Below are 55,119 nucleotides of genomic sequence, written 5' to 3' on the forward strand. Positions count from 1 at the left end.
GAAGCCAGATGGCGACGGCGTTCGCTCGACGCGAGCGAGACGAGCGCGACGTCGGCGACCGAATCGACATCGTCACCGGTGGGACCGACCCCGCAGACCACGTCCACGACGAGGTGGTCGAGGTGATGAGTGAGGACGGATTCTCCCTCGAAAACGAGACACCGAGAGCTATCAGCCAAGACGACATCATGGACGTGGATATCGTCGTCACGATGGGCTGTTCCGCCGAGGGAATCTGTCCGATGACGTGGCGCGGCGATGCCCGCGATTGGGCGCTCGACGACCCCGACGGGCAGGAACTCGATGCGGTTCGAGAGATTCGAGACGACATCGAACGCCGTGTGTCCGCGCTGTTCGACGAAGTCGTGGGCGACGACTGACGACTGACGACTGCCGAGTCGTCGGTGACGGATGAATTCTCGTGAGATACGGGTACCGCTGGAATCGGCGCATGACCCGTCTTTGCACACCTCCAATGTAAGCCGAAGGCGGTATACGGCCTGATACGCTACTGACGGGCAACTAACCATGGCGCGCAAGGACCACTACTACAACAAGGCCAAACAGGAGGGCTACCGCGCCCGCTCGGCCTACAAGTTGAAACAACTCGACGAGGACGCCGGACTGTTCGGTCCGGGCAACACCGTCGTCGACCTCGGTGCCGCCCCCGGTGGGTGGCTTCAGGTCGCTTCGGAGAAGGTCGGCGACCACGGCAAGGTCGTCGGCGTCGACCTCCAGCGAATCCGCGACCTCGACCGCCACAACATCGAGACGATTCGCGGCGACATGACCGAAGACGAGACGAAAGAACAATTGACGGACATCATCGGCGAAGCCGGTGCCGACGCCGTCGTCTCCGACATGGCTCCGAACATGACCGGCGAGTACTCGCTGGACCACGCCCGCTCTATCTACCTCGCGCGGCAGGCGTTCGAAGTCGCACAGGAACTCCTCGCAACTGGCGGCGACTTCGCCGTCAAGGTGTTCGACGGACAGGACCTCGCGGACTTCCGCGCCGACATGGAACCGGAGTTCCAGTACGTCCGGTCGATTCGTCCGAAGGCCTCGCGTGACAGTTCGTCAGAACAGTATCTCGTGGGCAAGCACTTCCTCACCGCCCCGGTCCGCACGGGCGACGAACTGGAAGTCGAAATCATCGACGTGGGGAGCGAAGGCGACGGTATCGCGAAAGTCGAAGATTTCACCGTTTTCGTCTCCGACACGGAGACGGGAGACACGCCGACGGTCCGCATCACCGACGTGAAACCGCGGTTTGCGTTCGCCGAGCGAGTCGACGACTGAGCGCGCCGCTCGACGGCTGATTACGACCGACTGTACGGTCAGGAATTAGCGTGCTCGCTTCTTTGCCTTCCTTCCGACTCGACTTGTGTCTAACGTAGACTCCGATTTTGGGAAATCCTTATTTTTGATTGACACGTATTGTGGGATGAGACCTCATGTCAACCAACACTTCGACCGCAGAGTCACGGTCACTGTTCACCGGGCTTCCCTCGGGAATCGTCCCCTACGTCGCGATTCTCGGGGCGCTCGCCTCCGCGTACGTCCACCTCTCGCTGGCACCGGTGGTCATGGAGTTCGATTCGACACAGGCAATCCTGTTCGTCCTCGCCGGTGTCGGCTTCATCGGCGGTATCATCGTCTACTTGATTGACATCCTCCCCGCGCTAAAGCGCGAGGATTCCTCCGTTGGGGGTTCGGGCTATGCCGATTCCACGGAGGCAACTTGCGGGTTTGTGCGCACTTCTTTGGGACTTTCGTGAGGGTGTGGTTTCCCCGACCAGTCGTGGTCGTCCCACTCGAATCGCACGGGCCGTGCCATCGGCCTGACTTCCGTATCGCTGTTTTCTCGAAGGAACGTCTCTGACGCCGTGAGGTCAGCGTGTCCCTCGAATCCGCATGGACACGTCAGCGTATCTCCGTGGCGAACCGTCTCCTCGCAGTCGCCACACTCGGGACACGTCTGACTCGTCCACGCTTCCGACTCAACTTCGAGACTGATGTCGTACTCCTCACAGACGCACGCGAGACGGTGGATGAACTGCTTGAACGCCCAGAAGTTGTGCGTCTTCTCGTTCACCCTGACCGACCAGTGCGTTTCCAGCACGCCGGTCAAATCACCCACGTACACCGTCGTCACGCCCTCGTCGTACAGCCGTTCAACGAGGTTGCGCACCAGCGCATTCTGTGCGTGGTCACGGCGCTTCGTCCGCTGCCGGTACAGCCGTCGAATCCGCTTGGAACTGTAGCGTCCCTCTCGGAGTTTCGACTGTAGGCGGGCGATCTCATCGGTCGTCTCGCGGAACCGTCCGAACAACTCCCGTCCATCGTAGAGGTACTGGTTCCCAGTAGTCGTGGAACAGGCGACGAGATTGTTCGCGCCAACGTCGAGGGCGGCTTCTTCCGAAGCCAGTGGTGAATCCAGTCGAGAATCAGGTACGGTGACTGGTTGGAAAGCCCTGAACGTGTCGCTCACCTCGTCGTACTCAAGTTCCAGACGACCCTGTTTGCCGTCCCACTTCGGGTTGCCTCGGACTTCGAGGCGGAGTCGTTCGTGGTAGCCGAGTCCGTATTCATCTTTCAGTTCTTGCCCGACAGGGATTTCGAGACGGCTACGCTTCCCCCACTCAATCGTGTACTGGTTGCACCGAATGTAGGTGCGGAGTTCGCGTCCGTCCTCCTCGTTGCCCCAGTACGACGGCGGGTTGGCGTCCTCGCCGTTCTCCTTGAGGGCGAAGAACGACCGCCACGCTTCGCTGTTCTTGCGCGTGACCTGTTGAACAGTCGCGCTTCCGACGACACCGTTGTAGCGCCCTCGGTACTCGGACGTGTCCCACACGTCGCCGTCACCGAAGTAGTTCTGACGACGTTCGTAGGTCAGTTCGTTCCACAGAGAGGCGGAGGCATCGAGTAGCCGTAGAAGGCACTCTTTGTCGTTCTCGGTCTGTGGAACCACCTCGAAGGTGTTGACGCGCTTCATTCGTTGCCACCCTCCTGTTCAGCGATGTACTGTTCGACAGCGTCCTTCGAGGCGCTCCCCGCCGTACCGACGTAGTACGAACGAGTCCACTTCACGCGGTCGTCGTACCGCTGGTTGTACTTGCGGGCGGAGATACCCTTAACCCAGTTGACGATGAGTGACGGGGCGTTCTTCGGTGGACTCCCGATGAACAGGTGTACGTGGTCGGGCATGACCTCGGACTCAGCCAGTTCGAGACCCTTGTCCTCACAGATTTCCGCGAAGATGGTTTCGAGACGTTCCTTCGTCTTCCCCGTCAGGTGCGAACGCCGATACTGAGCGGAACCCTGTTCCGCGAGGTCAGCGGAATCTCCGATTCCGTCCGATTTCGGCACGAACACTATGTGGTAGTAGAGTTCATATTTCGCGTGACGGGTGCTCTTCACCATCTGTGCATACTATCACGGCCAGACGGCTTAAAGACTGCGTTGGAACCCCGTCTATGCCATCGACGGTGGTTGAATACTGTTGGTCGGCTTCATCCCCGTCGCCAGACTACGTCTGGCGGGCAACCAGAACGCTTAGCGTTCTGGTAACGCCCTGAAGGGCGAGGCTTTCGCCTCGTATTTCCAGTAAATACTGGCGTCGCGAACTGTACCTCGTCGCGATCGCGTTCGCACTCGCCCAAATCGTAGCGTGGGTCGTTATGGACGGCCCGGTCAACCAGATGGCGATACTCTCGAAGACCAGCGAGGCGGTCTTTTCCGTCGCAGCGGCATACCTCTACTTGAACGACGCTCCGTCGGACGGCCCCGCCGAAGCAACTTGATTTGCGTCCCGACGGCCGAAACTTTCCGTTTCTTCGTTAGTCCTGTATCACGAGCTCGAGTTGGAGTTTAGTCTCACAGCCCTTCCACCCGCCGCGGCAGTGCCCAGTCGCGAGGATATCGCTGAACGACGTGTAGGTCTTGCAGTTCGGACAACGGATTCCCATCTCCATGCCGTCCTTTTCGGTGAGACGGACACGGTGCTCGGCAACCATACAGCATGTGGTATGCTACCAAAAGAGATAAGCCGTCCGACGGCCGTTATAGTCAGTCCGAAACCCAACCGTCGTCGGATGCTTCAGTGCCGTCGCCGAGGAGTGCAACGGTTCCGTAGACGAATGGTGTATCGACGACTGCGATGAGGAGTTTCAGGAGGTATTGCCCGGCGATGAGTCCAATAAGCACGTTCTGCGGGAGCGCTTGTCCGATGCCGAAGACTTTCGGTGCGATGTAGAATGCGACACCGACGAAGATGACCGTGTCGAACGCTTGGCTCGTCGCTGTCGAGGCGATATTTCGAAGCCAGAGGAACGCACCGTCGGTCATCTCGCGGATGCTGTGGAAGACGATTACGTCCCAGTTTTGGCTCACGAGGTACGCGGCCAGACTTCCGGCGATGATGTTCGTCCCAGACGAGAGCACTTTGGTGAACATACCTGCGAACTCGGGGTTTGCGGCGGGTGCTGCGATAGTACTCCAGACGAGTCCGAGGAGAATGAAGTTCATCGCGAATCCGACGTTCACCATCACCTGTGCGGCTCTCCGCCCGTAGAGTTCGGAGTAGCAGTCCGACGCGAAGAACGTAAACGCGTACGCCAGTGCTGCCCCCGGCATAAGAATCGCCGCGCCGACGAACGGGAGTTCTCCGATGAAAGTCGGTAGCGGAATCGCCAGTAACTTCGATGCCGTCAACTGGGCGGTCGTCAGCGCCATGACGAACAGGCCGACGAGAGCTATCTGACCGACGTTTGACCGAACCTCACTCATCTTCGTCGAGTCGGTTGTGTCGCTCGTCAATCTCGTCGAGGATGTCCAACGTCTTCCGAATGGACGCGCGGACCGCATCGCTCCGGTTTACGAACTTCTTGTCGTCGCCAACGTGCTCGTCGAGGTCGGTGAGCAACTCGTCGGGAATCTCGACACTTATCTTAGCCATACTCTGCGATTCTCATGAGAATACTTAACGCCTTTTCAACGGTCTCAGCGTCGATACTCGGAGTTCAATCCGATTCGGTGGTCGGATTGTGGTTACTCCGCCGCTCCGCGAGCGGGTGCAAGGTCCCGACGTCCGCCGATTGTGATTACGAACAGGACCCCGAGACCGATGCCGTACGCAACCATCAGCGGAATCGTCACCATGAACATCGTCGTGATGCTCGCGGGCGTGAAGACTGCCGAGAGGGCGAGGATGAGAACGGTCACTTCGCGCCAGCGGGTCCGCATCATTTCGTAGGTGATGCCCGCGCTGTTCAGAAGTACCATCAGTATCGGTACGTCGGCGAGGAGACCGATTCCGGCGGTGGTGAAGAAGATGAGCCAGAAGAAGTTCGTGATGCGGTAGGAGATAATCATGTTCGCCGCGATGGCGTCTTCGACGAGGAACGTGATGACCATCGGCGCGATGTAGCTATAGCCGAGGGCGAAGCCACCGAGGAGACCGCCGCCGAGCGCGCCGACCCAGAGGTAGATGGTCCGACGACGCCGCCGGACGATGTTCCGCTCGCGGAGCGCGGGCCACGCGAAGTACGCGAGAAGCGGCAGTGTCGCAAACGCCGCTAGAATCGTCGAGAACTTCACTTCGAGGACGAGCGCTTCCATCGGGTGTAGCGTGATGACGCTCCAGACCTCTTCTGGTGTTACTGCGTCCGGGAGGCGATCAAGGAAGTTGTCGTAGACGAATTTGATACCGCCGCTGTAGAGCCAGCCGAAGGTCGTCGCAAGGACGAGCATGAACCAGCCGATGATCCAGAATGCTCGGGAGGTAACCGAATCGACGATGAACGAGACGTCCTTGTAGTAACCACCGATGTCGTCTTCGTCGGTCTCGCCTTCGGTGAGTTCGTCGAAGAACGCGCCGCCAGCGCGGGTCGCCCGGTCTTCGAGTCCGTCCGATTCTTCGGCTTCCGCTTCGGCGGCTTCCCGCTTCGCCTCGGAGTCGTCGAACCGGTCGATGAGCGCCTGCGCCTTTTCCCTGTCACCGTCGTCGATGGCGGCCGAAGCGAGGCCCATGATTTCGTTTTCCTCGCGGTCGGCGAACGCCTCGGGCGGCGCGGCGCGGATTCCGTCCGCGTCGAGCGCCGAGAGGTCGAGTTTCGTGGGGTCACCGACGCCGACCTGCGTCCGCTCGATTTGCTGAATATCGCGGAAGACGAGGTACGCGAGGCCCAGTAAGAGGGCGACGAGAACGCCAGCGACGATGAACGCACTGAGAACCAGTTGCGACCCCGGTTCGAGGAATCTGTACTGACTCCCGACGGCGACGAGCGCATCGTTCGCGAGCTTGATGCCCTCGTACTCGTAGAACGCGTAGACTAAGAGCCCGCCGCCGACGCCGGTGCCGGCGAGGAGGTTCCAGTGTTTTGTTGCGGTGCCTTTCAGGTCTAACTTCTCGCTGCCACGCTTGGCCGTGACGACGACTCGCGCGAGATAGAGACTGAAGGCGTACAGCGAGATGACCGGCACCGCCCACATGATTTGGGTGAACGGGTCCGGCGGCGTGAACAGTGCACCGACAGCGAAGATGCCGACGACCGCGTGCCGCCACTTGTCGCGGAACAGTTCGTAGGGAACGATTTCGGTGTACGACAGGCCGGTCACCGCCAGCGGGAGTTGGCTGGCGAGACCGAACGAAACCGTGAGCAGGAAGATGAACTGTGACCACTTGACGATGGAGTATTTGGGGTCGAATCCCGCGTTGTGCGCACTCCGTGCTAAGAATTCGAAGGTAAAGGGGAAGAATACGAGATACCCGTAGGCGACGCCACCCGCGAACAAGAGGAGCATCGTGAGTCCGATTAAAGCGAGTTTCCACGGCGCGACGGGTGATTTCGGCCATGCGTTGCGTGCTTTCAGCGCATCCCGCGAGAAGTAGATAAACGGCGGAATTGCGAAGATGATGCCCACGACGAGTGCAATCTTTGCCTGTAAGAGGAGTACGTCGAAGGGCGTCTGGGCGATGATTTCGAGGGCACCCTCTGTCGAGGCGTCCATCTTTGCCTTGGTGACCCCCTTAAAGAATTCCCAAACGTAGAGACTGAGTGCGTAGAACGTCCCGAGGAACCCGATCAGAAAGACGATAAAGACCTTCTGAAGGTCTTTTTGCGCCGCTCGAAGCATGGCTCCTGCAGTCTCCCGGCCGGATGCAATTGCCTGTTGGGTGTCCTCGTCGAGGGCACTGGACATACGTACGTGGCGAAAGCAGTCTAGTGGTTATCAATCTTTTTCACCGTCGCCGTGGTTTCGGCTCTTTTTCGCCCCTACGCTCGGCGCAATGCGAAAAGACCTATAACTGGCCGGAAGCGTAGGTCACCTGAATGGCGGACGAGGAGCGCGACACAGGTCTCTCTGCGGTCGACGACGAGACGGACGCCTCAGACGATACCGATGAGTCTTCGTCTAACGGTGGGTCCGAAGACGTGTCCACAGCGGCTGACGAACCCGCTCAGAATCGCGTGACACCACGCGATGAGACCGTCACCGACGGGTCTGTCGACGCCGATGAACCCGACGACGCGGCTACTGCTTCCGTAACCGGCGCAGACGCCGGCATGCCGGAGGACACCGCTTCGGAACTTCGTGACGACGATACTCCGAGCGTGGTCGACGACAACCTCGAAGACGACGGGCTCCTCGGTGGTGCCCCCGAAAGCGACCAAGAGATGCCGCTCACCGCGCACATCGAGGAGATGATTCGCCGGTTGGCGGTCGTCTTTGGCGTCGCGGGTCTGATTACGCTCATCCTCTTCCCCGGCGCGGACATCCTCAACGCGATGGTCGACATCGAGGCCAGACTCGGCATCACGCTGCCGAGCGCGACCGATGTCATCAATTTCCTCTGGAACTCCCACATCCCTGACGCCGCGAACCTTTCGGACCGTCGCCCGCGTCTCTACGGCCCGCTCGAACTCATCCTAACCAAACTCAAGGTTGCGGGTCTCGCCGGAACGGTCATCGGACTCCCGGTGTTCGTCTACGAGACGTACCTCTTCATGCGACCCGGTCTGTACCCCAAAGAGCGGAAATACTACCTCGCGGCCGTCCCGACGAGCCTCGTTCTCGCGCTCGTCGGTGTGGCGTTCTCCCACTTCATCGTTCTCCCGGCCCTTTTCGAGTACCTAACGTCCTACACGCAGGACACGGCGGTTGTCGCGTTCGGTCTCAAAGAGACGTTCAACCTCATTCTCGTCTTGATGGGCTACATGGCCATCGTCTTCCAGATTCCCCTGTTCATCGAGTTGGCTATCATGATGAATCTGGTCACGCGACAGTGGCTGGAAGACCGCCGGCTACTCTTCTGGGGCGCGTTCGCCGGTCTCGCGTTCCTCGTCAGCCCCGACCCAACGGGGATGGCCCCGATTATGATTGCGGCGACGATGATTGCTCTCTTCGAGGGAACGCTCGCGGCCTTGCGGTGGACTGGGAACTGACCGCTATCTTTTCTTTCCGCCGAATTCCGTCTCTTTCCGTTCGAATCCCACCCGTATCCAGCGTGTCGTACGCAGATGGCGAGAATACAGAAAACCTATCGCTGAATAGTTAGAAATATGCTACGATGGCCGAACTGGTCGCGTGGTTGCTGCTCGCCTTCGTCTGGTTCATCGTAAGCGTTTGGGCCGGTCTCGATGCCGCGAAGCACAGTCCCCACAACGCCTTCCTCTGGGGCTTTTCTGTCTTCGTCGGCGGTCTCCTCGGGTTGGCCCTCTATCTGAATCTCGGCAGGGGCGGTTACGGGACCCATCGGAGCGACGCCGACACTCGGTCGCGCGCCCCCATTGAGAAGACACCCAGCCGAAACGAACTCGTCTCATGTCCGAACTGCCACGCGCGGGAGGAAGCAGACCGTGACACCTGTCGCTTTTGCGGCGAACCGCTGGACACGTCGTAGTCTCCGTCCTCCGACGTACTGTCGTTCCCCGGGGAGCGGGTCACGACGAATCGGCCGCCTCTCGCTTGTCCGTTTCTCCCTCATCTGCTTGTCGCTCGCCCGTTTCTCGCTCGTCCGTTTCTCGCTCGTCCGCCGCAACCAACCCCTCGACACGCGTCTTCAGTCCTTCGTTCATCGCGACGAACCCGGCTCTCGTCTCGTCGCCCATGAACCACATGAAGGGGCCGGAAAGTAGTCCCGAAAACGTCTCTGTGTGTTCGAACCGAGTTCGTTCGCCGCCGCCGAGTGGTTCGAGACGGAAGCGATGTTCACCGTCGAACAACCCCGGAACGATGAGGTGTCCGACCCACACGAGTTCACGGTGCCTCTCGCACCGCGTCACGTCGGGTTCGAAGACGGATTCACGCCCACCCGGCGGCATCAGATGAACGGTGAGTGTCGCGCCCTCGTTCGGCCGCCCGGCAATGCGCATGAATGGGTTCCACTCGGGGTAGTGGTCGAAGTCGATGAGTACCTCCCACACCCGCTCCGGCGGGGCGTCTATCTCGATGCTCGTCGTGAGTTCGTACGACATATGTGATATTTCGCGCCCCAACACCGTGAATTTCGCGCGGAACGTTCATTGCGGGTGAGGAGAGACACGGGGGTATGGCAACCCTCCTTCTCGTCCGGCACGGCGAGACGACGTGGAACCGCGCGGGGCGTGTACAGGGGTGGGCCCCTGTCTCGCTCACCGAGCGCGGCCAATCGCAGGCCAGCGCTCTCGCACGCCACGTCGCAGACTCCTACGAGATTGACCGACTCATCTCGTCGGATATCGAACGCGCCCAGGAAACCGCCCGTCCGATTGCCCGCGAACTCGACATTGAACCCGTCCTCGACCCATCGTGGCGCGAACGAGACGTTGGTTCGTTTCAAGGGCTCGAATTCGACGAGCTGACGGCCCGATACCCGCAGTACTCGCTTTCGGCGGTCGGCTCTCCTGCGGCGCGCGAGCGTCCGCCGAGCGGCGAGAGCCTCGTCGAAGTTCGTCGGCGCGTCCTCAACGCACACGAGGGGCTTGCAGACTCGCTTTCGTCCGACGAAACGGTGCTCGTCGTCACACACGGCGCGCCGATTCGGCTCTCACTCGGCGAGATAAAAGGACTCGATATCGTCGAGGCGATGCTGTCGCAATCCCTCGACAATGGCAGTCTGTGCGAAGTCGAAGTCGAAGCCGTCGAGGACGACGAACCACGTATCCACGTCGTCGCAGAAAACGAGACGCGCTTTCTCACAGTATAACGCGGCCGACTATCTCTGGGTCGGGTCGACTATCTCTGGGTCGGGTCGGCTACCTCTGGGTCGGGTCGGCTACCTCCGGGTCGGGCCGGCTACCTCCGGGCCGGGCCGACTATTTCCGCGTCGGGTAGTCCTGCGCGAACACGTCGTCGACGAGGAAGTCCCCGTCTCCGTCGTCTGCCGCACCCTCTTCTGCTGTGTCGTCCTCCGCGGCGGGGCTGACGCTCCCGGTTCGGTAGCCGTGCAGGTCGAGGGTCACGTGGTCGAAGCCGGCGTCTTTCAGGTGGTCACGAGCGGCGCGGACGAAGTCGGCGTCGAGGGCATAGTCCAACTCCTCCGGCGCGACTTCGATTCGGGCAAGCCCGTCGTGGTCGCGGACGCGGAACTGTTCGAAGCCCCACGTCCGGAGAATCGTCTCGGCGCGTTCGACCCGCGAGAGCCGTTCTTCAGTAACTTCGAGACCGGTCGGGATGCGAGAGGAGAGACAGGCCATCGACGGTTTGTCGGCGACAGAGAGGCCGTACTCGTCGGCGATTGCGCGAACCTCGTCTTTCGTGATGTCGTGTGCGAGAAGCGGCGAGAAGACTTCTAACTCCTCGACGGCACGGAGTCCGGGTCGGTGTCCCTCGCCGGGGTCTGAGGCGTTCGTCCCGTCACAGACCGTCTCGATGCCGCGCTCGCGGGCGGCGTCGTACATCCGCCCGAGGCGCATCGTCCGGCAGTGATAACAGCGGTCGTCGTCGTTGACGACGAAGTCCGGATTATCGAGTTCGGAGAATTCGACGGTCACGAATTCGATGCCGATTTCGTCGGCGACGCGCTTTGCATCCGCCAACTCGGCTTCGGGGAGGGTTTCGCTTTTCGCGGTACAGGCGACCGCCTTCTCGCCGAGTGCGTCGTGGGCGAGTGCGGCGACCACACTGGAGTCCACGCCGCCGGAGAAGGCGACGAGGACGCTCTCGCGTTCCGCGAGTTCCGCGCGTACTGCGTCAGCCTTCGCCGCGACGTCTCGCTCGCTCATGGCCTCCCTTTCCGGTGGACGGTCAAAAGCCCCTCGTCCCCGGCCCGAACAACCGCGAAGGGCCGACTGCGGCGCGCTTCCAGCTTTCGCACACCACGTCGTCCCGCAGTTTCCACCCCGCGACTTTTTGTCCTATGCCGCGATAGGTCCGGCCGAATGGACTTCGAGACCATCCCGGGCGTCGGTGAGAAAACCGCTGCAGCGCTCGCGGAACTCGACGACGCCGAACGGGCGCTTACCGACGGCGACGTGGCGGCGCTCGCGCGAGCGCCGGGACTCACGGAAGGGAGAGCGGCGGCCATCGCGCGCGGTGCGATTCGACGGGGCCACGACGACCCCGGCGGGTTCCTCGCGACCGACCGCGCCTCGGAGATTTACCGCGACGCACTCGGTCTCCTCCAAGCCCGAACCGTCACTACCTACGCCGAAAAGCGACTGGAGACGCTCTTTCCGACCGGGTCGGCCTCGCGTATCGAGGAAGTTCGGGCGTTCGCCACCGCTGCGACCGACCTCGAACCCGACCCCGACGTGCTCGCGGCGCTTTCGGGCGTCGAATCGCTTTCGGACCCGAAGCCGCGTCGTATCCGCGAGCGATGTATCGCGACCGCCGACGCGGAACGGTACGCCGCGGCCAAGGAGGCGTTTCCCGAACTCTCTATCGAGGTCGTCGAAAACGCCCGAGACATCAGCGAACTCGCGCGGTCGTACTCGACGGTCGTCGTCCTCGACGAGTCGTTCGCCGGTATCGACGTCGAAGGCGACGTGCGCGTTCTCCCCGACGCCGCCGACCGCACTGACGAAGTTGTCCCCGAGCGATTGCTCGCGTTCTTCGCCGAAAACCGCGAGGCGCTCGAAGCGGCCGCCGAGGTCCACGAAGTCGCGGCTATCGACCCGCCGTGCGACGTGACTGCACTCCGAGACGCACTGTCCCGACTCGACGACGACGGAACCATCGTCGGCGACGACGAACTCGTCCGGCTCTCCAATGCCGCCGATGACATCGACACAGCCGTCTCAACAGCCGAATCGGTCGCTAACGACCACCTTCGCGACGTGATTCGCGAGCGCGACGTGACCATCGAGGGAACCGACTTCCTTTCTCTCGTCGAGCAGGGCGCTCGCGTCGACTCGTTGCTCTCGCGGGAACTCGAAGACGAGTTCGACGAGGCGCTCGCGGCCGCCCGTGACCACTTCGTCGACGCTCTCTCGCTCCGGCCGAGCGAGGCCGCCCTCACGGAGCGTATCTTTCCCGAAGACCCGTCGTTCCCGCTCGGTCACGACGAGGACGCGGTTGGCCGCCTTCGAACCGAACTGAAGGCCGCCCGCGACCGTCGCGCCGCGAAGCTGAAAGCCGACCTCGCCTCGGACCTCGGCGACCTCAGAGAGCCGGTCGAGACGCTAGTCCGCGACGCCCTCGAACTCGACGTTCGACTCGCAGTCTCCCGGTTCGCCCGCGACTTCGACTGCGTCTTCCCCGAGTTCACCGGGCACGCGGGCGACGACGGTCCCGGTACCTTCACCATCGAGACCGGCCGCTCGCCGCTTTTAGACGTGGATTTCGAGGACGTTGACCCCGTCGATTACGAGGTTTCGGGCGTCACGCTTCTCTCGGGCGTCAACAGCGGGGGGAAGACATCGACGCTCGACCTCGTGGGTCTCGTGGTTGTCCTCGCCCACATGGGACTGCCCGTTCCCGCCGAATCGGTCCAACTCTCGCGATTCTCCGAACTTCACTACTACGCCAAGTCGCAGGGGACACTCGACGCCGGAGCCTTCGAGAGCACGCTCCGCGACTTCGCCGCGCTCACCGACGGCGCGGCCGACCGACTCGTCCTCGTCGACGAGTTAGAGAGCATCACCGAACCCGGCGCGTCGGCGAAGATTATCGCCGGTATCCTCGAAGAACTCGCCGAGCAGGGCGCGGCCGCCGTGTTCGTCTCGCACCTCGCGGGCGGCATCCGCGAGGCCGCGGACGTTGCGGTCGCAGTCGACGGTATCGAAGCCGTCGGTCTCGAAAACGGCGAACTCGTCGTGAACCGCTCACCCGTCAAGGACCACCTCGCGCGGTCGACACCCGAGTTGATTGTCGAGAAGTTGGCCGGAGAGAGCGAGACGAGTTTCTACGGGCGATTACTGGAAAAGTTCTAAAATCTGCGCTCAATCCTCAGTCCACCACTTCTCCCGAAGCAACCCGTACCGAATCAAATCACGGTGCGCGCCATCGACGTACATGAGTTTCCGCTGTCGACCCTCTTCGACGAACCCGAGTGACTCCAAAAGGCCGCGAGAGGCGTCGTTGAAGTCGAACACGCCCGCGCCGACCGCGGGTGTATCGTGGGTCCGAAAGACGTAGTCGATGACGAGCGAGACGGCCTCTTTTCCGTAGCCTTCGCCGTGGACCTCCGGAATCAGCCAGTAGCCGAGTTCCGGGCGCTTGTAGTGCGCGTCGGCGACGCTCACCTGTCCAATTCTCGTGATGTCGGCCTCGTCGGATTCGACTGCGTCGGCCTCGTCGGATTCGAGACAGACGAGAAACTGGTCGGGGGCGTTTCGCTCGTCGGATATCTCGTACTGCTCGCGGTTCATGACCGGATTGCCGAGCGTGTACCGGAGTTCGGGATTCGCGGCCGCACGCTGGATAAACGGGATGTCTTCGGTTTCGACGGTTCGGAGGGTCACTCGCTCGCCGCTCGTGATGACTGCGCCGGGCATGGGTGGAGTGGCGAGGGAGTCGCAATACGCTTTCTGTGTCCGTACTACTGGTCGGGACAGTATTCGGTTGAAAAACTGTCTTCGATAACCGTCTGTAGGTGCATTTCGAACCACTTCGGTGCGTCAGGACCGGGTTTTCGATAGGGTCCTCGGCCGTTTTCGATGTCGGCGTCGATGTACGAACAGCCATCCCACGCGTAATCCTCCGGCGGGAGACGCCGGTCGAGACTCGCTTCGCTGTCCGCCTCCGCTAACTGGAGACGGTAGTGTGCTGGTTCGACCGACCAGTCGGGCGTAAACGAAGCGACGGAACTCGAATCTTCACTCGACAACGGCCCCAGTGAGACTTCCTCGTCGAGGACGAGTTGCGACTCTCGGAACAATTTCAGCTGAACTGTTGCCGGGTACTCCGTCCAGTTGTGGAGACGCACACCCGTCATCGCCACTTTCGGACGAGTTTCAAGCACTTGTCCAACGCACCCACTGGTTCCTGCTGCGAGAACCGCGAGCATCGCCCGTCTTGAGAGTGAGTCGTGAGTCATTGGTCACAGACGCGAGCATGATGAACTGGCTGCTATTTCATCACTACATTTGACATTTTGTTTCAGATTGCTATGGTTTTGTCGGCGCCCCCAATTGACATCGTCCGACGTCAGTCAGTAGATTGTTAACCAATCTTATCTTTCGCCAGCAAACTCTCTAATGCTGGAATCGACGCCGACCACCCGCCTTCTTTTATTACACTTCATAGACAATATTCAGTTCATGCCCTCCAACCGACTCACGCCCGAAGAGCAGTACGAAATTACGTATCGGGCCATGAAGAACGCCCTCTGGCACGTACTCGGGACGAGTGTGTACCTGGTGTTTCTCATCTTCGCGGCCGCTATCGGACTGCTGACCTTCGCGCTTCCCGCGTTGGGGTCGTTCGCGCAGGGAAACTCCGGACTGTTCGTTCTCGGGGTCGGTCTCCTCGGCGTCTTCATCGCCGGATTCGCGTTCTACCGTATTTACCAACTCCTTCAGTAGGCGGCGTCCGACGCTCGAACTCTCCGTTCAGTTCGACGCTCGACTTTCTAGTTTCGTCCGCCTCCCGTCCGACGGTATCCGGTAAACGATTAAGTCCCCTGCGCGTGGTACTATACTCGATGAGGGAGGACCCCGAAGAGGGGATGCTGTCGTGGGACGAGACGGTGTTTCGCGACGAACACGTCTTCGAGATTGACCACGTTCCGGAGACGTTCAACCACCGCGAGAGCCAACTCCGGAGCCTGAAGTACGCGCTTCGCCCGGCGGTTCGCGGCTCTCGCCCCCTGAACACGATGGTTCGTGGTCCACCGGGCACGGGCAAGACCACCGCGGTACAGAAACTCTTCGGCGAGTTGGGCACGCAGTCTGGCGTCCGAACTGTCCGGGTGAACTGCCAGGTCGATTCGACCCGCTACGCGGTCTTCTCGCGGGTCTTCGAGCATATCTTCGAGTACGAACCCCCGTCGTCGGGTATCTCGTTCAAGAAGTTGTTCGGCCAGATTACCGACCGTCTCGTGGAAGACGACGAAGTGCTCGTCGTCGCCCTCGACGATGTGAATTACCTGTTCTACGAGAACGAGGCCTCCGATACGCTCTACTCGCTCCTTCGCGCCCACGAGGCGCACTCCGGGGCGCGTATCGGTGTCATCATCATCTCGTCGGACCTCTCGCTCGATGTCATCGACGAACTCGACGGGCGCGTCCAGAGCGTCTTCCGGCCCGAAGAGGTGTTTTTCCCGCGCTACGACGTGGACGAAATCGTCGATATCCTCCGCGGCCGGACCAAACGCGGTTTCCACGAGGATGTCATCGGCGCGCCGGAACTCGATAAAGTCGCCGAGTTCACTGCCGATAGCGGCGACCTGCGCGTCGGCATCGACTTGCTCCGCCGTGCTGGTCTCCACGCCGAGATGCGCGCCTCCAGAACGGTCGATATGGAGGACGTGGAGGCTGCCTACGATAAGTCGAAGTACGTCCATCTCTCACGGTGCCTTCGTGGGCTTTCGGACCCCGAGCGCGAACTGGTCCGCGTCGTCGCCGAGTTCGACGGCGAACGCGCCGGCGAGGTCTACGAGGCGTTCAACGAGGAGACCGGACTGGGTTACACGCGCTACTCCGAACTCGTGAACAAACTCGACCAACTCGGCGTTATCGAAGCGCGGTACACCGAAATCGAAGGCCGCGGCCGAACGCGTTCTATCTCGCTGGCCTACGACGCCGACGCCGTCTTGGACCGACTCTGAGGCGGTCGTCAGAGTCATCACGCGGACCTAACCGCGTCCATTTTTACTCGCCGCGCGAGTCGCCTGAGATATGAAAACTACCGGCGGAACCGACGAGCAGAAGCGCCGCGCCGCGGAGCGGGCGGTCGAAGCAGTCGAAGACGGCATGGTTGTCGGCCTCGGCACCGGGAGCACGACGGCGTTCGCCATCCGAGCCATCGGCGACCTCGTGGCCGACGGACTGGACGTTCGAGGCGTTCCGACCTCCTTTGCGTCCCGCGAACTCGCTCGCGAGTGTGGGATTCCGCTCGTCGACCTCGATGAAGTGGACGTTATCGACCTCGCAATCGACGGGGCCGACCAGGTAGAAACGACCGACGGCGCGCTCGTCAAAGGCGGCGGCGCGGCACATGCCCGCGAGAAAGTAGTCGATGCGTTCGCAGACCGTTTTCTCGTCGTCGCCGACCCCTCGAAGACCGCGGAGACACTTTCACACCCGATTCCGGTCGAAGTGTTGCCATCTGCTCGGAGCACCGTCGCGGCCACCGTCACGGACCTCGGCGGCGACCCGACGCTCCGCCGCGCCGAAAAGAAAGACGGCCCGGTCGTCACCGACAACGGGAACCTCGTCCTCGACTGCGATTTCGGGACTATCGACGACCCTAACTCGCTCGCAACGTCGCTCTCGAAGATGCCCGGCGTCGTCGAACACGGCATTTTCGCCGGACTCGCAGAGACGGTCTACGTCGGCACCGACGACGGCGTCGATAGCATCGAGTTGTAACTCGGAAGCCAGCTACTCGCTCGATTCGATTTCTTCCGTGGACGACGCAGTCGCTCTACGGTCGGTTATAAAAGAACGAGAGGTCTAAGACCGATTTACAGGTCGCGGGGCTGGACCGTCTTACGGTCGTTCTGCTCAGCACGGCGAGCAGCGTCTTCGAGAAGCTCCTTGACTTCCCCGTCGAGAGCGTCGTAGAAGTCCGAGGCCACGTTCTTGTCGTTGAGCGCTTCCTTGACGGCTGCCTTGACAATGAGGTCTGCCATACAGGATGTCCTACCGATTCCCCTTTAATAAATTTTCCTATATTGGACGTTAATACCGCCGTATTTGGCGGTTATGGCGCTTCTATGAGGACGGATTTCGAAGGAACAATCTCCACTTATATATTCTTTCCCTTGCTGAGCAAGAACGACGGGTATGAGTACGCCTCGGGCCAACGTGCGGCCATGCGCGACATTCTGGATGCCGTCGCGGACGGTTCTCTCTCGCCCGCGGAGGCTGAAGTACAACTCGCGGGGTACGCGACGACCGGTGCCGGACGATTCGACGCCGCCCGAGAGACGCGACGCGGGCTTCCCGAAGCGATTCTCGCGGAAGGAAAAACGCCCGACGAGACTGCGACGCTCGCCGTCGCGGCGGTCGAGACGAGCGGCCGTGCGCTCGTCACACGCGCCAGCCCCGACCACGCCGAGGCCGTCGCCGACGCGCTCCCCGAGTGCGATATCGACCGCGACGCCCGAGCGAAGACGGTCGTCGCCTGTGATTCGTCGTTCGAGCGCCCGGAACTCGATGCCACCGTCACTATCGTCACCGGCGGCACCTCGGACGCCGAGGCCGCGGGCGAAGCGGCCGTCGTGCTCCGCGAGATGGGCGCAAATGTCGAACGCATCGAAGATGTCGGCGTTGCCCACCTCGGCCGCGTTCTCGATCACCTCGACAGCCTCCGCGATGCCGACGTGCTCATCGTCGCCGCCGGACGTGAGGGTGCGCTTCCCACCGTCGTCGCCGGTCTCGTCGATACGCCTGTCATTGGTCTCCCTGTCTCTACCGGCTACGGACAGGGGGGTGATGGCGAAGCGGCAGTTCTGGGGATGCTTCAGTCGTGTACCGTCCTTTCGGTGGTGAACGTCGACGCCGGGTTTATCGCGGGTTCGCAGGCGGGATTGATTGCTCGTGCGGTGGCGGGTGCCCGTGCAGAGTAGGATTGTCTTGGGTTGTGTCGTGGCTCGCAATTCGCACCCTCTCGTCCTACACGAGAAAATCACTCGACTGTCTAATATTCACCCTAGATCTGCTCGCTGGAAGCGGTAATAGCCGAGTAGCATCGGTCCCGCCCCGAATACGACGAGAATACAGATCCCAAATACGTTCGGGAGTGTGTTGGTTATCTGCGTCGTCGGGTCCACCAGCGAGGTAATCCACCGGCCGCTCGACTGGAACGTCTGTATTGGATTCACTCGTCCAGCGTAGCGAACCCAGAGCGGTCCACTCGCGGTTCCGAGGGTGGCGTACGCGTCTGTCGACGTACTTCCCGTGAAGAGGAGTGCAAATACTGGTTGGACGAGTGCTCCCCAAATATCCACAAGCGTACTGAGCGAAAGGTACGTCACAGCGAGTGCCGCTAACACGCGATACTGCGTCGAGAACGTCGCTGACAGTCCGATTGTGAAACAGGTCCAGACGATTGCGTAGAAAATCATCCAGAGCGCGATTGGCGTATACAGTCCCAGATAGTGCTCTCCGGTTCGAAGGAGCAGAATACCTTCGAGCATAATGAGGATGGGTACTAATGTGAGTAAAACCACTGTCAGGCGAGAAACTAATTTCCCGAGTATCAGGTCTCTTCGAGTGCCGGGCAGGCCGAGAACTAACCGTATCGTTCCCGCCTCCCGTTCGCTTACAATCGCGTTGTAGCTGATTACAGCAACAAGGATGACGAGATACATCCTGAAATCGAGTGGTAAATTCGCAATCCGTGTTTCAACGGAATGCACACTTGACCCAAGTAGTCCCCAAAACGTTGGGACCATAAGTAGTGTCACGAGGGCGAATGCGCCCCAAACGAGACGGTCGCGAAACACGTGCCGGAGGTCTTCGAGTGCGATAGTGGACACTCGGGAACTCATGCGATAGCCTCCGAATCGGTGACAGCGAGAAACAGTTCCTCCAGCGACGGTGACTTAATGCTGATATCTACAATATTTGAATCGGTATCGACGTACTCGATCGCGTTCACCTTCGCTGTCGAGTCCGTGCACGTGACTTCTACGACGTTGTCTTGCATAGAAATACTCGCAACGCCTTCGATTTGCGCTAAACACCCCTCGTCTAGTGTCTCGTCAACTTCGATTTCTATGACTTCGTGGGTTCCAGTGGCCGATTTAAGCGAATCGACCGTATCGACCTTTTCTGCACAACGTGAATCACGTGTGAACTCTCTGTTTGGGCGCAATATCTGACGCTGGATTCATACCCCTGCCACCGAACCATTCTCCCGTGCATTTCGTCTACGTCCTCCAGTGTAGCGACGGCTCGCTGTACACCGGCTACACGACCGATGTCGAGCGACGCGTCGCGGAACACGACGCCGGTGAGGGAGCGAAGTACACTCGCGGGCGCACGCCAGTCGAACTCGTCCACGTCGAGGAGTACGACTCGAAGTCGGCGGCGATGTCCCGCGAGTACGAGATTAAACAGCTCAAACGGAAGCAGAAACTGGCGCTCGTCGAGTCGAAATCACAGAGCGTCGCCGACACGTAACGTAGTTTTTTGGCTCACCGCAGAGAGGTGCGCATATGGACGAAATCTCCTTCGGGACGGATGGGTGGCGCGCCACGTTGGACACGTTCACGGACGACCGCGTCCGAATCGTCGGACAGGCGGTCGCGGATTATCTCGCCGACGAGGGCTATACGGAGCCGGTACTCATCGGCTACGACGCCCGCGAGACCTCGCCCGGATTCGCCGAATCGCTCGCCGAGGTTGTCGCCGGAAACGGCTTCGACGTCCTCCTGCCGGAACGGGACTGTCCGACTCCGCTCGTCGCCTACGCCATCGCCGACCGCGGCCTCTCGGGCGCGCTCATGGTCACGGCCTCGCACAACCCGCCGGAGTACAACGGCGTGAAGTTCATCCCGTCCGACGGCGCACCGGCGCTTCCCGAAGTGACCGACGCCGTCGCCGAACACCTCGCCGAACCGGACCTCCTCCCCGAGTCCGAGCGCGGCACTATCGAACGCGTCGACATCGTCTCACCGCACGCCGACCACGCTATCGACCTCGTCGGCGACAACATCTCCGGGCTGACGGTCGTCTACGACGCCATGCACGGGAGCGGTCGCGGCGTCACCGACGCCCTGCTCGAATCGGCCGGTGCCGAAGTCATCCGCCGGCGCTGTGAGCGCGACGCCGACTTCGGCGGTATCTCGCCGGAACCCTCCGAAGAGTACCTCGGTGGACTCGTCGACGCGATGGACGAACACGACGCCGACCTCGGTGTAGCGAACGACGGCGACGCAGACCGCATCGCTATCGCTGCGCCCGACCGCGGCGTCCTCGACGAGAACCTCTTTTTCGCCGCCGTCTACGACTACCTGCTCGAATCTGACTCCGGTCCGGCAATCCGGACCGTCTCGACGACGTTTCTCATCGACCGTATCGCCGAGGCGCACGGCGAGGAGGTCTTCGAGACGGCAGTCGGCTTCAAGTGGGTCGCCGACGCGATGCGCGAACACGACGCGCTCATCGGTGGCGAAGAGTCCGGCGGCTTCTCCATCCGCGGCCACGTGCGCGAGAAAGACGGTGTTCTCATGGCGCTGCTCGCGGCCTGCGCCGCGGCCGAGGAAGACTTCGACGCCCGCCTCGACCGCATCAGCGACGAGTTCGGCGATATCGTCGCCGACAAAATAAGCGTCGAGTGCCCCGACTCGGAGAAAGCACGCGTCATCGACGAGTTGGAGGACGAACTCCCCGAGACGGTCGCCGGCCGCGACATCGCCAAGGTCGTCACGCTTGACGGTTTCAAACTCCTCTTGGACGACGGTTCGTGGGTTCTCGTCCGCCCGTCCGGAACAGAGCCGAAGATGCGGGTCTACGCCGAGGCGGGAAGTGAAGACGCGGTCTCGACGCTCCTCGATGCGGGTCGCGACCTCGTCGAACCACTCGTCTAAGACCCTCCTTCTCCCTCTCGCGTTCGTTCTCGGTGTTCGTCTTCTCCCGCTGCCGGTCGAACGACACCGCGATACGCCGGTGTGAACAACGGGAGCGTCTGTGCGTGGGCTGTCAGCGAGACGGTCTCACCGGCCGACTCCACGAGATTGGCCGCTTCGAGTTTCGGCAAGTGGATGTGGACGATACCCGTTTCAGCCTGTTCGACTACCTGTACGTCGACTTCGTCCGGTGGCTGGTCGGTCGTGCGAACCGCGAGCGCGACAGCGAGGTCCCACACCGACGCGGGCTCCGTCCTGTCGTGCAGATATTCGAGGACGTAGCGGCGTGACGGGTCCGCAAGCGCATCGAGCACGCAGTCCCAATCGGTGAGGATATGGTCACCCCGGTCTCGTTTTGCCATGACCCCGACTTTCTAGAACTTACCAATGCGAGCGTATATTTGTGTTGGTTGTTAACATTATACACGAGTCTGTAATAACTGAAGACGCCACTCATATCGGCTCTCCGTCCTATTTTCGGACGAGAATCCCACGGAATCGGTCGTCCGCTGTCCCGCTCTCTTCGGTTTCGATATCGAATCCGAGTGACTCGTAGAACGGTCGGACGCGAGCATCAAAGTCGGCAACGAGTCGCCCCCGTCGGTCGAGTGCATGGGCGACGAGTTTGGTTCCGACTCCCCATCCACGGCGACTCGGTGAGACGGCCACGGCGTCCACGTAGTCACCGTCGAGAACGAGTGCGCCGACGATTCGACCGCCTGCCTCGCCGTCTCGGTCCCGGCCGGTTTCGGCGACGAGGCAGTCGCCCGTGCTCAGCCGCGTTCGGACCTCGCTCGCATCCATGTCGAGGAGTCCAGCGTCGAGAACACGCATCACGGCGACCAATTCGTCTGGCGTCCCCTCGCGGACGGCGATATCGCTCATTATCGGCGCTGGGTTGCGCGGGGAGAAAGGTCCGGCGGAGCGTAGGGGTTGTCCGTGGTGTGTGAGAATCACCGCGGGGAAGCGAGTGTCGAACAGGCGTAAACGGCGTCGTTATGCCGCCAGTTGGTCGATTCGATTTAACAGGTCGTCTATCTCGGGTCTGTCGGCTGGATTCGACCCGCGGTGGGTGTAGACGACTTCAGGCTCATCACCTCGGAGGTCGATGAGGACGGCCTCCGGCATCCGACCGACCAAGTCGTGCAGTTTTCCGAGCGCCCCGAAGCGCGTCGGCTGGTCGAACTCGTCACCCACGTCGGCACCGGGGTCAGCGAGCAACGGGAACGGGAGGTCGTAGCTTTGCTGCCATTTCTCGGCGCGTTCCGGTGGCTCAGGCAGGACCGAGACGACTTCCGCGTCTCGCGCTTCGAACTCGTCGTATCGGCGCTTTACCGACTGTACTTGTCTGCGGCACATCTTACAGTAGTAATCTCGCTGGAGGAGTAACACGAGGAAATCGGCCTCCACGTCGGCTAATGAGACTGTCTCAGAACCGGCCGCAACGTTAGGCAATTCGAAGTTGAGAGACTGAGCCTTGTCGGACATCACCGGGTATTCGTGCATGCTCGGCATAACCATCTCCCGGGCGTGCATTTCACACGCCAAACACCAAAACCGAGGTACGAAGACCGAACGCGGAATTATCCGCCCTTGATGAGGCGGAGCACCTTCACGTGGTCCTCCTCGACTGGTTGGTCCTCGGGAACGGGGCGGCCGTCGACGAGGACGGACACTTCGTGGGGGCTGAGGTCGACTGCCTTCACGAGGTCCGCGTAGGTACCATCGTCACCGACGGTGACCTCGTGGGCCTCCTCGCCGACGACTTCGACGGTCACGTCCATGCTCGGGCGTGAGTGACCAGCGGGTTTCAGTCCGTCGGCTTTGTCGTCGCTGCGCAGTTTAACTCCGAGGTGCCGGGTCGTCGCCACCGTCTCGGACGCTTTATGTGCGGGGCGGCCCGTGGGATGGATATGAGCGAGGCCGCGGAGTCGGGCGACGCCCCGGCGGGTCGCGAAATCTGGATCGAGAAGTACCGACCGCAGACCCTCGACGACATCTACGGACAGGAGGAAATCGTCGAACGACTGCGCAGTTACATCGAGCGCGACGACCTGCCGCACCTGCTCTTTGCGGGACCGGCGGGCGTCGGGAAGACCACATCCGCGACTGCCATCGCCCGCACCCTCTACGGCGACGACTGGCGCGGCAACTTCCTCGAACTCAACGCCTCTGACGAGCGCGGTATCGACGTGGTCCGCGACCGCATCAAGAACTTCGCGCGCTCGTCGTTCAACCCCGAGCGCGGTTACACCATCATCTTCCTCGACGAGGCCGACTCGCTGACGAACGACGCGCAGTCGGCGCTCCGGCGGACGATGGAGGAGTTCTCTGACAAGACGCGCTTTATCCTCTCGTGTAACTACTCCTCGAAGATTATCGACCCGATTCAGTCCCGCTGTGCGGTCTTCCGCTTTTCCCCGCTCGGCGACGACGCTATCGCGGAACAGACCCGCGACATCGCCGAGGCCGAGGGTATCGAACTCACCGAAGGCGGTCTCGACGCGCTCGTCTACGCCGCCGGCGGCGACATGCGCCGCGCCATCAACTCCCTGCAGGCCGCGGCGACGACCGGCGAGGTCGTCGACGAGGAAGCAGTCTACCTGATTACGTCGACCGCGCGCCCCGAAGACATCGAGAAGATGGTTCGCGCCGCTATCGACGGCGAGTTCACCGCCGCGCGCAAACAGTTGGAGACGCTCATCGTCGACACCGGCATGGCTGGCGGCGACATCATCGACCAACTACACCGGTCGGTCTGGGACTTCGACCTCGACGAGCGCGACGCCGTCCACCTCATGGAACGTATCGGCGAGGCCGACTACCGCATCTCCGAGGGCGCAAACGAACAGGTCCAACTCGAAGCGCTCCTCGCGTCGCTCGCGCTCTCGCAGAACTAAGCTGTACTCTGGCTGCTTTCCAGCCGCTTTCTGTATTCTGGCCGCTTTCTGTCTCCGTCTGTGTTTTCGCTTACTCTACTACCACTACGACCGGAACTCGAATCGAGCGCCGCCCAACGGACCCGAGGTCACACTGACCGACCAGCCGTGTGCCTCTGCGATAGACTCCACGATTGCAAGCCCGTAGCCGATGCCGTTTTCACCGGTCGTCTCGCCGGGCTTGAATACCTTGTCTCGGCGGTCAGGTTCGATACCGGGACCGTCGTCTTCGACGTAGAACCCGTCGTCGAGACTGCCGATATCGATGCGTACGTCCTCTCCACCGTGTTCAACCGCATTTCGGAACAGGTTGGCGAGTAACTCCGCGAGTCGGTCTTCATCCGCATCGACGACGACCGACTGCGCAGTGGTCAACTGGGCATCGACGGTTTCGGTGCTGTCCCACGCCCGCCGTGCGACGTGTCCGAGATTAATGGGTGAGGTTTCGTCGACGAGCTGGCCGCGTCGAGCCAACGACAGAAGGTCGTCGATGAGTTCGCCCATCTGTTCGAGTGCCGTCTCCGCAGTGTCGAACCGTTCGTCGCTGCCGGTTTCGCGGGCGAGTTGCAGGTTCCCGCGGGCGACTCCGAGCGGGTTTCGAAGGTCGTGGCTCACGATGTTCGCGAACTCTTCGAGCCGTTCGTTCTGTCGTTCTAACTCGCTTTCGCGGGTCTTCCGTTCGGTGATGTCGGTATAGATTGCGTAGCCCGACCCGCGCTCTTCGCCGGGAGACAACGGCACGACGTTCAGGATGAACTCGCGGACGCCGTCTTCAGTCCGCCTGCAGACTTCGCCGCGATAGCTCTCGCCGGTCGCAACGAGCAGTTCCGGGATGGTCTCTTCGACATCGGGGTCGGGGACGGGGTCCGCCTCAGCTTCCAGAGGAATGATTCGCCCGAGGAGGTCGCTTCCGACCACATCTGTCGAATCGTACCCGAACGTCGTCTGGAACGCACGGTTCACGTCTCGGACGGTGACTGCACCCGCTTCGACATCGTATGCGACCGCGGCGTCGGAGACGTGTTCGAAGAGGGCGTTCGACCGGTCGCGTTCCTCGCGGAGTCGCGCCTCGGCCCTGATTCGTTCAGCAGTGACGGCGACGTGGGCCATGAGGAGTTCGGCCAACTCGACGTCCTGTTCGTCGAACGCGGCGGGAGTAAACGACGTGGCCTGAAAGACGCCGATATCACCGATTGGGACGCTCAGCGCGGACCGATACATCCGCTTGACCGGCCTCGACCCCGGGTAGTCTCGAACGTCGTCGATGATGCGTTTCTCGCCCGACTGGTACACCTCGGCCGCGACTCCTCCGGATTCGAGTGGGACGTGCTCGGCCGCGTTCGCCGGGGCGTGAGACGAGATTGCAGTCGGGATGATGTAGCCGTCTTCGACGATGCCGACGTAACTGATGTCGAATTCGAGGATGTCGTCGGTAATCTCGACGGTCTGGTCGAATAACTCCGTGAGACTCGTCGCCGCGGCCAACTCCGTCGCCCCGCGGTGGAGTCGCTCGATTTGTTCGCGGCTCTTTCGAACCGCGCTCTCCGATTCGATTCGCGCGCGGGTTTCAGAGACGTACGAGACGAGCAGTTCCGCCAGTCGAAGGTCGGTTTCGTCGTACGCACCCACCTCGTTCGAGATGGCCTGAAAGACGCCATCGTCCCCCATCGGGACGCTCAGCGCGGAGCGATACGCCGGGTCGTTAGGTGTCGCTGCTGGATGGTCGCGTACGTTGTCGATGAGTGACGACTCTTTCGACTGGTAGGTTTTCGCGAGCAGTCCCGTTTCCGACGGTATCGGCCCTGTTCCGGCTAACTCGTGGTCGTTTGCGGTAACATAGAAGCCGTCGTCCTCGTGGACGAGAAAGAGGGTGTTGTCGAATTCGAGGATGTGTTCTGTCAGTTCGATGGCTCGGTCGTACAACTCGTCGACCGTCTCGGCGGTGATGAGATTCGTCGTCCCCTCGTAGAGACGCTTGAGTCGGTCCCACTCGGTGTCATTCTGTCCGTCGGTTCTCGCGCCGTACTGGGCGGTAGCTTCGGTGCCGTTCTGACGGACGGTTCCGTTGGTGTTCTGACGGACGGTTCCAGTTCTGCTCTGCGTGACGCCCGAACCGTCGTCTTTGCTATCGTCGTCGCTGGCTGTCGATTCCCGGGCGTTGTCGCATCGCGCGAGAACCCAGCGAATCTGAGACTCGAGACCCGACCGGTCGCCACGTCTCACGTACGCATCGAACCGTTCCGGTCTCTCGATAGCTTCGGGCCGTTCGTCGGTGTATAGAATTGTCGCCACGTCGTCCGAAACCATCGCATCCGAGTTCGAGACGACGACGCAGGCGGCGTTAGTCACGTTTCTCCCGTCGCTCGATGGCGCAACCGTGACCCCGTTTCCGAGGTCGACGGTGTCGTCGAAGTCATCGTCTACGAGAACGGTCGGTTCCGTTGCGTGCACGGCAGTCCACCTATCTGACGCCCACGAGAAATATAATCGTTGCGGCATGTTTTCTCACGGCAAGAATCTTGCTGGCGTGTCTCATGCCCTCGCTAGTTCGGTACCGTCACTTCGTCGAGCTCAGTTAAGAGACCAAAATCCGTAGTTGAGGACGGTCGCGAACGCCGTCCACAGGAGGTACGGAGCGAGGAGGGCGGCTGCGCGCCGGTCCACGAGCGCGAATTCGCGCATCGTCACCGCAATTGCTGCGAGGAGGACGACGATGACGACGAGACCCAGCGCCGGCGACTGAAGTCCGAAGAACGCAGCAGACCAGGCGACGTTGACGACGAGGTGGCCGCCGAAGACGACGAGTGCTCGCCGACTTCGTGGGTGGTCACTCCGCGAGACGAGGAACGCGGCGACGCCCATCAGGGTGAAAAGCGTCACCCACACCGGACCGAAGACCCAGTTCGGCGGTGCGAACCACGGACGAGCGAGTGTCGCGTACCACGGGTCGAGCGACGTGGTGGTGAAGATACTTCCGACGGCCCCCGCGAGTTGGGCGAGGACGACCCACGCGAGGAGTTCGACGGCGGGCCGCCGACGGAGGGATACGAACCTCATACCACTGTTTCGTTTGGAAGGAAAAAGAACGTGCGCCCTTCGTGGGGTGAAATTGCCTCGAATCAGGCGTCTGCGTCCATTTCCCGGAACTGTTTTACCCAACGGTAGACCAGAGTTTGGCAATGAGCGAACTCGAATCGGAGTACCGCCTCGACTATTTCGAGGAGGAGGGCTTCTACCGGAAGCAGTGCCCCGTGACGGGCGTACACTTCTGGACACGTGACCCTGACCGAGAGACCTGCGGCGAACCGCCGGCGGATGACTACACCTTCATCGACAACCCCGGATTCGACGAGGAGTACACGCTGGAGGAGATGCGCGAGAAGTTCCTCTCGTTTTTCGAGGAACACGACCACGAGCGTATCGAACCGTATCCGGTCGCTGCGAACCGCTGGCGCGACGACGTGCTCTTGACGCAGGCATCTATCTACGACTTCCAGCCGCTCGTCACGTCCGGCGAGACGCCGCCGCCGGCGAATCCGCTCACCATCTCGCAGCCCTGTATCCGCATGCAGGACATCGACAACGTGGGCAAGACCGGTCGTCACACGATGGCCTTCGAGATGATGGCGCACCACGCCTTCAACGCCCGCGAGGAGGCGGGCGACAAGTACGCCTACGAGGGCGAAGTCTACTGGAAGGACGAGACGGTCCGACTCTGTGACGAGTTCTTCGAGTCACTCGGCGCTGACATCTCCGAAATCACCTACATCGAAGACCCGTGGGTCGGCGGCGGCAACGCCGGTCCCGCCTTCGAGGTACTCTACCGCGGCGCGGAACTCGCGACCCTCGTCTTCATGTCGATGAAGCAGGACCCCGACGGCGAGTACGAACTCAAGGACGGCAACTCCTACTCGCCGATGGACACCTACATCGTCGACACCGGCTACGGACTCGAACGGTGGACGTGGGTGTCGCAGGGGACCCCGACGGTCTACGAGGCCGTCTACCCCGACATGATCGACTTCCTCAAGGAGAACGTCGGCATCGAACACACCGACGACGAAGAGGAACTCATCCACCGCGCGGCAAAGCTCTCGGGCCACCTCGACATCGACGAAATCGACGACCTCGCAACCGCCCGCGCCGAAGTCGCCGACGAACTCGGTGTCGACACTCAGAGACTCACCTCGCTGCTCCGCCCGCTCGAAGACATCTACGCCATCGCCGACCACTGCCGTACCCTCGCGTACATGTTCGGCGACGGTATTGTCCCCTCGAACGTCGGGACGGGCTACCTCGCTCGCATGGTGCTCCGCCGCACCAAGCGCCTCGTCGACAACCTCGGCGTGGACGCGCCACTCGACGAACTCGTGGACATGCAGGCCGAGCGGTTGGACTACCAGAACCGCGACACCATCCGCGACATCGTCCGCAGTGAAGAGCGGAAGTACCGCAAGACGCTCGAACGCGGCTCTCGGAAGGTCCAGCAACTCGCCGACGACTACGCCGAGACGGGCGAACCCATCCCGGTCTCCGAACTCATCGAACTGTACGACTCCCACGGCATCCAACCCGACATGGTGCAGGAGATTGCCGAGGAGCGCGGCGCGACAGTCGACATCCCCGACGACTTCTACTCGCTCGTCGCCGACCGACACGAGCAGGTCGACGCCGAAACCGCCGCGGAGGGCCACGACGAGCGCCTCGGCGACCTGCCTGCGACGGACAAACTCTACTACGACGACCAGGAGCGAACCGAGTTCGAAGCGGTCGTCCTCGACGTGTTCGAGCGCGAGGAGGGCTACGACGTGGTCCTCGACCAGACGATGTTCTACCCCGAAGGCGGCGGCCAACCCGCCGACCACGGGACGCTCGCAACCGACGACACGACGGTCGAAGTGACCGACGTGCAAATCGAGGGTGACGTCGTCCTCCACCATACCGACGACGACCCCGGAAAGGGCGAATTCGTCCGCGGTCAACTCGACGTAGAGCGTCGTCGCCGTCTCATGCGACACCACACGGCGACACACGTCATCGGCCACGCTATCCGCACGGTCCTCGGCGACCACATTCGGCAGGCCGGTGCCTCGAAGGGCGTCGACCGCTCTCGCCTCGACGTGACGCACTACGAGCGCATCACCCGTGAGGAGGTCAAGCAAATCGAGCGCGTCGCCAACGAACTCGTGATGCGAAACATCCCGGTCAAACAGGAGTGGCCGGACCGCCGCGACGCCGAGAAGAAACACGGCTTCGACCTCTATCAGGGAGGGATTCCGCCGGGCGAAAAGATTCGCCTTATCCACGTCGGCAGCGACGTGCAGGCCTGCGGTGGCACCCACGTCAAGCGAACCGGCGACATCGGCGCAATCAAAGTGCTGACGACTGAGCCAGTCCAAGACGGCGTCGAGCGTGTCGTGTTTGCCGCCGGCAACGCGGCTATCGAGGCCACCCAGCGCACCGAAGACGCGCTCTACGAGGCCGGCGAAGTCCTCGACGTGAACCCCTCGGACGTGCCCGAGACGGCCGAGCGCTTCTTTACCGAGTGGAAAGAACGCGGCAAGACCATCGACCGCCTGAAGACGGAACTCGCCGAGGCGCGCGCCGCCGCGGGTGCTGACGAAATCGATATCGAGGGCACGCCCGCCGTGATTCAGCGACTCGACAGTGACGCGGACGAACTCCGCGCAACCGCAAATGCGCTGGTCGAAGAGGGCACAGTCGCTGTGCTCGGCTCCGCCGCCGGTGGCAGCGCCCAGTTCGTCGTCGGCGTCCCCGACGGCGTCGGCATCAACGCCGGACAGGTCGTCGGCGAACTCGCCAGCAAGGTCGGCGGCGGCGGTGGCGGCCCGGCCGACTTCGCGCAGGGCGGCGGTCCCAACGTGGACGCACTTGACGACGTGCTCGACGAGGCTCCCGACGTACTGCGGACCGTGCTGAACGCCTAAACCGGCTGAACTGGCGGCACCACGAATCTTTCTTCTCTCTATTCCCCCGTTTGACTCGCCTCCTGACGAGACGGACGCCCTAAGTCGCTCGCCCGACGACCGACAGGTATGCCGACAGCAGTCTCCGATGGCGTCGAACTCTATTACGATTCGGACGGCGAGAGCGAACCGGTCGTCTTCGTCGGCGACGCGGGATACGGCGCGTGGCAGTGGGGCTGGCAACACGCCGCGGTCGCCGGTCCGTTCGAAAGCGTGGTGATGGACCTTCGCGGGTCTGGTCAGTCGGATGCGCCTTCCGGCCCGTACTCGGTCGAAACGCTCGTTTCCGACCTTGTGGCCGTCCTCGCGGACGCCAACATCCGAAAAGCCCATCTCGTCGGGTTCGGTCTGGGCGGTCTGGTCGCGCTTGAGGCTGCCCGAACGACCTCCCGCGTTCGGGGTCTCGTCCTCGTCGGTACTGCGGCCTCAGGAACCGATATCGACCCCGAACCGCTCTACGGTGCGCCGGACGACCCGCATGCGCTTCGCGAGTCACTCACGCCAGCGCTCTCCGACGAGTTCCGAACGGAACAACCCGATGTTGTCGACCAAATCGTCGAGTGGCGCGGCATGGAAGACGCAGACCCTGACGCGTGGGCGGCACAGACTGCCGCAATCGCCGAGTACGATGCAGATCCGCTCTACGAGGTGACGGTCCCGACGCTCGTCATCCACGGCGACGACGACCCGGTCTGGCCGGTCGATGGCGGACGCGCCCTTGCGAACGACCTGCCGCGCGGGGAATTCGAGTCGTTCGAGGGAGCGCGGCACCTCGTCACCGTCGAGCAGTCTCGTGTCGTCAACGACGCCATCGTCGGCTTTCTCGAATCGCTCGACGACTGATAAGGACTGTTGTAGTCTCTTACCGGTGTCGCCAGCACCGGGACGATGGTCACCGGTAAATAGTTACAACAGTCCTTATGTGGAAGTGAACATTCGATGGCCTGTCCGGTAGCTACCCCTGCCGTCGCAGGCGGCGGCAGAAGCGGTCTCGGGCGCAACTTCTTTGCTCTCTCGCCATCTGTCTCCACCACGATGAATCGACCGCGCTTTGCGTTCTTGGACGCGTCACACGCCGACGAGAACACACCACGAAACTTCAGGCGCGAACTGGACGCCGACCTCGTCGAGTTCGACGCCACCGCTGGACACCTTCCCGACCACTTCGACTACGATGGCATCGTCATCACCGGGTCGTCGTCGTCGGCCTACTGGGACGACGAGTGGATTCAGAACCTCGTGTCGTGGGTCGCCGAGGCTGACGAACGAGGACTCCCCATTCTCGGGGTCTGTTTCGGCCATCAGGTCGTCGCCGCGGCGCTCGGTGGGACTGTCGAAGATATGGACGACTACGAACTCGGCTACAGCGACGTCGAGCGGACGACCAACGACGACGCGGACGACCTCCTCGCTGGCATCAGCGGGCAATTCACCGTGTTCACGTCCCACGGTGACTACGTGAGCGAACTGCCGCCGGGTGCGGAACTCCTCGCGGAGAACGGATTCGGCGTTCATGCCTTCCGCCGGGACCACGCCTTCGGCGTCCAGTTCCACCCCGAGTACGACACGGAGACTGCGGAAGCGATTGCGCGAGAGAAGGACTTCCTGCCCGACGAGCAAATCCAGTCCGTCCTCGACGACATTACTCCCGAAAACTACGATGCTGCCTGCGAAGCAAAGCGTCTGTTCGATAACTTCGTCGCCTACGTCGACCGCGTGAGGACGGAGACGGTCGAATCTGCGGCCTAAGTCACTCGAATTCGAACGCTCGAAGTCGCCGCGTCGTTGTCTTTCTTCTACTCCTATTCATGTAGGGAAAACTACTAAATATCGTCCGTCGCAACTGCTTGTAACATCTCTGTGTCGCGTGTGAGCGAATCGCTTTTCACCACCCCAGACGCAGGGACTATCATGCTCGATTATCTGGAATTAGAGTCGGACCTGACCGGCGAAGAAAAACTCGTCCGCGACGAAGCACGACGATTCGTCGAAGAGCAGGTGAAACCCGATATCGGCGACCACTTCGAGCAGGGAACGTTCCCGATGGACCTCATTCCGAAGATGGGCGAGCTTGGGTTTTATGCGCCTAACCTCGACGGCTACGGGCTTCCCGGACTCGGCGAACGTGCTTACGGACTCCTGATGCAAGAACTCGAAGCGGGCGACTCGGGGCTTCGTTCGATGGCGAGTGTGCAGGGGTCGCTCGTCATCTACCCGATTCACGCCTTCGGGTCGGAAGCCCAGAAAGACGAGTGGCTTCCCGCGCTCGGGTCGGGTGAGGCAGTCGGTTGTTTCGGACTGACTGAACCGCAACACGGCTCGAACCCATCGGGAATGGAGACGACTGCCGAGAAGGACGCCGACGGCTACGTGCTCAACGGGTCGAAAACGTGGATTACGAACTCTCCCATCGCCGATGTGGCCGTCGTCTGGGCGCGAGACGTGTCCGCAGACGGGTCGCCGGTCCGCGGCTTCCTCGTCGAAACCGACCGCGACGGCGTGACGACGAACAAGATAGAGGACAAACTCTCCATGCGCGCGTCGGTCACGGGCGAAATCGGTCTCGACGACGTTCGAGTCCCCGAGGAGAACGTGCTGCCGGGCGTCGAGGGCATGAAAGGACCGCTTTCGTGTCTCACGCAGGCGCGGTTCGGCATCGCGTGGGGCGTCGTCGGCGCGGCCCGCGACGCATTCGAGGATGCACTCCAGTACGCGAAAGACCGCGACCAGTTCGGTGGCCCGATTGCTCGGTTCCAACTCCAGCAGGGCAAACTCGCCGAGATGGCGACTCAAATCACGAACGCGCAACTGCAGGCTCACCGACTCGCCGAACTCAAACAACGCGGCGACCTGCGCCACCAGCACGTGTCGATGGCGAAGCGCCACAACGTCCGCGTCGCCCGTGACGTGACGCGAACGGCCCGCGAGGTGCTCGGCGGAAACGGCATCACGACCGACTACTCGCCGATGCGTCACATGGAGAACATCGAGACGGTCTACACCTACGAAGGGACCGATGACATCCACACGCTTGTCATCGGTGCCGACCTGACGGGAATCGAAGCATTCGAGTAAGCTTCGGGACCTGGAGTGGGGGACCTCGTCGCTTTCGGAGTTGTGCGTGTACTGTGACAACAGTACACATACATTTATATCTCCTCGCTCATAGATTACGATAGAGGCACCCCACAATGACCACCTCGGCTAAGGACCGTCCGGCGACACTCGACCTCTCTCGTGAAGAGTCGTGGGTCGTCCATGCCGCTCTGCTCGCAGCAATCGAGCGGGCGGTCGATGCAGACGAAGAGCCGACGCCAGCCCCGAGCCTGCTCGCGCGGGTCGAAGCTGGTGATGAAGACTTCAACAGTGCCGAACTCGACTATCTCGTAGGTGCCCTTCGCGCATACCGCGAACAGGCACCATCTCGGGACCAGCATCACATATCGCACGTCATCGACCACATTGAGGCGGCGCAGGCGTAACCTGTCGTTTTCTCTTTGTGTCTTTTTCCACGCACGTCCGTCAGGTAGTCTGAGTTACTTCTCGCAAAGATTCGGTGCGCACGAGCGAACGACGCTGTTAGTTATCGCTACTGTCGGTTCTATGTTATTGGATATCATACTATCAATATCATGATGTTATTTATCATCAATATCAATTCTAGTTTGACATGACTACTTAGTAAATAACTTATTTGTGGTTGAGAAAGTAGCGCTGAATGCGTATCTCCAACCGATTTGAATTGCTGACGGCAACGTTCCTCGCAGTGGCGCTTCTGGCGTCCGCCGTGGCACCCGCGGCGGCCGCTTCGGCCCACTACGAATTCGCGGATGACACCTCCACTGTCGACCAAGGCGATGTAGTCTCTATCACGTTCGAGGCAGCGGACGGCGTGAACAACACATCCGAAGCACTGGCTGGCGACAACAACACCTTCGACCTCCACATCGGGGGCGAAGAACAGGGCTTCCTCGTCAACGCGACGGTCGTTGACGAGAACCGCGACGGCAACGTCACCGTCGAACTGAACACGTCCACTGCGGGTCAGGCCAACGCTTCGTCGTACCTCACCGCCACCGGTAACGACTCGGTGACGAACGCGACGCAGGCTACGGAGAACCTCTCCGAACCGCTCGACGCTGGCGAGTACCCGCTGACCCTCGGTTCGATGAACAACTCGACCGACACGGCGACGCTCGTCATCGAGGAGAACGAAACGACCACGACGACGGCGACGACCACGACCGAGGCTACGGAGACGACGACCGAAGCCACGGAGGAGACGACCAACGCGTCCACGACCGAGTCTGAAACCAACGAGTCGGCAACCGACGCGACGACCGAGCAGTCCACCGACACCGGCATCCCCGGGTTCGGCGCCGCTCTCGCAGTCATCGCACTCGTTGCGGTGGCGTTCGTCGCAGTCCGCGAATAAGGCCGGTAGCTACCCTCGACTCGATTTCCATCTTTTTGCGTCGTGTTCTCTGTACTCCTACCTGCTAGTCTCGACTGTTAGTTGGAAATGACAATTTAGTAATTAATTTAGTCGTGGTCGAGAAAGTGGAATCAGATGTTCCCCTCCAAACGGTTTGAACTGTTGACGACGACGTTCCTCGTGGTGGCGCTCTTGGTGTCCGCGGCCACTCCCGCGGCGGCCGCCTCAGGCCACTACGAGTTTGCGGACAACGAGTTCACCGGCGAGCAAGGTGAAGTAATAGCTATCACGGTCGAAGCGTCGGGTGACGCTAACGACACGACGACCGTTCACATCGGCAACCAAGACCAAGGCTTTCTCGTACACGCGACGGCCGTCGACGAGAACGGCGACGGCGAAGTCACACTCGAACTGAATACCACGACTGCGGCTCAAACTGACCCATCGTCGTACCTCAGTGCCGCTGGCGACGACTCGGTGACGAATCTAACGCAGTCTTCCCGTTTGCTCTCCAACCTGCTCGACCCGGGCAGTTACGACCTGCGAGTCGGGTCGATGGACGACCCGAACGACACGGCGGTACTTTCCATCAAAGATAACGACTCGGTGACCGACCCGATTTCAGAGACACCGACCGACCCGATTTCAGAGACGCCGGTACCGACGCCGCCCGAAGACCCTGACTTCGAACACAGCGTTGTCACGGTGACTCCCGGCGTCGAAGATACCGCGCAAATTCCGGTCGTGTTCGGCTCCAACGGAACCGCGACGCTCACCATTGAATCGGTAGAGACGGGCTACAACACGTCCGTCGAACTCGCTGACGGCAATGGCGACTACAAGACAAACGTCTCGATTGACCTGACCGCAACCGACGAATCGCCGGAGGAGTACATTTCCGTCTCCAACGGTGACCGAATCGAGAGCATCTCGTGGAACGAATCGACGACCGACATCGAGACACCCCACGAGTACGACCTCAGACTCTCTGACTCGAACGAGACTGTCAACGTCGGCGTGCTCGCCGTCACGGAAAAGCAGATAGCGACCGACCAGCCCGCAACCGACGCCGACGCGAACGCCTCGCCGACCGCAAACGGGACCACGAACAGCACCGCGAAGTCCACCGACACCGGTATCCCCGGATTCGGAGCATCCATCGCTGTCGTGGCCCTCGCGGGCGCGGCGCTCCTCGCGGCCCGGCGCTGATTCGGTTCCCAACTCCCCCTGAGCCGTCTCCGATTTTTTGTACCCGATGCGGACGTTTTAGTACGCTTCACAGCCAACGCTCCGCAAATGGCTATCGATCCGAACTTCGACCAGAACAGAGAGCGAGTCGGTGAAGAAGATGGCGTCGCCGTCTGGGGACCCGTCGAACCGCCGGAGAAACTGGGTATCCACGGAACGCACGTCGCCGTCGACTACGACATCTGTCTCGCCGACGGCGCGTGCCTCGAAAACTGCCCGGTCGACGTGTTCACGTGGGTCGACACGCCCGACCACCCCGTGAGCGAACTGAAAGTCGAACCGACGAACGAAGACCAGTGTATCGACTGCATGCTCTGTGTCGATATCTGCCCGGTTGACGCCATCGACGTGGACGCCTCCCGGCAGGCTTGACACCGAGACCAGACGTTATCTCACTTGCCCGCTTGCGTCCCGTATGGGCCTCATTCACACTGCAATCGCCATCTCGGACCTCGACTCAACGCTCGACTTCTACGCCGAACTCGGCCTCGAACGAACCAACCAGTTCGAACTCAACGGGGTCAAGAACGTCTATCTCGGGAGCGACGACACCGACATGGAACTCCAACTCAAGTACGACTCTACGTCGACCGCTCGCATCGAGCCTTCGGGCATCGACCACATCGCCATCGAGGTCGCCGACGTGGACCGCATCTTTGAGGAACTCGTCGAAGCCGAATCACCAGTGGTCGTGAATCCACCGGTCGATATCGAGGCCGTAAACGCCCGTGCAGCGTTTGTCGAAGACCCGGACGGCTACGTCGTCGAACTGGTCGAATTCGAAGACTGACGGTTGAGTCGCCGCGAGTTTTCTCTGACACGAACTGATTCGTCACCGATACAGATGTACTCTGATACTGGTTCAGATGTGACTCGTTACCGACGCAGCGGTCACTCGATGCTGACTCAGATAAAACTCGATGCTGACTCATATGTAACAAGTAGCTAATATGAATGTGACTCGAAGCTCACGTGTATTCAATTCGTCACTAACTCGAACGACATCCATCACTGATTCAAATGAAATCCATTACCGACTCGAATCTCACTCGCAGTCGAATTCGTCTCCGTCAACCTCGCGTGGACTGCCTTCGGAGACTTTCGCAGTCGTCTCTATCTCTGCGATGGGTAGTTCGTCTTCGGGGCCGTAAAACCGGATTTCGACGGTATCGCCGGCTTCCATTGGTCTGTCACCGTCGTATTCGACTGGGTACCGTCCGTTCGTTCTGAAAAATGGCCCATCGCTCGCTGCGATATCGTTCCAGTTGGATTCGACGTACCTGACGCCGACATCGTCGCGGCCGGTCTCCCCGTCGGTCTGCCATCGATTATGGACCATTCGGATGGTCAGTTGCTCTCCCGCACCGAAGTCACCGGTACAGAACTCACCAACTTCTCCGTCGTGATACTGCTGGTCCGTGTCGTCGCTGAACCGATTGGGATTGACGAACCGGAGTTGTCCACCCTTACCGTCGTCGCCGCGCCACCGGACGAGTACCGACCCGATGTCGTCGCCCTCGAACACGGGTCCGTGGGTGTACGCGATTCGTATGCGGTCGATGTCGCCTCGTGTTTCGCCTCCGGCGGAGTTCCATCCGTTCCACGACCGGTGTTCGGGACCGAGAACGACGGACGTTTCACCGAATGCACGGGCTTCCTGCGGTTCCGTGTATCTGTCCGCAGCGTCGAAGAGATAGCCTGATACGGTCGTTGCGAGCACGAGCACGATGGCGACCAACAACACTGTTGCGACGACTGGGGAAACACCCCTCTCAGTTCTACTCACGAGTTTCTCCTACTGAGAAGGAATAAGAGGTATGAAAATACTTTTGAGATTGATTTTTCGGGTGTTTTACTCGTCTCCCACCGTCACGGGATTCGTATCGAGTACCCGAACGAATTCGCCGCGTCGCACAGGTATATGATGTTAGGGCGTCAATACGGCGGTGCCATGTCCGAGGACGTGACCGCGCTCTTAAAGCGCGCTTATCAAGACGAGCACGAGACGGTGATGAACTATATGACGAACTCCATCGTCCTCGATGGCGTTCGGGCCGAAGAAATCAAGGAGTCACTCAAGACTGACATTCAGGAGGAACTCACGCACGCCGAGCAACTCGGAAACCGGCTGAAGCAACTGGACGAAAAGCCGCCGGGGTCTGCAGCCTTCGAATCGCGCCAGCACGACCTGCAACCCCCGGAGGACAGCACAGACGTGCTCTCGGTCATCGATGGCGTCCTCACGGCCGAGGAGGACGCAATCAAGACTTACCGCTCGCTCATCAACGCTGCCGAAGAGGCGAACGACCCCGTCACGGAAGACCTCGCTGTGACTATCCTCGCCGACGAGGAGGCACACCGCACGGAGTTCCGCGGCTTCAAGAAAGAGTACGACCGCGAGTAATCACCCGACGCAACGCGCTTTGGGTACTGTAACGCTCCGAAAGGCACTCGCTGCGTCGATTCGACGCGGTGAGTATGCCCGGCCCCTCTTTTTGTTCCGGTGACGACGTGGCGCTTCGAACCGCCGAGTGTGAAAATTCACCGTTTGGTATCTACGGACTGCTCGAATCGAAGTAGCGAGAAAAAACGGAGTCGTACTCGGACGCTACTTAGTCGGCCGAAGCGGGCGTCTCACTCGTACTTGTGACACCGGCCTTTTCGTCGAGCGCTTCGACAATGAGTTCAGAGATATCGACCACGTCGAGGTCGTCCTCGTAGCCGCCGGTCTTGCGACCGTCTTCGTACATCGTCGCGCACATCGGGCAGGCGACGACGAATCGCTCGACTGTACTTCCAGCCTCGGTGTCTTGGAGCGCTTCGCGGAGGCGTTCTTCGGACGGCTTGGACTCCTCTTCGTGGTCTAACCAGAGCCCACCGCCACCGCCGCCACAGCAGAACGAGTCCGCGCGGTTACGGGGCATCTCGGCGAGTTCGACGCCGGTCGTGCGGATGACCTCGCGGGGCGCTTCGTACTCGCCGTTGTACCGCCCGAGGTGACACGGGTCGTGGTACGTGACGGTCTGTGCGGAGAGTTCGGTTCCGGAGAGACCGAGCCGGTCGTCGTTGACGAGTGTCTCGACCAGTTGGGTGTAATGGAAGACCGGGTAGTCGAACGACTCGTCCATCTCCGGATACTCGTTTTTGAACGTGTTGTACGAGTGCGGGTCCGTACAGACGATTTTCTCGAAGTCGCAGTCGTCCATCGCGGAGATGTTGTCTTCGACGAGCATCTCGTAGAGACCCTCCTCGCCGACGCGGCGCACGTCGTTTCCGTCGTTCTGTTCGTCCTCGTAGAGGATACCGTAGGAGACGCCCGCCTCCTCGAAGATGCGGGCCATGGCGCGGGCGACGCGGCGGTTCCGCTCGTCGTAGGAGGGGTAGTCACCGACGTACCAGAGGAACTCGACGGCTTCGTCGCGGGCGTCGGGCACCTCGAAGTCGAGGTCGTCGGTCCAGTCGGGACGCTTGCGCTGTGGGTCGCCGAAGGCGTTGCCGTTCGAGAAGATGTTCATCATCGCCTCCTGAACGGATTCCTGCTGTTGGCCCGTCTCGGTGAGGCGGCGGTTCATCTCGGTGAAGTGCGTCAGGTGCTCGATGTCGACCGGACAGGAGTCCATACAGGCCATGCAGGCCATACACGACTCCATCGACTCGGCGGCGATAACCGAGGTACCGCCGTCGGCGACGATGTCGACCGATTCACCGCCCGCATCGAGCGAGTCGCGGTAGGTCTTCAGGTCGAGGATGACGTCACGCGGGTCGAGGTTGCGGCCGGACGCCTTCGCCGGACAGGCGTCGGCACAGCGACCACATTTCGTACAGGCGTCGTAGTCGAGAAGCGCCTTCCACGAGAAGTCGTCTTCCGAGACGTAGCCGATTTCGTCCGGCGGCGTGTCGGCGGGCACTTTCGGCAGGCGCAGGCCAGCCTTTTCGTCCGCGGTGACGACGTTCGCGAACGACGTGAGCATGTGCAGCGGTTTCGCATACGGGACGGCTGCAACGAACGCCAGTGCGAGGATGGCGTGTGACCACCAGCCGAACCAGTAGAGCGTCTGGGCGAGGCCTTGGCTCATGCCTGCAGCATCGAACACGATAGCGATGAAGTAGCCGACGAAGCTCACCGTCTCGAAGTCAGGGAACTCGGTACCGACAATGCGGATTGCTTCGATGACGTAGCCGCCGACGCCGAGGAGAAAGAGCGTCCAGATGAACGCGTCGTCCTCGAAGCTGGTGTGTTTGCCCCACAGACGCGGATGTCTGACGCCGTAGCGCCGCCAGAGGGCCATCCCGATACCGACGACGAACAGCAGACCCATGAGGTCCATGACGAACGAATACGAGAGGTAGAAGTCGCCGACGAAGAACGAACTTCCCGTCACCCGTTGCCAGATGTCCATGTCGATGGCGAGGATGGTCGTCCCGATGAGGAGCGTCAGGAAGCCCCACATGATGAACGTGTGCATCACACCCGCGTACAGGTCGCGGTCGAACTGCTTCTCGTTCGAGAACACCACTTTGGTTGCGCGGATGATTCGCCCCGGGAGGTCAGACAGTCGGTCGAATGGGTCCGACTCGCCGTGCGCGTACCGAACGACGCGCTCGTACACCCCGTACAGGAAGACGAGGGAGGCGATAGCGGCGAGACCGTAGAAGAGGGCCTCTCCAACCGGGCTAATAGTCCAGAAGGTCTCTCGTGTGACCTCCGCCTGCGCCACAAATCCCATAATCAATCACTAATGAACTGGAGGTTAAATCTTGTCACCCGTATCGCGCCTACGTCGGTGAATTCCGGGACATTCGGGTTCGGGTGAACTACCCCTCCCTACTGCGCTACTCGGTCGCTTCGCTCCCTGCGTTGCTCCTTGAGGAAGGGGACTTAGCGCCTAATTCCAGTTAAACGATAGTACTCGAAAGCAAAGCCAGCGCGAGCACCACACCGGGTACGTCGCGCCGACCGAGTCGAATCACCGGAAGCGTCGGATTCCACGCGAAACACCGGGCACGGAGCGCGAGCGCAAGGGCGTCCGCCCGCGCGAACGACCGTCGAAGCCCGCCGGCGGCGACGAGCGACAGCCGTTCGTCCAGCCGACGTTCGTCGCCGAGCCGGGCCGCCTGCGCTTCTCGGACCCGGAGTAAATCACGCCGAACCAACGGGAGGAACCGAAAGACGAGCGCGACGCCGACGCCGAGTGCGACGCCGAACCGACCGGGAACGAGGCGCTGAATCGCGGCACGGGACTCGCGCACCGGCGTGGTTCTAACGTATGCCGCAGCGACGAGAAAGACCAGCATCACGCGGATACTGGCGAGTGCAGGGTCGACCGCCGCCGCGGGTTCGAACCACGGGGAGCTGAGACGGGCCGCCTCGACGATAGGGCCGACAGCGAGGAACGGAATCGCATAGCGGAGGCTGTAGAGGGCCGAAAACGGGGCGGTGTCGGCCGCGCGGAGACAGACCGCAGCCACGACGCCGAGGACAGTGAGTCCGACAGGCGTCGTGTGTGCGAACCCGGCGGCCGCAAACGACATTTGCACCGCGAGTTTCGTCCGCGGGTCGAGTCGGTGGGCGAGCGAGTCGCCGGGTTCGTAGGTCAACACGGTGGTCGAACGTCGAGGTCCGGAAGTTTGTCTGCGGCCGAGTCGGGGTCCTCGTCGAGGGCGATTCGACCGCCAGAGAGGACGACCACCCGGTCGGCGAGCGACGCCACGTCTCGAAGGTCGTGCGTCACGATGACGAGGCTGGTTCCCGCCTCGCGGAGTTCGCGGAGTCGCGCGAGCACCGACCAGCGAGCGGGTTCGTCCAGCCCGGTGAAGGGTTCGTCCAAGACGAGGTGGTCCGGCCGCATCGCCAGCGCCCCCGCAATTGCGAGGCGTTCGACTTCACCGCCGGAAAGCGAGTCCACGCGCTCGTCCTCGCGGCCAGCGAAGTTGACGGCGGCGAGCGACTCACTGACTCGGCGGTCGATTTCGTCGCGGTCGAGACCGAGATTCTCCGGGCCGAAGGCCACGTCGGCACCGACGGTTGCCGCTACGAGTTGGTCTTCGGGGTGCTGAAACACCATCGCCACCGAGGTTCGAGCGGCGACGAGATGCTCGGAGACGCGACTACCGTTGACGACTACGGTCCCCTCGTCGGGTTCGAGAAGTCCGTTGAAGTGGCGGACAAGCGTGGTCTTTCCCGACCCATTCGCCCCCGCGAGGATGACGCACTCTCCGTCGTCGATGGTGAGGTCGACGCCGTCGACCGCGACAGTGTCGCCGTAGCGGTGGACGAGGTCCTCGACGCGAATCATCTAGTTCGCCGCGATGGCGTCCGAGCGGACGATACCGACGGCGGCGGCGATTTTGAACGTCTCGAAGGGGATGAATGCGGCCGAGGCCAGCCCAAAGGCCGTGCCGAGGCTGACTCCCTGGACGTACGCGAAGCCGACCGTCCCGAGTGCGTAGATGACGACCGTTCCGGCGACCATCGCGCCGACGAGGCGGACGGTGCTCACGCGGTAATCGCCGAGACTGACCCCGCCGTGGACGAGTGCGCCGACGAGCGCGGCGGCGATTGGGTACGACCAGAGGTACCCGGCCGTCGGCCCAACTAGTGGGGCGAGTCCGGCGGAGCCACCCGAGAAAACGGGCGCGCCGAGTCCCCCGGCAACGAGGTACAGTCCCATCGAGACGCCGCCCCAGACGGGACCGAGGAAGATGCCCGCGAGGAAGACGACGAGCACCTGCATCGTCACCGGAATGGGTGAGATGGGATTCGGGAACGAGACGTACGAGCTCGCACCCATGAGCGCCGCGAACAGGGCGGCGCGGGCGATGTTGCCGACGAGCTCGTCGCCGACGAGTTCGACCGATTCGTGTTCTGCTGCCATGACTGTCGCTGTCTCGTAAACTCAATTGAAAGTACCGGTTTACGGGGCGTAGCGGCTGGCTCACCGCCGTTACGTCTACTGAGAATGTCAGTCGGTCAAGTTTCATCATCATCATCACTCGGTCGAGTTCTCTCGTCAGGTTCGCCACCGGTAGTCTGGCGGTCGACGCGGTCGACGCGGCCGTCACAGCCACTTGCGACAATACGATTAAAGACGCTGGCGGTGTCATTTATCGGGTATGGACGAGAAGACTGCCGAACTCCGCGATATCTTCATCGAGACGACCGGGTCGGACACCGTGACTGAACGGCAGTCCGAGTCGCGCGGGTCGCTCGCCGACGTGGACGACCCCGAGGAGGTTCGTGCCCGCGTCCGAGACCTCGTGACGACGATGCGAGAGCGCTACGGGTTCGAGACCGACCTCTCCGACGATGCGCTCGTCACGCTCGTCGTCGGCTACTTCGACGGCGACTCCGACGAGGACCTTGCAGTCGAACTCGACGCCGCGCCCGCTGCGATTCGGACTGCTCGCTTCGACCTCCACCTCGTCCGCGACAGTGACCGCGAGTACCCCTTCGACGCGGACCGATTCGACAAACTCCTCGTCGAAGGCGCTGACGACGAGACGCTCGCCGAGAAACTCGATGTGCCGGTCGACGTGATTCGCGAGTTCCGACCTGTCGCCGAGGCGGATATCCGGTCGACGCGGGCCAACCACCGATTCCGTGACGACTTCACCGAGTTGCTCACCGACGACGACCTCTCACAGCGGATGGCCGAAGACGCCCGCCGCGACGGACTTCGAGAGGCGACAGAAGACATCGAAACGGACGTGTCTCTGTAGGGACCTTTCTGCCCCGGTTCTCGGGGCCGATGCGCTGTCATGACATGAAATTAACCCGTCCGGACGACGAAGGTTCTTAACCGATTGGGGACATACCCCTGTCCGATGGCGCAGGCCCCGCAGAATCGAGACCTTACAGAGCGGTTCATCGAGTTCTACCGCAATTACTATCGAGAGGAAATCGGGACGCTCGCACAGCAGTACCCGAAAGAAAAGCGCTCCCTGTATATCGACTACGACGACCTGTACAGGTTCGACGCCGAACTCGCCGACGACTACATCACGAAACCCGGGCAGTACCAGGAGTACGCCGAGGAGGCGCTTCGCCTGTTCGACCTACCCGCGGACGTCAAACTCGGACAGGCGCACGTCCGGATGCGGAACCTTCCGGACACCGTCGATATCCGGAATATTCGAGTCAACGACGACCACATCGGCACCCTCATCGGCGTCCAGGGAATCGTCCGGAAAGCGACGGACGTGCGCCCGAAGATTACGGAAGCCGCGTTCGAGTGCCAGCGCTGCGGGACGATGAGTTACATCCCGCAGGGTGACGGCGGTTTTCAGGAACCACACGAGTGTCAGGGATGCGAGCGTCAGGGGCCGTTCCGCATCGACTTCGACCAGTCGAACTTCGTCGATTCGCAGAAACTGCGCGTCCAAGAGTCTCCCGAAGGCCTGCGCGGGGGCGAGACGCCACAGAGTATCGACATCAACCTCACCGACGACGTGACCGGGGAGGTCACCGCCGGTGACCACGTTACCGCCGTCGGCATCCTCCACATCGAACAACAGACCTCGGGCAACGAGAAGACGCCAGTCTTCGACTACTACATGGAGGGCATCTCGCTCGCTATCGAGGACGAGGAGTTCGAGGATATGGAGATTACCGACGAGGACGTGGCTCAAATCGTCGAACTCTCCAACAAGCCCGACATCTACGAGGAGATGACCGACTCCGTGGCCCCGGCCATCTACGGCTACGACCAGGAGAAACTCGCCATGATTCTCCAACTCTTCTCGGGTGTCACGAAGCACCTTCCCGACGGGTCTCGGATTCGCGGTGACCTGCACATGCTTCTGATAGGGGACCCTGGTACAGGGAAGTGCGTCACCGGCGACACGCGGGTAACGCTTGCCGATGGGCGCGACGTACCGATTCGAGAGTTGGTCGAGTCGAATCTCGACGACCCGAAACCAATCGACGACGGTGTGTGGGACAGCGCGAACTTCGAGGTCCCATCTCTCGCCCCCGACGGGACGTTGACCTCCCGGCAGGCGACGAAAGTTTGGAAGCGCGAAGCGCCGGACCACTTGCTGCGCATCCGAACGAACACCGGACGGGAACTCACAGCGACCCCATCTCATCCGCTTTTCATCCGCGACGAGGGGATGACTGCTGCCGTTCGTTCCGACGAATTGACCGAGGGAGAATTCGTCGCAGCACCGCGCTCACTCCCAATGACCGGGACCGACGACCTTGCGGTCGAATTCCGCCGGTCGAAGTCGTACAACGCGGTTCGTCTGGACCTGCCGGACGAGTGGACGCCGTGGCTTGCTCGGCTCGTTGGCTACATCGTTGCAGAGGGGTACGTCGAACAGCGCGACGATGCCACTGGGTTCGTCTCTGTGACGAACAACGACCGCGAGGTGTTGGACGACGTAGCTGACGCATTCGACCGATTGGGACTGAACTATTTCGAGCGGTCGCCCCACGATGGGAAATCCGCTCGTGAGATTATCTGTGGCTCTGGCGAGTTCGTCAGCTTCCTCGCAAACCTCTCACCTTCACTTCTCGCAGGCTCCGACAGCCAACGCATCCCTGAGGCGGTGGTGTCTGCGAGTTCTGAAACCGGACGAGCGTTCGTCCGTGCATTTATCGAAGGCGAAGGCCACGTCTCGGCAACGCAGCGAGAAATAACTGTCGCGTCGATGAGTCGGGAACTCCTCGAAGACGTCCGGACGCTCCTTCTCGCGTCGGGCATCAGTTCACAACTCCACCCGCGGCACAACGGAAGCTACCGGCTCCGTATCAGCGGCGACGACTTTGCGAGATACGTCGCACGGATTGGGTTCATCACCGAGCGAAAATCGGTTGCGTGCGACGAATACGCTGCTGTCGAAGAAAACACCAATTCCGATCTCGTCCCGGCTGGCGGGGAGCTTCGTGAACTTCGTGAGACGCTCGGACTGACGCAGGCTGACTGTGGGCTACCAAGGTCGACGTATCAGCACTACGAACGCGGCGACCGTAACCCAAGCCGTGAAAGTCTCTCGCGCGTCGTCTCTTCGTTCGAGGACGCGCTTCGAACTGCCGACAGTGTCGGCTCGTCTGCCCTCGCGGATGGCGGCATGTCTGTTGCAGACCATGTTTCAGAACTCCGATCGCTCGTCGATGGCGACATCGGATGGGAGCGAATCGACTCTATCGAGCGCGTCGAACCCGCCGAAAAATGGGTCTACGACCTCGAAGTCGAAGGCACCCACAGCTACGTTTCCAACGGGCTCGTCTCGCATAATTCTCAGATGCTGTCATATATTCGAAATATCGCGCCGCGTTCTGTCTACACCTCCGGGAAGGGTTCTTCGTCAGCAGGGCTCACCGCTGCGGCGGTTCGCGACGATTTCGGTGACGGCCAGCAGTGGACGCTCGAAGCGGGTGCCCTCGTGCTTGCGGACAAGGGGATTGCGGCTGTCGACGAGCTTGACAAGATGCGGTGTGTGACTGGCGACTCCCTCGTCCACCTCGCTGACGGGGGAATCAAACGCATCAGAGACCTTGCACACGACGCTGCATGTGAGGGGTCTATCGAGGAATTACCGAACGGTCGAACGATTCGGAACGTCGACGCAGAAGCGTGGACGATGACTGAGGACGGGAGATTGGTGACTCGACCGGTCACGGCTATCCATGAATACGATGCACCGGATGAACTGACACAGATAACGTTGCAGTCCGGTGAGCAACTCACCGCGATTCACGACCACCCGTTCATCACGTTCGAAAACGGTGAGCGTGTAGAGAAGCCCGCAGCAGATGTCTCCCCCGGCGATTGGGTCTACGTCCCGTGTCACCTCTCTCCCCGAGCGACGGATGGGGGCGTCCTAACTGCCGAATCGACCGCTGAGGCGACGATCACTGCCACCGAAGACGAACTCTCCCCTGCGTTTGGTGCCATACTCGGCTACCTTTCCGGCGACGGGAACGTGTATTACAACCGTGAGGCGGGCTCCTACGGTATCCGATTCACCAACAAGGAGGAGGAACTGCTCGCCGACTTCGAGCAGGTCTGTCGCGACACCTTCGGTGTGGAACCGGTTCGCCCCCCGTCTGAACAGCGTGACGACGGCGTCGAGACCGTACGGCTACCGGGCCGTGAGTACGCTGACGCGGTACTTGATGCCGGGATGAACCTCGAAATCTATGATGGAAAAGCGTTCCCGGCTGCCGTTTCGGAGGCTTCGCTGGCGGCGAAAGCGGCGTTCGTGCGCGCGATGGCTGATAGCGAAGGGTGTGTCGATACCGATTCCGGCAACGTCAAAATCAGCTCTTCCAGCTACGAACTGCTGCTCGGAATCAAGAGTCTCCTCTTGGAGTTCGGCGTCACGACGCAGATTCAGCACCGCGAACGCTCTGGTAAACGGAACTTGTACGTACTTGCGGTGACAGCAGCAGACTCCCTCCGGCGGTTCAACCGCCATATCGGATTCACACTGGAACGCAAACAATCGGCGCTTGACGAGGTCTGTGAGTCCGTCTCGGGTGACCGAACGATTCTCGACGTGATTCCGAACTGTGGAGGGGTACTATCGTCGCTCCGCGAGTCGCTACGGCTTCACGTCTCCGAATGCGGACTCGTCGATTCGACCTACTGCAACTTCGAGAACGAGGACGCGAACATCTCGTTCTCATGTGCTCGAACGGTTCTCGACGCGTTTGAGAGTCGAATGTCACAGGCCGAGTCAGACGTCTCGCAACTCTCTGAACCGTGTGACTGGGCGACGATTTCGATTGTTAAAGAACGTTACCACGTCTCTCAGTCTGAGTTGGCAGTGGGAACTTCGTTCAGCCAGCAACAGATCTCTCGGCTCTGGGGTACGGACGACGAACTCAGAGCAGTCACGAGAGGCCGGCTCCGTGAAATCGTTGAATCAGTCGCTGACACGGACCTCGAATCGATCCGACGACTCGTTCGGGGTGATGTCAAGTGGAGACGCGTGAAGGCTGTCGAAACAGTCGACGAGAGCGATGCCGACGACCGAATTCGGCTACTAAAACACGAGCTTGCGGACCTCCTCGGCGTCGAGGGTGATGCGGCCGTCGAACACGCACAGCAGCTGTTAGATCACGAACCGCGTGCAGACGACTGGAGCGAACTTCGTTCCGAACTCGAACGCCACGGTGTCTCTTTCGCTGACATCGCGCGCGACCTCGATGTTGCTGGCTCGACCGTCTCGCGGTGGTTCAACGGCGTCGTCGAGACGGACCGGTTTACTGACGTGGTTGAGGTGGCAAACGCGCGCTTCTCCGACATTCGTTCGGATGCTCGACGCCTTCTCGATGCCATCGGGTCCCGTTCGAAGCCAAAGGTGTACGACCTGACTGTCGAGGGAACGCACAACTTCGTCGCCAATGGAATGGTCGTGCACAACTCCGAAGACCGTTCGGCTATGCACGAAGCGCTCGAACAACAGCAGATTTCGGTCTCCAAGGCGGGTATCAACGCGACGCTCAAATCGCGTTGTTCGCTCCTCGGCGCGGCAAACCCGAAGTACGGTCGCTTCGACCAGTACGAATCCATCGGCGAGCAAATCGACCTCGAACCGGCGCTTATCTCTCGATTCGACCTCATCTTCACGGTCACGGACAACCCCGACCCCGACACCGACTCCGAACTCGCAGAACACATTCTCAAGACGAACTACGCCGGTGAGTTGAACACCCAACGGACGAACGTCGCCAACTCCGAGTTCACAGAAGACCAGATTGACGCCGTCACCGACGAGGTCGCACCGACTATCGACGCGGAACTCCTTCGCAAGTATATCGCCTACGCGAAGCGGACCTGTTACCCGACGATGACGGAGGAAGCAAAGAACGTCATCCGCGACTTCTACGTCGACTTCCGCGCTCGCGGGGCCGACGAAGACGCCCCCGTTCCCGTGACAGCCCGGAAACTCGAAGCGCTCGTCCGCCTTGGCGAGGCATCCGCCCGCGTCCGCCTCTCGGACAAAGTGACCCGCGAGGACGCTGAGCGCGTCACCAGCATCGTCGAGTCGTGTCTCCGCGATATCGGCATGGACCCCGAAACCGGCGAATTCGACGCCGACATCGTGGAGACGGGTCGCTCGAAGACCCAGCGCGACCGTATCAAGAACCTGCTCGAACTCATCCGCACTATGCAGGAGGAGTACGAGGAGGGCGCGCCGCACGAAGAGGTCGTCGAACGCGCCAACACCGAGTTGAACATGGACGAAAAGACCGTCATCGACCAACTGGAGAAGCTCAAGATGAAAGGCGATATCTACGAACCACGCGGCGACGTCTACCGGGCGACATAATATGGACCGAATCTCAGCCCTCCGAAACATCGAAGACGCCATCCGCGACCTCGAATCGGGCGAGGCGGACCTCGCCAGTACCGAGCGACGCGTCGTAACCGTCCTCCGAACGTTTGCAACCGAGTTCGAGTCCGACACCGGTGACGAAACGCTCGAGGCGTGGAAAGCCGTCGGCGACGACCGCGCGGAAGGTATCGTCGTCCTCGCCGCCACCGAAGACGAGGCGACGACGCGCGTGCAAGACCTGCTGACCAACGCGACCGACGACGGGGACGACGTGTCCTTCTCGGTCGAGCGCGTCTAACCGCAGGACGACGGTTCGGCAGCGCAACAGTTAGGGAACAACAGTTCGGCAATGCGGTCGCCTGGAAAACCAACAATTCGGAAACAAGACGGCTCAACAACACGAAATACGGCACGTCGAACGATTTTTCTTCCGACTCTGTGACGGGGTGTTCGTGCTGTTGGTCGTGACTTACTCGCAGGCGGCGCGGACGACGCTTCGAAACATCTGTCGGAGCCACGAGGACGTTGTCGTTCGTCGACTCGGACGCGCCGCGTTGTTCGACGAGACGGAGTTGGCCGCCTTCCTTGCACTGCGACTCCGCGAGAAACACGATGCTGACGTGCAGATAGAGCGGACTGCGCCGTTCAACGAGTTTACGACCGTTCCTGAGTCGGTCCGCGAGGCGGCTGAAGCGTACGAGGCCCGTGATTCACCGGCGACGCCGTACAGCAAGTTCGCCACGGGAACCGACTACCCGTCCGCGTCGGAAATGCGAGACCGAGAACTATGAGGATTCGACTCCCCGACGGAACTGTTCGAGCGGGCCGTACTTCCGACCTGTCTGACGTCGGCCTCGACCCCGCCGCGGTGGTGGACGCGGTTCGAACTCCCGACGGAGCGGGCGACGACATTCAGTCCCCCGCCGCAACCGATAGCGGACTCTGGGTCGACTGTCCGACTCCGGGACCGGGCTACGACCGACTCGCTCGAATTCCGGTTCCTGAATCACCACCGTCACGAGGCCAACTCCTCGTCGCAGTTGGCCGGTCACGCGGACTGCAAACACCGGTTGACGACGAACTCGCCCAACTCGAAGCGCGACTTGCCGAACACGAGGGCCAAACTGAAGACGACTCCCCTGACCACATCGTACCGTCCGCATCTGAACTCCGGGAAGCGCGCCGCCGGGTCGCCGCCGCTGGAGACGACCAAACCCGACTCCGAGAACGCGTAGCGACGCTCCGCGGACGGCTCAACGCCCACCGCGAGGCCGGAGACGACGCGTCAGCGGCCTCCACGCAGTCGGAACTCGTAGAAATAGCCACGAAACTCTCCGAGGTGGAGACAGAGCGAATCGCGGCCGAACAGCGGTTGGAAGCGCTCGAACGCGCTGCCCGGCGCGCTCGCGACGGACGAGAAGAACGTCTTCGACTCCACGATGCGATTGCAAATCGGCGGCGTGAACGCCGGTCATACTTCTGTGCCGAACTCAGCGAGGAGTTCGATGATACTGTTCGCGAACTCACTGCGGAGTTCTTCGAGCCGACTGATGCTGCTTCGGACGCGAGCTCGAATTCAAACTCAAATTCGAACCCGAACCGAAGTTCGGTCGTAGACGCCCTCGCTGCCGTCCGTCTCGCTGATCTGGACGCACCGGTCGTCCTGACGCGTCGGTTCTTCGGTGACGTTGAGACCGCCGCACGTTGGCTCGATACACCCGTTATCCGGTGTTGAGTCGTCAAACTCCGATTCACGTCTCAGTCTTGGGTCGCTCCAGGCATCGATTTATATACCATAAGGCGGCCAGCCCCGCCATGCACTCCGATGTCGACGTAACCGTCGTGGACGACGTAGTCCTCGTGACGGTCAGATTCGACAACGCCGCGCCGGTCGACCAGCGCGTTCGCCTCCAGAACCGTCTCGATGGTCCGGTTCTCCCACCTCGTCGGGCCGGTGTCCCGGCCCCCGGCTGGGACGACGACGGGTTCGAGGGCGTCGTCCCCGCCGAATCGACAGTTGCACTCGGGTACGCTTGCCCGTTGTCTCCATCCGGGCCGGACCTCAGTGGCGACGTAGACCCGGCGACTGTCGTCGATATCGACGTTCTTGGCCGGGCGGACGAGACAGACGAACAGGACCGGTCGACTGCTGCGGACGCGATTCGGGAACTCGGTGCGTCTCGCCCGCCCGCAGACGCGGTTCCAGCGCCGACCTCGGAGTCTCCCTCGACTGCCGACAGCACGGTTGTCCCCGAGTCGGAAGCGTCAGTTCGCGGCCCAACCGACGCCGACGTCGCGGCGGCAGTCGCCGATACCCATGGTGAGGGAGAAAGCGACTGCTCCGAGTCTGAGACCGTGGGTCCTTCTGCGCCTTCGGCGACACCCCCGGCAGTAGACGCTGCGCAAATAGACTCGGACGCGACTGCAGACCCGATACCGACGGCACCCGACGCCGACCAACACCTCGATTCTTCGTTTCTCGCTGCTGTGGCGCGCCGAATCGAACTGGCTGAACAACTCGATGGCGCATCAGTTGACGCGGCGGCGACGGCGCTTTCCACCTCGGACGCCAGCATCGAGGACGTAGAATCACTCGATGCGGACCGCGCTCAACTGCGGCGACTGGCCGAACGTGCGACGACGCTTGCCGACCGAGCGGCCGACGCCGACCCCGACATCGAAGCACTCCGGAGGCTCGCATGATTCTCGCCGTCGTCTCCGGCAAGGGCGGCGTCGGTAAGTCGACGCTGTCGTTCGAACTCGGTGCGGCCTTGGATGCTGTCGTCGTAGACGCCGACCTCGGGATGGCGAACCTTCCGTACGCACCCGGCCCGGACCTCCACGACGTGCTCGCGGGCCGTGCCGACCCGACCGAAGCGGTCCGCGAGGGTGCACCAGTCTCGATTCTCCCCTGCGGACGGACACTCGCCGGTGCCCGCGCGGCCGACGTGCGCCGCCTCGATGATGTACTCCACGCGGTCGAAGCCGCGTACGGAACTGTCGTCGTGGACTGCCCAGCCGGAATGCGCGCCAACGCGGGAGTACCGCTCGCTATCGCGGATGCCTGTGTCGTCGTCGCGTCGCCGAAACGGTACGCGCTGGCCGACGCGGTCCGAACCCGTGAACTCGCTCGGGAGCTTGGATGCGGTCTCGCTGCTGTCGCGGTCAACCGAACCGTCGACGACCCGCCGCTCGACGCCTTCGCCGACGTACTCGGCGCACCAGCGACGGCGATTCCAGCTGATACTCGTCTCAGCGAGGCTGTCGACCGATTCGAACCAGTCGTCACCGCGTCGCCGAACAGTCTGCCCAGTACTCGGATTCGAGAACTCGCATCGGCAGTTCGCGTCTGTGGTCGGTGAGAAGAAGCGTCGTTTTTGTCGCGTCTATCGGTAGTTCGTTTGTCGGTCGTTTCCCGGCGGTATCGCGCCTCGAATAAACTGCTTCAGTCGCGGAGGGCCACGTACGTCTTGCGGAGCGTCACGGGAGTCACGTCGGCCACGTCGGCGGCGTCCGATTGCGTGCAGTCTTCGCCGAGGTCGCGAGCGGCCGTGTAGAGACACGCTGCGGCGACGCCACAGGGGTTCTTGCCAGCGACGAGACCGTCATCGCGCGCTTCGGCGACGTACTCGCGCGCCCGGCGTTCGGTGTCGCGGTCGAGGTCGAGTTTCGTCGCGAATCGCGGCAGGTACTCGGTCGGGTCAGCGGGCGCGACGGGGAGACCGAGGTCGCGGTTGAGGGCGCGGTAGGCCGCTTGGTGCTCGGATTCCGTCGATTTCGAGACGTCGCAGACTTCCTCGACGCTCCGGGAGATTCCGGCGACGCGGCAGGCGGCGTAGACACAGGCGGCGGCGAACCCTTCGAGCGACCGGCCGCGGAGGAGGTCTTCGTTCTGCGCCGATTCGAACAGCGAACAGGCCTGGTCGCGGATGTGGTTTGGCAGACCGAGTGCACCCGTCACGCGACGGATTTCGGTGAAGGCGTACACCTGATTCCGCTCGCGCTTCGAGGAGATTCGAGCGCGATTGTGCTGACGGCGCAGACGGGCGAACTTCCGACGCTTACGACCTTTGATACGCGTCGACCGACCGATTTCGGTCGAGAGGCCGCGGTCGTGACGGGACCGAGTGAGTGGTGCGCCCGTACGGGCGGGGTTTCGGTCGTCGTCGGCGAACGAGCGCCACTCGGGACCGTGGTCGATGCGGTACTCCGAGACGACGAGTCCGCAGTCGGTACAGACTGTCTCGCCGGCTTCGGCGCCGAGGTGTCCATCGCATTCGGGGCAACCCTGGGGGGAACGTGCTTCGCTCATCACATTTGAAAATCAGTTCTGAAGAGGTATTTAAACACAGGTTGGAACGGGCCATTTCACCCATATTCGGGAGGTAGAGCCTACCGGTAATCGGTAGGTTACAGTATCTAATTTGATATCGATTAGCAACGCTTTTGTTTGGAAGGACGAGACCACCGAGCGATGGGGCTGTCGGATATTGCCGCTGAACTGGAGACAACGACAACCGAACAGCGCCCGCGTTACGTACCGACTGTCGATGATACCGGTGTTTCACTCCGCGAGCGTTTCGACGCACACGCAGACGCGCTCCCCTGCGCGCCTGCGACAGCGGAGCGGGTTGTCGAAGCACACGGGTCAGGCAGATCGCTCGGTGAGTGCGCGCGCGAAGCGGGTGTCGCCCCAGTCACGGCAGCGAAAGTGTTGCATCGCTGTGGCGAAGCGGGCGTGACCCCCCTCGCCCCCGAAGCGCGACGCATCGTCCGCGACTGGATAGACGGACACATCTCGCGCGCCGACGCGCTCGCGCTCACCAAAGCAGAGCCGTCGGAGTTCGCCCTCGCGACCTACGTCGAGACGCACGACCCCATCGACCCCCTCGTCGAAGCCGTCGAGGGCGCGCTTACAGACCGCACCGACGCGGCGGTCGCAAAGCGCGATTCATTGGCCGAGACCATGAGCTCGGTCACCGATATGCAGTTCTAACACGGGACAAACGCCTCCCCACCCACCTCCCGTTTTGTACACTTCGAGCTGATAGCTTCCGTTCTGTCCCGAAGAGAAGACGCCGCAAACGGTTTTCAGCGACGGATGTATTCGCCGACAGATGTGAGAACGCTGCCGGATTTCGTCACCGAGTCCAATTCTTCGTCGAGGAGCACCGACGCGACAGCCGCGATACTCGCCGCGAGTTCGCGGTCATCGCGACACGCTGGCGCGTCTGCGATAACGTCCGACTCGGTTTCAGGAACGATAGCATCGGCATCGCCGAGCGACCCGAACGTCGAAACAACGGCGTCGACTTCGGTACCGATGTCGGCGACGCGTGCGGTAAGCCGACCGACGGCGTCTGCTCCTCGGGCGGTTGCCGGTGCGACGAGCGCAACCCGGTCACAGGCCGTCGCGGCGGCGACCGTCGGGTTCGATGTGAGCAACGGTGCGTCGACGAGTACGTGGTCGAACTCGCCTGCGGCCTCGTCGATGCGTCCTTCGAACGCCTGCGCCGCATCGGGTGTCATCGCACGCGCCAGTCGCTCGAACGGGGCCGCTGCCGGACAGACTGCCACGCGCCCATCCGCGGAGGTGTCAAAGTCGACAAGCCCCGCCGTGAGCGGTTCGTCGGCCGCGTCGGTTACGAGCGCCGTCGCGTCGGGGTCGAGCGGACCAGAAACGTAGTCTGAGAGTCCCTGCGTCGCAAACGCCGTGTCGAGGACGGCGACATCGCGTCCGTCCGTGGCGAGTGCCGTTGCAAGTTCGAGTGTGAGTCGCGTCGCGCCCGCGCCGCCGGTTGCCCCGACGAGCGCCGTGGTGGTCGGAATGGTCATACCGCGACTGGTTCGGTTCTCTGATTAATAGCTTCGGTCAGTCTATCGATTTTGAGACCGGGAGCGACCGATTGGCGCGTGAAAATGGTGGCTCGCCTAGAGGTCGGAGATATCCGATTCGATATCGTCCATCTCCTCGTCCGAGAGGTCGGGCCGTTTGCCCGCAACGGCGTGGATGGGGTTGCCGCCGTCGTCTTCGAATCGGGGGATGATGTGGGCGTG

Annotated in this window: 59 protein-coding genes and 1 pseudogene (2 of these 60 only partly in view); 33 read left to right on the plus strand and 27 right to left on the minus strand. The window is 61.6% G+C overall.

Going from position 1 to position 55,119, the window contains the following annotated elements:
* The 3 genes from HFX_RS00870 to HFX_RS20255 all read left to right on the plus strand — a co-directional run.
* On the plus strand, window positions 1–380 hold the 3' portion of the coding sequence (locus tag HFX_RS00870) for an arsenate-mycothiol transferase ArsC (RefSeq protein WP_004058475.1). 49 nt of this gene lie to the left of the window's left edge; the window shows 380 of its 429 coding nt (coding positions 50–429); its start codon lies beyond the left edge, outside the window; the stop codon is at window positions 378–380.
* A 148-nt stretch (window positions 381–528) separates the two neighbouring features.
* Entirely contained in the window at window positions 529–1,302 is a 774-nt protein-coding gene (locus tag HFX_RS00875; RefSeq protein ID WP_004058473.1) for a 23S rRNA (uridine(2552)-2'-O)-methyltransferase, read from the plus strand.
* Window positions 1,303–1,457: 155 nt separating this feature from the next.
* Window positions 1,458–1,781 carry a DUF7475 family protein gene (locus HFX_RS20255; protein ID WP_014732053.1) on the plus strand — a complete coding sequence of 108 codons (324 nt, stop codon included), beginning with the start codon at window positions 1,458–1,460 and terminating at the stop codon, window positions 1,779–1,781.
* Here the strand turns inward: HFX_RS20255 and HFX_RS00885 are convergent.
* Complete coding sequence (locus tag HFX_RS00885; RefSeq protein ID WP_004058469.1) at window positions 1,721–2,998, minus strand: IS200/IS605 family transposon protein TnpB; 1,278 nt, start codon at window positions 2,996–2,998, stop codon at window positions 1,721–1,723. The two genes, HFX_RS20255 and HFX_RS00885, sit on opposite strands and share 61 nt — an antisense overlap.
* On the minus strand, window positions 2,995–3,426 hold the full coding sequence (tnpA, locus tag HFX_RS00890; protein WP_004058466.1) for an IS200/IS605 family transposase: 432 nt from the start codon (window positions 3,424–3,426) through the stop codon (window positions 2,995–2,997). The genes HFX_RS00885 and tnpA overlap by 4 nt, the downstream gene beginning before the upstream one ends.
* Window positions 3,427–3,608: 182 nt before the next feature.
* Here tnpA and HFX_RS20535 point away from each other — a divergent pair.
* Window positions 3,609–3,806, plus strand: a pseudogene (locus HFX_RS20535) (DUF7475 family protein); the annotation flags it as partial.
* A 36-nt stretch (window positions 3,807–3,842) separates the two neighbouring features.
* Here HFX_RS20535 and HFX_RS19900 read toward each other — a convergent pair.
* The 4 genes from HFX_RS19900 to tatC all read right to left on the minus strand — a co-directional run bounded on the left by HFX_RS19900 (window position 3,843) and on the right by tatC (window position 7,206).
* The gene (locus HFX_RS19900; RefSeq protein WP_004058461.1) at window positions 3,843–4,019 is read right to left on the minus strand and encodes a hypothetical protein; all 177 of its coding nucleotides are present in this window, start codon (window positions 4,017–4,019) and stop codon (window positions 3,843–3,845) included.
* A gap of 52 nt (window positions 4,020–4,071) precedes the next feature.
* Window positions 4,072–4,791: a queuosine precursor transporter gene (locus HFX_RS00900; RefSeq protein WP_004058459.1), complete on the minus strand. Its 720-nt coding sequence runs from the start codon at window positions 4,789–4,791 to the stop codon at window positions 4,072–4,074.
* Window positions 4,784–4,960 carry a ribbon-helix-helix domain-containing protein gene (locus HFX_RS00905; protein ID WP_004058458.1) on the minus strand — a complete coding sequence of 59 codons (177 nt, stop codon included), beginning with the start codon at window positions 4,958–4,960 and terminating at the stop codon, window positions 4,784–4,786. Before HFX_RS00905 ends, HFX_RS00900 begins: the two co-directional genes overlap by 8 nt.
* 92 nt (window positions 4,961–5,052) lie before the next feature.
* Window positions 5,053–7,206, minus strand: coding sequence for a twin-arginine translocase subunit TatC (tatC, locus tag HFX_RS00910; RefSeq protein ID WP_004058456.1), 2,154 nt, complete (start codon window positions 7,204–7,206; stop codon window positions 5,053–5,055).
* A 131-nt stretch (window positions 7,207–7,337) separates the two neighbouring features.
* Here tatC and HFX_RS00915 point away from each other — a divergent pair, with 131 nt between their 5' ends.
* Together HFX_RS00915 and HFX_RS00920 are read left to right on the plus strand one after the other, a co-directional pair.
* Complete coding sequence (locus HFX_RS00915; RefSeq protein WP_004058454.1) at window positions 7,338–8,450, plus strand: twin-arginine translocase subunit TatC; 1,113 nt, start codon at window positions 7,338–7,340, stop codon at window positions 8,448–8,450.
* Window positions 8,451–8,575: 125 nt separating this feature from the next.
* Complete coding sequence (locus tag HFX_RS00920) at window positions 8,576–8,908, plus strand: hypothetical protein (RefSeq protein ID WP_004058452.1); 333 nt, start codon at window positions 8,576–8,578, stop codon at window positions 8,906–8,908.
* A 40-nt stretch (window positions 8,909–8,948) separates the two neighbouring features.
* Here HFX_RS00920 and HFX_RS00925 read toward each other — a convergent pair whose 3' ends face one another.
* Window positions 8,949–9,482: an SRPBCC domain-containing protein gene (locus tag HFX_RS00925; RefSeq protein WP_004058450.1), complete on the minus strand. Its 534-nt coding sequence runs from the start codon at window positions 9,480–9,482 to the stop codon at window positions 8,949–8,951.
* 74 nt (window positions 9,483–9,556) lie between these two features.
* On the opposite strand from HFX_RS00925, the gene HFX_RS00930 reads away from it, so the two are divergent.
* A complete protein-coding gene (locus HFX_RS00930; protein WP_004058448.1) occupies window positions 9,557–10,192 on the plus strand; it encodes a histidine phosphatase family protein in 636 nt (211 codons plus the stop codon).
* Window positions 10,193–10,301: 109 nt separating this feature from the next.
* Here the strand turns inward: HFX_RS00930 and larE are convergent, their stop codons facing one another.
* Window positions 10,302–11,210: an ATP-dependent sacrificial sulfur transferase LarE gene (gene larE, locus HFX_RS00935; RefSeq protein WP_004058446.1), complete on the minus strand. Its 909-nt coding sequence runs from the start codon at window positions 11,208–11,210 to the stop codon at window positions 10,302–10,304.
* 156 nt (window positions 11,211–11,366) lie between these two features.
* Here larE and HFX_RS00940 point away from each other — a divergent pair, with 156 nt between their 5' ends.
* Window positions 11,367–13,358 carry a MutS-related protein gene (locus HFX_RS00940; protein WP_004058443.1) on the plus strand — a complete coding sequence of 664 codons (1,992 nt, stop codon included), beginning with the start codon at window positions 11,367–11,369 and terminating at the stop codon, window positions 13,356–13,358.
* 9 nt (window positions 13,359–13,367) lie between these two features.
* Here HFX_RS00940 and HFX_RS00945 read toward each other — a convergent pair whose 3' ends face one another.
* Entirely contained in the window at window positions 13,368–13,922 is a 555-nt protein-coding gene (locus HFX_RS00945; protein ID WP_004058441.1) for a GNAT family N-acetyltransferase, read from the minus strand.
* A gap of 44 nt (window positions 13,923–13,966) precedes the next feature.
* Window positions 13,967–14,464, minus strand: a complete 498-nt coding sequence (locus HFX_RS00950) for a hypothetical protein (protein WP_137685656.1) — start codon at window positions 14,462–14,464, stop codon at window positions 13,967–13,969.
* Between the two features lie 223 nt (window positions 14,465–14,687).
* Here HFX_RS00950 and HFX_RS00955 point away from each other — a divergent pair, with 223 nt between their 5' ends.
* From HFX_RS00955 to rpiA, 3 genes are all read left to right on the plus strand, one after another.
* The gene (locus HFX_RS00955; protein ID WP_049917451.1) at window positions 14,688–14,951 is read left to right on the plus strand and encodes a hypothetical protein; all 264 of its coding nucleotides are present in this window, start codon (window positions 14,688–14,690) and stop codon (window positions 14,949–14,951) included.
* Between the two features lie 119 nt (window positions 14,952–15,070).
* Entirely contained in the window at window positions 15,071–16,195 is a 1,125-nt protein-coding gene (locus HFX_RS00960) for an ORC1-type DNA replication protein (protein WP_004058436.1), read from the plus strand.
* Window positions 16,196–16,265: 70 nt separating this feature from the next.
* Complete coding sequence (gene rpiA, locus HFX_RS00965; RefSeq protein WP_004058433.1) at window positions 16,266–16,958, plus strand: ribose-5-phosphate isomerase RpiA; 693 nt, start codon at window positions 16,266–16,268, stop codon at window positions 16,956–16,958.
* 95 nt (window positions 16,959–17,053) lie between these two features.
* On the opposite strand, the gene HFX_RS00970 is transcribed toward rpiA, so the two are convergent.
* On the minus strand, window positions 17,054–17,221 hold the full coding sequence (locus HFX_RS00970) for a DUF1931 family protein (RefSeq protein ID WP_004058431.1): 168 nt from the start codon (window positions 17,219–17,221) through the stop codon (window positions 17,054–17,056).
* Between the two features lie 183 nt (window positions 17,222–17,404).
* Here HFX_RS00970 and larB point away from each other — a divergent pair, with 183 nt between their 5' ends.
* The gene (gene larB / locus HFX_RS00975) at window positions 17,405–18,160 is read left to right on the plus strand and encodes a nickel pincer cofactor biosynthesis protein LarB (RefSeq protein ID WP_014732056.1); all 756 of its coding nucleotides are present in this window, start codon (window positions 17,405–17,407) and stop codon (window positions 18,158–18,160) included.
* 78 nt (window positions 18,161–18,238) lie between these two features.
* Here larB and HFX_RS19025 read toward each other — a convergent pair whose 3' ends face one another.
* The gene (locus HFX_RS19025; protein WP_081603716.1) at window positions 18,239–19,084 is read right to left on the minus strand and encodes an ABC transporter permease subunit; all 846 of its coding nucleotides are present in this window, start codon (window positions 19,082–19,084) and stop codon (window positions 18,239–18,241) included.
* The gene (locus HFX_RS19030) at window positions 19,081–19,410 is read right to left on the minus strand and encodes an ATP-binding protein DrrA1-3 family domain-containing protein (protein ID WP_014732058.1); all 330 of its coding nucleotides are present in this window, start codon (window positions 19,408–19,410) and stop codon (window positions 19,081–19,083) included. The genes HFX_RS19025 and HFX_RS19030 overlap by 4 nt, the downstream gene beginning before the upstream one ends.
* A gap of 44 nt (window positions 19,411–19,454) precedes the next feature.
* Between HFX_RS19030 and HFX_RS00985 the strand changes: the two genes are divergently transcribed.
* Together HFX_RS00985 and HFX_RS00990 are read left to right on the plus strand one after the other, a co-directional pair.
* The gene (locus tag HFX_RS00985) at window positions 19,455–19,718 is read left to right on the plus strand and encodes a GIY-YIG nuclease family protein (RefSeq protein ID WP_004058424.1); all 264 of its coding nucleotides are present in this window, start codon (window positions 19,455–19,457) and stop codon (window positions 19,716–19,718) included.
* A 35-nt stretch (window positions 19,719–19,753) separates the two neighbouring features.
* Entirely contained in the window at window positions 19,754–21,127 is a 1,374-nt protein-coding gene (locus tag HFX_RS00990) for a phosphoglucomutase/phosphomannomutase family protein (RefSeq protein WP_004058423.1), read from the plus strand.
* Here HFX_RS00990 and HFX_RS00995 read toward each other — a convergent pair.
* The 4 genes from HFX_RS00995 to samp2 all read right to left on the minus strand — a co-directional run bounded on the left by HFX_RS00995 (window position 21,124) and on the right by samp2 (window position 22,950).
* Window positions 21,124–21,528 (minus strand): DUF7344 domain-containing protein, encoded by a 405-nt coding sequence (locus tag HFX_RS00995; RefSeq protein WP_004058421.1) that lies wholly within the window; start codon window positions 21,526–21,528, stop codon window positions 21,124–21,126. The genes HFX_RS00990 and HFX_RS00995 overlap by 4 nt on opposite strands.
* A 109-nt stretch (window positions 21,529–21,637) precedes the next feature.
* Entirely contained in the window at window positions 21,638–22,051 is a 414-nt protein-coding gene (locus tag HFX_RS01000; protein WP_004058419.1) for a GNAT family N-acetyltransferase, read from the minus strand.
* 111 nt (window positions 22,052–22,162) lie between these two features.
* Window positions 22,163–22,654 (minus strand): peroxiredoxin family protein, encoded by a 492-nt coding sequence (locus HFX_RS01005; RefSeq protein ID WP_049917466.1) that lies wholly within the window; start codon window positions 22,652–22,654, stop codon window positions 22,163–22,165.
* Window positions 22,655–22,749: 95 nt separating this feature from the next.
* Window positions 22,750–22,950 carry a ubiquitin-like small modifier protein SAMP2 gene (gene samp2 / locus HFX_RS01010; RefSeq protein WP_014732059.1) on the minus strand — a complete coding sequence of 67 codons (201 nt, stop codon included), beginning with the start codon at window positions 22,948–22,950 and terminating at the stop codon, window positions 22,750–22,752.
* A gap of 129 nt (window positions 22,951–23,079) precedes the next feature.
* On the opposite strand from samp2, the gene HFX_RS01015 reads away from it, so the two are divergent.
* Entirely contained in the window at window positions 23,080–24,066 is a 987-nt protein-coding gene (locus HFX_RS01015) for a replication factor C small subunit (RefSeq protein WP_179955352.1), read from the plus strand.
* An 84-nt stretch (window positions 24,067–24,150) separates the two neighbouring features.
* Here HFX_RS01015 and HFX_RS01020 read toward each other — a convergent pair whose 3' ends face one another.
* Window positions 24,151–26,556 (minus strand): GAF domain-containing sensor histidine kinase, encoded by a 2,406-nt coding sequence (locus HFX_RS01020; RefSeq protein WP_004058411.1) that lies wholly within the window; start codon window positions 26,554–26,556, stop codon window positions 24,151–24,153.
* Window positions 26,557–26,676: 120 nt separating this feature from the next.
* Window positions 26,677–27,162 carry a TspO/MBR family protein gene (locus tag HFX_RS01025; RefSeq protein ID WP_004058409.1) on the minus strand — a complete coding sequence of 162 codons (486 nt, stop codon included), beginning with the start codon at window positions 27,160–27,162 and terminating at the stop codon, window positions 26,677–26,679.
* A 122-nt stretch (window positions 27,163–27,284) separates the two neighbouring features.
* Here HFX_RS01025 and alaS point away from each other — a divergent pair, with 122 nt between their 5' ends.
* From alaS to HFX_RS01070, 9 genes are all read left to right on the plus strand, one after another.
* Entirely contained in the window at window positions 27,285–30,053 is a 2,769-nt protein-coding gene (gene alaS / locus HFX_RS01030) for an alanine--tRNA ligase (protein ID WP_004058408.1), read from the plus strand.
* 108 nt (window positions 30,054–30,161) lie between these two features.
* Complete coding sequence (locus HFX_RS01035) at window positions 30,162–30,935, plus strand: alpha/beta fold hydrolase (RefSeq protein WP_004058406.1); 774 nt, start codon at window positions 30,162–30,164, stop codon at window positions 30,933–30,935.
* A 192-nt stretch (window positions 30,936–31,127) separates the two neighbouring features.
* A complete protein-coding gene (locus tag HFX_RS01040; protein ID WP_004058404.1) occupies window positions 31,128–31,841 on the plus strand; it encodes a type 1 glutamine amidotransferase in 714 nt (237 codons plus the stop codon).
* A gap of 162 nt (window positions 31,842–32,003) precedes the next feature.
* Window positions 32,004–33,167 (plus strand): acyl-CoA dehydrogenase family protein, encoded by a 1,164-nt coding sequence (locus HFX_RS01045; protein WP_004058403.1) that lies wholly within the window; start codon window positions 32,004–32,006, stop codon window positions 33,165–33,167.
* Between the two features lie 116 nt (window positions 33,168–33,283).
* A complete protein-coding gene (locus HFX_RS01050) occupies window positions 33,284–33,574 on the plus strand; it encodes a DUF7853 family protein (RefSeq protein ID WP_004058401.1) in 291 nt (96 codons plus the stop codon).
* A gap of 236 nt (window positions 33,575–33,810) precedes the next feature.
* Entirely contained in the window at window positions 33,811–34,527 is a 717-nt protein-coding gene (locus HFX_RS01055; RefSeq protein ID WP_004058399.1) for a DUF7827 domain-containing protein, read from the plus strand.
* Window positions 34,528–34,662: 135 nt separating this feature from the next.
* A complete protein-coding gene (locus HFX_RS01060) occupies window positions 34,663–35,736 on the plus strand; it encodes a DUF7827 domain-containing protein (RefSeq protein WP_004058397.1) in 1,074 nt (357 codons plus the stop codon).
* 87 nt (window positions 35,737–35,823) lie between these two features.
* Entirely contained in the window at window positions 35,824–36,147 is a 324-nt protein-coding gene (locus HFX_RS01065) for a 4Fe-4S dicluster domain-containing protein (RefSeq protein WP_004058394.1), read from the plus strand.
* 43 nt (window positions 36,148–36,190) lie between these two features.
* On the plus strand, window positions 36,191–36,565 hold the full coding sequence (locus tag HFX_RS01070) for a VOC family protein (RefSeq protein WP_004058392.1): 375 nt from the start codon (window positions 36,191–36,193) through the stop codon (window positions 36,563–36,565).
* Between the two features lie 255 nt (window positions 36,566–36,820).
* Here HFX_RS01070 and HFX_RS01075 read toward each other — a convergent pair whose 3' ends face one another.
* Entirely contained in the window at window positions 36,821–37,561 is a 741-nt protein-coding gene (locus HFX_RS01075) for an archaellin/type IV pilin N-terminal domain-containing protein (RefSeq protein ID WP_049917450.1), read from the minus strand.
* A gap of 165 nt (window positions 37,562–37,726) precedes the next feature.
* On the opposite strand from HFX_RS01075, the gene HFX_RS01080 reads away from it, so the two are divergent.
* Window positions 37,727–38,179 (plus strand): ferritin-like domain-containing protein, encoded by a 453-nt coding sequence (locus HFX_RS01080; protein WP_004058389.1) that lies wholly within the window; start codon window positions 37,727–37,729, stop codon window positions 38,177–38,179.
* 208 nt (window positions 38,180–38,387) lie between these two features.
* Here HFX_RS01080 and HFX_RS01085 read toward each other — a convergent pair whose 3' ends face one another.
* The 4 genes from HFX_RS01085 to HFX_RS01100 form a co-directional block, all read right to left on the minus strand.
* Window positions 38,388–40,502 carry a heterodisulfide reductase-related iron-sulfur binding cluster gene (locus HFX_RS01085; RefSeq protein WP_004058388.1) on the minus strand — a complete coding sequence of 705 codons (2,115 nt, stop codon included), beginning with the start codon at window positions 40,500–40,502 and terminating at the stop codon, window positions 38,388–38,390.
* Between the two features lie 169 nt (window positions 40,503–40,671).
* Window positions 40,672–41,376 carry an energy-coupling factor transporter transmembrane component T family protein gene (locus HFX_RS01090; protein ID WP_004058387.1) on the minus strand — a complete coding sequence of 235 codons (705 nt, stop codon included), beginning with the start codon at window positions 41,374–41,376 and terminating at the stop codon, window positions 40,672–40,674.
* Window positions 41,370–42,071, minus strand: a complete 702-nt coding sequence (locus HFX_RS01095; RefSeq protein WP_004058386.1) for an energy-coupling factor ABC transporter ATP-binding protein — start codon at window positions 42,069–42,071, stop codon at window positions 41,370–41,372. The genes HFX_RS01090 and HFX_RS01095 overlap by 7 nt, the downstream gene beginning before the upstream one ends.
* Complete coding sequence (locus tag HFX_RS01100) at window positions 42,072–42,650, minus strand: biotin transporter BioY (RefSeq protein WP_004058383.1); 579 nt, start codon at window positions 42,648–42,650, stop codon at window positions 42,072–42,074. It lies immediately after the preceding gene.
* A 238-nt stretch (window positions 42,651–42,888) separates the two neighbouring features.
* On the opposite strand from HFX_RS01100, the gene HFX_RS01105 reads away from it, so the two are divergent.
* From HFX_RS01105 to HFX_RS01135, 7 genes are all read left to right on the plus strand, one after another.
* Window positions 42,889–43,494 (plus strand): hypothetical protein, encoded by a 606-nt coding sequence (locus HFX_RS01105; protein WP_004058381.1) that lies wholly within the window; start codon window positions 42,889–42,891, stop codon window positions 43,492–43,494.
* A 105-nt stretch (window positions 43,495–43,599) separates the two neighbouring features.
* Entirely contained in the window at window positions 43,600–49,056 is a 5,457-nt protein-coding gene (locus HFX_RS01110) for an LAGLIDADG family homing endonuclease (protein WP_004058379.1), read from the plus strand.
* Between the two features lies 1 nt (window position 49,057).
* Window positions 49,058–49,360, plus strand: coding sequence for a DUF7854 family protein (locus tag HFX_RS01115; protein WP_004058377.1), 303 nt, complete (start codon window positions 49,058–49,060; stop codon window positions 49,358–49,360).
* 154 nt (window positions 49,361–49,514) lie between these two features.
* Entirely contained in the window at window positions 49,515–49,853 is a 339-nt protein-coding gene (locus HFX_RS01120; protein ID WP_004058375.1) for a DUF7855 family protein, read from the plus strand.
* Window positions 49,850–50,797 carry a DUF7856 family protein gene (locus HFX_RS01125; protein WP_004058373.1) on the plus strand — a complete coding sequence of 316 codons (948 nt, stop codon included), beginning with the start codon at window positions 49,850–49,852 and terminating at the stop codon, window positions 50,795–50,797. The genes HFX_RS01120 and HFX_RS01125 overlap by 4 nt, the downstream gene beginning before the upstream one ends.
* An 80-nt stretch (window positions 50,798–50,877) precedes the next feature.
* Window positions 50,878–51,765, plus strand: a complete 888-nt coding sequence (locus tag HFX_RS01130) for a DUF7857 domain-containing protein (protein ID WP_004058371.1) — start codon at window positions 50,878–50,880, stop codon at window positions 51,763–51,765.
* Complete coding sequence (locus HFX_RS01135) at window positions 51,762–52,424, plus strand: AAA family ATPase (protein ID WP_004058369.1); 663 nt, start codon at window positions 51,762–51,764, stop codon at window positions 52,422–52,424. The genes HFX_RS01130 and HFX_RS01135 overlap by 4 nt, the downstream gene beginning before the upstream one ends.
* Before the next feature lie 83 nt (window positions 52,425–52,507).
* On the opposite strand, the gene HFX_RS01140 is transcribed toward HFX_RS01135, so the two are convergent.
* Window positions 52,508–53,374, minus strand: coding sequence for a transcription initiation factor IIB (locus HFX_RS01140; RefSeq protein ID WP_004058367.1), 867 nt, complete (start codon window positions 53,372–53,374; stop codon window positions 52,508–52,510).
* Window positions 53,375–53,536: 162 nt separating this feature from the next.
* On the opposite strand from HFX_RS01140, the gene HFX_RS01145 reads away from it, so the two are divergent.
* The gene (locus HFX_RS01145) at window positions 53,537–54,058 is read left to right on the plus strand and encodes a DUF7858 family protein (RefSeq protein WP_004058365.1); all 522 of its coding nucleotides are present in this window, start codon (window positions 53,537–53,539) and stop codon (window positions 54,056–54,058) included.
* A 95-nt stretch (window positions 54,059–54,153) separates the two neighbouring features.
* Here the strand turns inward: HFX_RS01145 and HFX_RS01150 are convergent, their stop codons facing one another.
* Both HFX_RS01150 and HFX_RS01155 read right to left on the minus strand, forming a co-directional pair.
* Window positions 54,154–54,897 (minus strand): P-loop NTPase family protein, encoded by a 744-nt coding sequence (locus HFX_RS01150; RefSeq protein ID WP_004058363.1) that lies wholly within the window; start codon window positions 54,895–54,897, stop codon window positions 54,154–54,156.
* A 96-nt stretch (window positions 54,898–54,993) separates the two neighbouring features.
* Window positions 54,994–55,119, minus strand: partial view of an HIT family protein gene (locus HFX_RS01155; protein ID WP_004058361.1) — the 3' portion only. 294 nt of this gene lie beyond the right edge of the window; the window shows 126 of its 420 coding nt (coding positions 295–420); the start codon falls outside the window, past its right edge; its stop codon occupies window positions 54,994–54,996.

It is taken from the genome of Haloferax mediterranei ATCC 33500 (genome assembly GCF_000306765.2).
Classification (GTDB): Archaea; Halobacteriota; Halobacteria; order Halobacteriales; family Haloferacaceae; genus Haloferax; species Haloferax mediterranei.

What these genes read in the sequence shown, in the direction of transcription:
- HFX_RS00875 (WP_004058473.1), top strand. Translation starts at nt 529, where the DNA reads ATGGCGCGCAAGGACCACTACTACAACAAGGCCAAACAGGAGGGCTAC.
- HFX_RS20255 (WP_014732053.1), top strand. Translation starts at nt 1,458, where the DNA reads ATGTCAACCAACACTTCGACCGCAGAGTCACGGTCACTGTTCACCGGG.
- HFX_RS00885 (WP_004058469.1), bottom strand. Translation starts at nt 2,998, where the DNA reads ATGAAGCGCGTCAACACCTTCGAGGTGGTTCCACAGACCGAGAACGAC.
- tnpA (WP_004058466.1), bottom strand. Translation starts at nt 3,426, where the DNA reads ATGGTGAAGAGCACCCGTCACGCGAAATATGAACTCTACTACCACATA.
- HFX_RS19900 (WP_004058461.1), bottom strand. Translation starts at nt 4,019, where the DNA reads ATGGTTGCCGAGCACCGTGTCCGTCTCACCGAAAAGGACGGCATGGAG.
- HFX_RS00900 (WP_004058459.1), bottom strand. Translation starts at nt 4,791, where the DNA reads ATGAGTGAGGTTCGGTCAAACGTCGGTCAGATAGCTCTCGTCGGCCTG.
- HFX_RS00905 (WP_004058458.1), bottom strand. Translation starts at nt 4,960, where the DNA reads ATGGCTAAGATAAGTGTCGAGATTCCCGACGAGTTGCTCACCGACCTC.
- tatC (WP_004058456.1), bottom strand. Translation starts at nt 7,206, where the DNA reads ATGTCCAGTGCCCTCGACGAGGACACCCAACAGGCAATTGCATCCGGC.
- HFX_RS00915 (WP_004058454.1), top strand. Translation starts at nt 7,338, where the DNA reads ATGGCGGACGAGGAGCGCGACACAGGTCTCTCTGCGGTCGACGACGAG.
- HFX_RS00920 (WP_004058452.1), top strand. Translation starts at nt 8,576, where the DNA reads ATGGCCGAACTGGTCGCGTGGTTGCTGCTCGCCTTCGTCTGGTTCATC.
- HFX_RS00925 (WP_004058450.1), bottom strand. Translation starts at nt 9,482, where the DNA reads ATGTCGTACGAACTCACGACGAGCATCGAGATAGACGCCCCGCCGGAG.
- HFX_RS00930 (WP_004058448.1), top strand. Translation starts at nt 9,557, where the DNA reads ATGGCAACCCTCCTTCTCGTCCGGCACGGCGAGACGACGTGGAACCGC.
- larE (WP_004058446.1), bottom strand. Translation starts at nt 11,210, where the DNA reads ATGAGCGAGCGAGACGTCGCGGCGAAGGCTGACGCAGTACGCGCGGAA.
- HFX_RS00940 (WP_004058443.1), top strand. Translation starts at nt 11,367, where the DNA reads ATGGACTTCGAGACCATCCCGGGCGTCGGTGAGAAAACCGCTGCAGCG.
- HFX_RS00945 (WP_004058441.1), bottom strand. Translation starts at nt 13,922, where the DNA reads ATGCCCGGCGCAGTCATCACGAGCGGCGAGCGAGTGACCCTCCGAACC.
- HFX_RS00950 (WP_137685656.1), bottom strand. Translation starts at nt 14,464, where the DNA reads ATGACTCACGACTCACTCTCAAGACGGGCGATGCTCGCGGTTCTCGCA.
- HFX_RS00955 (WP_049917451.1), top strand. Translation starts at nt 14,688, where the DNA reads ATGCCCTCCAACCGACTCACGCCCGAAGAGCAGTACGAAATTACGTAT.
- HFX_RS00960 (WP_004058436.1), top strand. Translation starts at nt 15,071, where the DNA reads ATGAGGGAGGACCCCGAAGAGGGGATGCTGTCGTGGGACGAGACGGTG.
- rpiA (WP_004058433.1), top strand. Translation starts at nt 16,266, where the DNA reads ATGAAAACTACCGGCGGAACCGACGAGCAGAAGCGCCGCGCCGCGGAG.
- HFX_RS00970 (WP_004058431.1), bottom strand. Translation starts at nt 17,221, where the DNA reads ATGGCAGACCTCATTGTCAAGGCAGCCGTCAAGGAAGCGCTCAACGAC.
- larB (WP_014732056.1), top strand. Translation starts at nt 17,405, where the DNA reads ATGCGCGACATTCTGGATGCCGTCGCGGACGGTTCTCTCTCGCCCGCG.
- HFX_RS19025 (WP_081603716.1), bottom strand. Translation starts at nt 19,084, where the DNA reads ATGAGTTCCCGAGTGTCCACTATCGCACTCGAAGACCTCCGGCACGTG.
- HFX_RS00990 (WP_004058423.1), top strand. Translation starts at nt 19,754, where the DNA reads ATGGACGAAATCTCCTTCGGGACGGATGGGTGGCGCGCCACGTTGGAC.
- HFX_RS00995 (WP_004058421.1), bottom strand. Translation starts at nt 21,528, where the DNA reads ATGGCAAAACGAGACCGGGGTGACCATATCCTCACCGATTGGGACTGC.
- HFX_RS01000 (WP_004058419.1), bottom strand. Translation starts at nt 22,051, where the DNA reads ATGAGCGATATCGCCGTCCGCGAGGGGACGCCAGACGAATTGGTCGCC.
- HFX_RS01005 (WP_049917466.1), bottom strand. Translation starts at nt 22,654, where the DNA reads ATGTCCGACAAGGCTCAGTCTCTCAACTTCGAATTGCCTAACGTTGCG.
- samp2 (WP_014732059.1), bottom strand. Translation starts at nt 22,950, where the DNA reads ATGGACGTGACCGTCGAAGTCGTCGGCGAGGAGGCCCACGAGGTCACC.
- HFX_RS01015 (WP_179955352.1), top strand. Translation starts at nt 23,080, where the DNA reads ATGAGCGAGGCCGCGGAGTCGGGCGACGCCCCGGCGGGTCGCGAAATC.
- HFX_RS01025 (WP_004058409.1), bottom strand. Translation starts at nt 27,162, where the DNA reads ATGAGGTTCGTATCCCTCCGTCGGCGGCCCGCCGTCGAACTCCTCGCG.
- alaS (WP_004058408.1), top strand. Translation starts at nt 27,285, where the DNA reads ATGAGCGAACTCGAATCGGAGTACCGCCTCGACTATTTCGAGGAGGAG.
- HFX_RS01035 (WP_004058406.1), top strand. Translation starts at nt 30,162, where the DNA reads ATGCCGACAGCAGTCTCCGATGGCGTCGAACTCTATTACGATTCGGAC.
- HFX_RS01040 (WP_004058404.1), top strand. Translation starts at nt 31,128, where the DNA reads ATGAATCGACCGCGCTTTGCGTTCTTGGACGCGTCACACGCCGACGAG.
- HFX_RS01045 (WP_004058403.1), top strand. Translation starts at nt 32,004, where the DNA reads ATGCTCGATTATCTGGAATTAGAGTCGGACCTGACCGGCGAAGAAAAA.
- HFX_RS01050 (WP_004058401.1), top strand. Translation starts at nt 33,284, where the DNA reads ATGACCACCTCGGCTAAGGACCGTCCGGCGACACTCGACCTCTCTCGT.
- HFX_RS01055 (WP_004058399.1), top strand. Translation starts at nt 33,811, where the DNA reads ATGCGTATCTCCAACCGATTTGAATTGCTGACGGCAACGTTCCTCGCA.
- HFX_RS01060 (WP_004058397.1), top strand. Translation starts at nt 34,663, where the DNA reads ATGTTCCCCTCCAAACGGTTTGAACTGTTGACGACGACGTTCCTCGTG.
- HFX_RS01065 (WP_004058394.1), top strand. Translation starts at nt 35,824, where the DNA reads ATGGCTATCGATCCGAACTTCGACCAGAACAGAGAGCGAGTCGGTGAA.
- HFX_RS01070 (WP_004058392.1), top strand. Translation starts at nt 36,191, where the DNA reads ATGGGCCTCATTCACACTGCAATCGCCATCTCGGACCTCGACTCAACG.
- HFX_RS01080 (WP_004058389.1), top strand. Translation starts at nt 37,727, where the DNA reads ATGTCCGAGGACGTGACCGCGCTCTTAAAGCGCGCTTATCAAGACGAG.
- HFX_RS01085 (WP_004058388.1), bottom strand. Translation starts at nt 40,502, where the DNA reads ATGGGATTTGTGGCGCAGGCGGAGGTCACACGAGAGACCTTCTGGACT.
- HFX_RS01095 (WP_004058386.1), bottom strand. Translation starts at nt 42,071, where the DNA reads ATGATTCGCGTCGAGGACCTCGTCCACCGCTACGGCGACACTGTCGCG.
- HFX_RS01100 (WP_004058383.1), bottom strand. Translation starts at nt 42,650, where the DNA reads ATGGCAGCAGAACACGAATCGGTCGAACTCGTCGGCGACGAGCTCGTC.
- HFX_RS01105 (WP_004058381.1), top strand. Translation starts at nt 42,889, where the DNA reads ATGGACGAGAAGACTGCCGAACTCCGCGATATCTTCATCGAGACGACC.
- HFX_RS01110 (WP_004058379.1), top strand. Translation starts at nt 43,600, where the DNA reads ATGGCGCAGGCCCCGCAGAATCGAGACCTTACAGAGCGGTTCATCGAG.
- HFX_RS01115 (WP_004058377.1), top strand. Translation starts at nt 49,058, where the DNA reads ATGGACCGAATCTCAGCCCTCCGAAACATCGAAGACGCCATCCGCGAC.
- HFX_RS01125 (WP_004058373.1), top strand. Translation starts at nt 49,850, where the DNA reads ATGAGGATTCGACTCCCCGACGGAACTGTTCGAGCGGGCCGTACTTCC.
- HFX_RS01130 (WP_004058371.1), top strand. Translation starts at nt 50,878, where the DNA reads ATGCACTCCGATGTCGACGTAACCGTCGTGGACGACGTAGTCCTCGTG.
- HFX_RS01135 (WP_004058369.1), top strand. Translation starts at nt 51,762, where the DNA reads ATGATTCTCGCCGTCGTCTCCGGCAAGGGCGGCGTCGGTAAGTCGACG.
- HFX_RS01140 (WP_004058367.1), bottom strand. Translation starts at nt 53,374, where the DNA reads ATGAGCGAAGCACGTTCCCCCCAGGGTTGCCCCGAATGCGATGGACAC.
- HFX_RS01145 (WP_004058365.1), top strand. Translation starts at nt 53,537, where the DNA reads ATGGGGCTGTCGGATATTGCCGCTGAACTGGAGACAACGACAACCGAA.
- HFX_RS01150 (WP_004058363.1), bottom strand. Translation starts at nt 54,897, where the DNA reads ATGACCATTCCGACCACCACGGCGCTCGTCGGGGCAACCGGCGGCGCG.